The organism is Streptomyces sp. NPDC008086, assembly GCF_042957325.1.
Lineage (GTDB): Bacteria > Actinomycetota > Actinomycetes > Streptomycetales > Streptomycetaceae > Streptomyces.
In genome coordinates, this window is sequence record NZ_JBIBIA010000008.1 from 1 (window position 1) to 57,333 (window position 57,333).

Sequence of the window (57,333 nt, forward strand, 5' to 3'; positions counted from 1 at the left end):
GTCCCATCCCCAGGGGCTCCGCCCCTTCGACCCCGGTCGGTCGTCCTTCGGGTGCGGGTGGGTGGGGGCTGGTCGCGCCCACGCGGCGGAGCCGCCTATCGACACAGCCCCGCGCCCTTTTCTGGGGCTCCGCCCCACACCCCGCTCCTCAAACGCCGGAGGGGCTGGATCTTCCAGCCCGCCCGACGTTCGAGGACAAGCCATTGCCGTCCCCAGCCCCCACCCACCCGCCGGGGGCTACGCCGGCCTGGGCACTCTCAGCCCGTCCAGCGTTTTGAGGGCGAGGCCACCACCGTCCCCAGCCCCCACCCGCCCCGCCGGCGGCTGCGCGGCCCAGGCACTGTCAGCCCGCCTGGCGTTTTGAGGGCGAGGCCATCACCGTCCCTAGCCCCCACCCGCCCCGCCGGCGGCTGCGCGGCCCAGGCACTGTCAGCCCGCCCGGCGTTTGAGGGCGAGGCCACCACCGTCCCTAGCCCCCACCCACCCGCAGATGGCTACGCGGGGCCGGGCATCTTCAGCCTGTCCGGCGTTTGAGGACGAGGCCCGGAGGGCCGATCAGGGGGTCTGGGGGCGGAGCCTCCAGGGAGGGGACGGGTAGGGGCGGCGGGGGCGAGGAAACCGGGCGTGGGTCAGGCGGCGGGGGTTTTCTCGATTTCTCGGGGCCGCAGGTCCGCGTTCTCCAGTACGGCCTTCAGGTGTCGCTCCACGACCGGCAGGACCTCGTCGATCGTCACGTCGCGCCCGAGTTCGTCCGCCAGCGAGGCGACCCCCGCGTCCCGGATCCCGCAGGGGATGATCCGGTCGAACCACTTGTTGTCAGGGTTCACGTTCAGCGCGAAGCCGTGCATGGTGACGCCCTTCGCCACCCGGATCCCGATCGCCGCGATCTTGCGGTCCTCGCGCCGCTGGCCGGCGTTGGAGGGCGCGTACTCGGGACCGTTCAGCCGCGGGTCGAACTCCTCGTCGGTGAGCCGGGGGTCGAAGTCCAGGGCGAGGCCGCCGAGCGCCGGGCGCTGCTCCACGGGGTCGCCGAGGACCCAGACGCCGCTACGGCCCTCGACCCGGCTGGTCTCCAGGCCGAACTCCGCGCAGGTGCGGATCAGGGCCTCCTCCAGGCGCCGTACGTGCGCCACGACGTCCACCGGGCGGGGCAGCTTCTGGATCGGGTAGCCGACCAGCTGACCGGGACCGTGCCAGGTGATCTTGCCGCCGCGGTCCACGTCGATGACCGGGGTGCCGTCCAGCGGCCGCTCGTTGTCCGCCGTACGCCGGCCCGCCGTGTACACCGGGGGGTGTTCGAGCAGCAGGACCGTGTCGGGGAGCTCGTCCTCGAACCGCGCCGCGTGCACCCGGCGCTGCTCGTCCCACGCCTCCTGGTACTCGACGGCGTCCGCGCCGAACCCCATACGGACGAACCGCAACTCACTCACGGCAAGCGCCTCCCTAGAAGCACCGGAAAGTCGTAAGGCACAAAGCGTGCCTACGCCACTGTACGACCGGCTTGTTCGGGTGACGCCTCACGGTCTGCGTCAGCCCAGTAGGGCAATCCTCACACGATCGGATGAATGGGCGGGGAAATGTGCGATCGGCTGCTTACTCTCCGCTACATTCGCGCCGTTCGAGAGGCCAAAATGGCTGCTCACCGGCAATCCGGGCACTCAGCGGCCGCAGTGGTCCGCGAGAGGTCCGAAAGGCAGGAGACCGCACCGCAGATGACGGAACGACCCGCGCAGCGCACCCCCAACCGCCAGCTCGCCGCGCTCATCGCAGAAGCGGGATTCTCCAACGCGGGTCTCGCCCGCCGGGTGGACCAGCTCGGCCTCGAACACGGGCTTGATCTCAGATACGACAAGACATCGGTCACCCGCTGGCTGCGCGGACAGCAGCCGCGGGGCACGACGCCCGCCCTCATCGCCGAGGTGTTCACCCGGCGCCTCGGTCGCCGGCTCTCGGCACAGGACCTCGGCCTCGACGCGTGCGCGCCCGTGTACGCGGGGCTGGAGTTCGCCGCGACCCCCGAGGAGGCCGTCGACATCGTCAGCGGCCTGTGGCGCAAGGACTCCGGCAGCCACGCCGAACTGCGCAAGATCGCCTTCACCCCGGCGGGCCTCGTCGTGCCCAGCCGGGACTGGCTGATCGGCCGCGCCGACGAGAAGGTCGCGCGGGGCGAGCCGATCACCCGCATCCCGGTGCAGGGCCGCCCCGCCGCCGTACCCCGCCAGCGCAGCCAGGGCGAGCGCGGGCCCGGCCAGAAGGTGACCGGCGGCGACATCGCCGCCCTGCAGTCGGTCGGCGAGTTGTTCCGCTCCCTCGACGACATGTACGGCGGCGGCCACGCGCGCCAGGCCCTCGTGCGCTACCTGGAGCACGAGTGCGAGCCGATGCTGCGCGGCACCTACGGCGAGCAGACCGGCCGCCGGCTGTTCCAGGCCGCCGCCGACCTCACGAGGCTCGCGGGCTGGACGTCGTTCGACATCGCGGCGCACGGGCTCGCCCAGCGCTACTTCGTGCAGTCGCTGCGCCTCGCGCAGGCGGCCGGGGACCGGGCGTTCGGCTCCTACGTCCTGGTCACCATGAGTCGCCAGGCCGTCTACCTCGCCCATGGCCGCGAGGCCGTGCAGCTCGCGCGGGTGGCCCAGCAGGGCGTCGGCACCAGCGCGCCCCCGGTCGTGCAGGCCCTGCTGCACGCGTGCGAGGCGCGCGGGCACGGCGTACTGGGCGAGGTGCGCGCCTGTACGGCCTCCCTGGTCCGGGCCGAGCGCGCCCTCGAAGCGGCGCGGCCCGGCGACGACGTGCCGCCCTGGGCGCGGTTCTTCGACGAGGCGCAGCTGGCCGACGAGTTCGGGCACTGCCACCGGGATCTTCAGCAGTTCCGGGCGGCGGCGCAGCACGCGGAGCGGTCGTTGCAGCTGCGGGCGCCCGCGTTCGCCCGCAGCCGGCTGTTCTGCCGGGTCGTCCTTGCCTCCGCCCGGCTGGGGCTCGGTGAGCTGGACCAGGCCTGTGCGTTGGGGGCGGAGGCGGCGGGCGCTGCCGCGGAGATGCGGTCGGTTCGGGCGGTCGAGTATGTCCGGGACTTCGAGCGTCGGTTGGAGCCGTATCGGGATGCGGCGCCGGTGCGGGGGTATCGGGACAAGGTGGCGGCGTTGTTGTAGGGCGCTCGCCGTGACTTCGAAGAGTTTGCTGCCGGGTGCGGCTCTCGTTGTGGCTGGTCGCGCAGTTCCCCGCGCCCCTGACGGGGCGCGGGGGGCGTCCTGTTACGCCGCTGCCCTCAGCGGCTCCGCCCTGTTGAGCGAGCCCGCTGCTCCCAGGTCCGTCAGGATGGCCGCCGCCGCCCTGTGGGCCGAGTGGAGGGCGCCCTGGATGGTGCTGGTGTCGCGGTGGTCGCCGCACACGTACAGGCCCGCCAGGAGGCGTACCGGGCGGCGTAGGTCGTGGGGTGGGCGCATCGCGGGGACGGCCTCCGGGGTGTGGTGTACGGCGAGCGTCTCCCAGCGGGTGGTGGAGGTGCCGTAGAGGCGGGACAGGTGCATCCGTACGGCCGTGTCGATGTCCGGCGACGGGGTGCCGAGGACCGTCGAGGAGACGAGGGTCCGGTCGGCCGGAGCGCGGGTCGGGTCCACCTGGCTGATCACCGCCGTGTGCGCGACCGGGCCGCCCCGGTCGGCGTCGAGCAGGAGCGAGGCGCCGGTCGTGGGCGGTTCGTCGGTCGTGTGGTGGACGACGGTCACCGGGTGGAAGTCCGGTACGCGCAGGCCGGGCAGCAGTTCCGCGGCGGTCCGGGCGTCCGTCGCCAGCAGCACGGCCCGGCACCGTATCTCGCCGTGTTCGGCGGTGGTGACGGAGGTCGTGGCGATCGACGTGACCCGTACGCCGGTGTGCACGGTGCCCGGCGGCAACGCCTGTGCCAGCAGCTCGGGCAGCGCCTCCGCGCCGCCCTCGGGCACGCACAGCCGTCCGCTCGCGAAGGCGCGCAGGGCCAGGTCGGCGCACCGGCTGGAGGTCGTCAGATCCGGGTCGCACAGCAGCGCGGCGAGCAGCGGGCGCAGGAAGCCGTCGATCGTGCGGGTGGGGACGCCCCGTTCCGCGAGGGCCTGTGCGGCGGGCAACTCCGGGCGGGTCAGCAGGCGTTCGACGGGGGCGGTGGCGAGCCGGGCGAGGGCGGCGCCGAGCCGGGCCTGGTCGACGGCCGTGCCCAGCGGGGCGCCGGCGCGCACCCTCGGCAGGGCCGTCGGGCCGGGGGTGCCGCGTACGGGAGCCGTCCTGGGCGTCCTGGGGGCGCTCGCCAGGGCGCGCACCGCGTGGAGTGCGCCCCTCGCGCTCCGTGGCTTGGCGAACGCGCCCGCGCGGTGCCGGCGCCCGTCGCTGTGCAGCAGTACGCCCGGCGCGAAGGGGCGCAGGGCCAGCGCGTCGAGGCCGGGGGTCAGCCGTAGTTCCGGATACGACGTCGACAGAAGCTGTCCGATCCGGTCGAGTCGGAACCCGTCGATCTTCTCGGTCGACATGCGACCGCCCGGATAGGGGGCGGCCTCCAGGACTGCGGTCCTCACTCCTGCGCTGGTCAGCCGATGCGCCGCGGAGAGTCCGGCGACCCCGGCTCCCACGATGACGACGTCCGCCTGGTACGCGGGCTCAAGCACGTGCCCCTCCTCGAGGTTGCGCGGCCGGTGGAGACGTCATGCCCCCAACAGGCGTCGGAGATACCCGAGTTCGGATCGAGGTTAGGGCCGTGATCGGTCGGAAACAGTCGCGCATGAACAGAGCACGGTCGCACGACGGTCGCATACGGACGTCCAGTCCTGTCCGGCGTCACTGTGCGGCCGCCGTTGTCGTGCGGCTGCCGGGCCGCCCCCTCCGCTACGCGACGGCAGCCCGGATCGCCGCCTCGACGTCCGGGAACGCGAAGGTGAAGCCCGACTCCAGCAGGCGCTTCGGGAGGACCCGCTGGCTGCCCAGTACATCCCCGGCCATCTCGCCGAGGACCGTGCGCAGTACGGGCGCCGGGACCGCGAAGAGGGTCGGGCGGCGCAGTACGCGGCCCATGACCTCGGTGATCTCACGGTTCGTCAGCGGTTGGGGGGCGGTCAGGTTGAAGGGGCCCGACAGGCCGTCGGTGTCGATCAGATGCCGGATCGCGGCCACCTCGTCGTGCAGCGAGACGAACGACCAGTACTGCCGCCCGTCGCCCATGCGGCCGCCCAGCCCGGCCTTGAAGAGCGGGAACAGCTTTCCCCAGGCGCCCCCCTGCCGGGCCACCACCAGCCCCGTGCGCGGGAACACCGTCCGCACGCCCGCCTCCTGCGCGGGTGCCGCCGCACCTTCCCAGTCCACGACCAGCGAGGGCAGGAAGCCCTCCCCGGGCGGCGCGCTCTCGTCGACGGTCCGCTCGCCGGTCTCGCCGTAGTAGCCGATCGCGCTGCCGTTCACGAAGACCCGCGGTGGCTTGTCCAGCGAGGCCATCGCCTCCGCGAGCGCCGCCGTGCCCCGCACCCGCCCGCTCCGGAGCCGCGCCTTGTACGCCTCCGTCCAGCGCCGCGAGCCCACGTTCGCGCCGGCGAGATTGACCACGGCGTCGCATCCGGCGAGCCCGGCCACGTCCACGTATCTCCGCTCGGGATCCCACCGCACCTCGTCCGCCGAACGGGGCGCGCGCCGCACCAGCCGTACCACCTCGTGCCCGTCCGCGACCAGGGACCGCACCAGGGCGCCGCCGATCAGCCCGGAGGAGCCGGCCACCGCGATTCTTGAAAGTTCCATAATCTCATCCTGCCTCTGACCGCATAAAGTCCCGGTCGGCCGCCCCGGCCCCGGTCGTAGGGTGACGCCCATGTCCGATTCGTACGTACCCCGTATACGCGCCGCCCTGCCCGACGACGAGGAGGAACTCGCCCACCTCGACCGTGTCACCTGGTCGCCGCTGCACGCGGTCGTGCCCCGACCGAGGCCGCCGTACCGGCCGTTCTTCGACGAGCGGCACGCCCCCGAGGACCATCTGGTCGCGGAACTCGACCGGCGGATCGTCGGCTACGTCCGGCTGGCCCTGGCCACTCCGCTCGCCTGCAACGCGCACGTCCGGCAGATCCAGGGCCTCGCCGTCGCCGACGAGGTCCGTGGCCGTGGCGTCGGCCGGGCGCTGATCCGCGCCGCCGTCGAGGAGGCCCGCCGCAGGGGCGCTCGCCGGCTCACCCTGCGCGTTCTCGGCCACAACGCGCCGGCCCGCAAGCTGTACGAGGCCGAGGGGTTCGTGGTGGAGGGGGTGCTGCCCGAGGAGTTCTTCCTGGACGGTGGGTATGTGGACGACGTGCTCATGGGGCGGAGGCTGTGACGGCGGGGAGGTGAGGGGACGCGGGGGAAGGGGTGCGGGGGGAGGTCCAGGACGTACGAGCTTCAGGACGTGAAGAGGTTCAGGACGTGACGAGGTCGCCCGTGTCCACCGGCGCCGTCGCGTTCGCCGCGCGCTTCGCGTCGGAGGCGACCTCGGCGGCCGTCAGGACGTAGCCCGTCTCGTCGTCGGAGGTGGAGCGGGCGAAGACCACGCCGAACACCTTGCCGTCGGTGGTCAGCAGCGGACCGCCGGAGTTGCCGGGGCGGACGGTGGAGCGGATCGAGTAGATCTCGCGGGTGACGGTCGCGTCGTTGTAGATGTTCTGGCCGGTCGCCCGCACCCGGTTCGCGACCGTCGCCGCCTGGAGGTTGAGGTCACCGTCCTCGGGATAGCCCGCCACGACCGCCGAGTCGCCGCGCGTGGCGTCGTCGTCGAAGCCCAGGACGGGGGCGCGCAGATCGGGGACGTAGAGCACGGCCACGTCCCGCTGCGGGTCGAAGAGCACCACCCGTGACTCGTACGACCGCCCTACGCCGCCGACCCGGACGCTGGGGGCGTCGATGCCGGCCACGACGTGGGCGTTGGTCATCACGTGCTGCGGAGAGTAGACGAAGCCGCTGCCCTCGCGGCCCTGGGTGCCCGAGGCGCCCTCGATCTTGACGGTGCTGAGCTTGGCGGCGTTCGTCGCGGCGGCGGTGACGCTGTCGCCGGAGGGCTTGGCGACCTCGGCGGTCGACTCGTTCTCGAACGGGTTGAAGACCTGCGGGAAGCCCGCCTCGGTGAGGGCGGTGGTGGCCCGTGAGAACCAGGCCGGTGTCGTGTCCGGCATCGCGTCCTGCACGGTGCCGAGCAGCCGGGAGTCGCGGATCGCGGAGCTGAGCACCGTGGAGGAGGACGCGGCGAGGACGCTCGCCGCCACCCAGGCCACGATCAGCACGGCCACCGAGTTGGCCACGGCCCCGCCCACCCCGTCGGCCACCCGGAGCGGCCCCCGGTCCAGCTCCCGGCGCAGCCGCAGGGCCAGCCGACCGGCCAACTCGTGCACCACCACGGCCGGTACCAGCACCGTGAGCACCGCGGTCACGGTCGCCTGCGTCGTACCCGGTGTGACCAGGTCCATCATCCACGGCAGGATCCATACGCCGATCACCGCGCCGCCCACGAAACCGGCCAGCGAGACGCATCCGGCCACCAGTCCGCGTCGGTAGCCGGACGCCGCGTAGGCAAGGATCACCAGCAACAGCAGGATGTCGAGCAGGTCCACAGAGCCGCCTTTCTCTCGGACCCCTTAGTACGCGCGGAAGCCGCCCGTTGATCAGCACCCGCACCCGCGCCGCCGGGAACCGGCCACGCAGCGTTCACCTGGAGAAACGCCCCGGACCGTGACGATGGTTCCACCGCGTGTCACACCACACATCGCGGGCGGACGTGATCCGTCGGACAGTAGGACCATGCGTGCCTTCCGACGGGTCACCCGAAGGGTCTTCCGGCGAACGCGGGGGAGACGAAGACCCCGTGCCGTACGAATACCGTGGGCTGGGGGGACGGCTTGGGCTGCGGGGGCGGGACGGGGAGAGAAGCCGGGTGGGGGAGGGGAGCCGGCTGTCCCCGACGGTGCTGGGCGGTGGGCGGATGAGGGCGTGGGCCGGGGGGTGCGCGGGGGGTCATCGCGGGAGGCTTCCGGCGAGGTGGGTGCGGGCCGGGGCGGACGGGAGGTGCGGGGGCCGGAGGTCGGGCCGGGATCGGGTGTCGGGGCCCGCGGGGTGGAGGTTCCGCCGGGATCGGGCGTGGGGGGCAGGGAGGGCGCGCCGCGTGTGCCGGACGTCGCCTCCTCGCGGGTTGGTGTGGATGAGCCCGGGGTGTGGCGGGCGGATGGGCCGCCTGTGCGGGATCGGTCGGCCGAGGGCGGGCGGGAGGAGTCGGGCAGCGGGGTCGTGCCGGAGGGGTGGGCCGGGCCTGCATCCGGTGGTACGCGGCAACCCCGTACTCGTACCCGTACGCGCCCCCGCGCCCGCTCCCGGCCCAGGCCTCCGCGTCGGCAACGGCCTCGGGCTCGATGGCACGCTCGGGCCCGGCGACTGTACCGAGCCCAGGCGCAGGACCGGAGCCCGCGCAGGCCGGGCGCCGGGTGGCCGGCCCGGAGTCGGTCGCGGGCCCCGCAGGAGTGGCGTGTTCCGCCCGTTCTGCTCGTGCTGCTCGGCTGTCTGCCCGGACTCGCCGCCGTTCTCGCGCTGGCGCTGTGCGCGAACGGGGTCGAACGCGTCGTCGCGGCGTCCGCGCGGCCCGTCGCGGCGCGTCCCCCCGCCCCGCACCAGGCACCCCGGCCGCCCATCGTGCCGAGGTCGGCCTGGCTGGACGACGACACCCGGCGGGCCCAGCCGCCACCGCGCTACGACGACCGGGTCGTCGCCGTCTTCGTCCACCACACTGACACGCCCAACGGCTACGACTGCGCCGACGTGCCCCGCATCATCCGGTACGTGTACGCGGGCCAGACCGGGTCCCGGGACTGGGACGACATCGGCTACAACTTCCTCGTCGACCGCTGCGGCACCATCTACGAGGGCCGCGCGGGCGGCATCGACCGCCCGGTCACCGGCGCTCACACCCAGGGCTTCAACCACCGCACCACCGGCATCGCCGCCATCGGCACCTTCACGGCCGGGGTGCCCGTGCCGAAGGCCATGACCGACTCGATCGCCGCGCTGGCCGCGTGGAAGCTGGGCATCTCCGACACGGACCCGCGCGCGAAGGTCCGGCTGACCTCCAGCAACAGCCAGAGCCGCTACGCCTCCGGCGCCACCGCCGCGCTCCCTGCCGTCGCCGGTCACAACGTGGGCTACATGACGACCTGCCCCGGCGCGGCCCTCACCGCCCGCCTCCCGGAGATCAGGGAGACAGCGGCCCGGCTGCAGGGCAGAGGGTGACCGCGTCTCCTGAGCACCAAACCTAGGGCCTCTAGGTATAACCTAGAGGTCCTAGGAATGATGCTGCATGCGCCGACAAGGAGTCTCCCGATGCCCACCCCCACTGCAGGCAGCCTGCGTGTACCCGGTGCGACCTTGCACTACGAAGTGCGCGGCCAAGGGCCACTTCTGCTGCTGATCCCCGGTGGGACGGGCGGCTCGGCCGCCTTCGACGGCATCGCCGACGGCCTTGCCGCCGAGTACACGGTCGCGACCTACGACCCGCGCGGCATGTCCCGAAGCGTGCTGGACGAGCCCGAGGCCGAGCAGCGGGTGTCCGAACATGCCGACGACGCGTTCCGGATACTGGGACTGCTGTCGCCCCGAGAGCCCGCCCGTGTGTTCGGCGCCAGCTCGGGGGCCATCGCCGCGCTGCACCTGCTCACGGCTCGTCCGGAACGCGTCGAACGCGTCGTGGCGCATGAACCGCCGGTGGTGGAGGTCCTGCCGGACGCGTCCGAACATCGCGCGCTCGTCGCGCGCGTGCAGGAGACCTTCCGCACCCAGGGGCTCATGCCGGCGATGACCGTGTTCGCCGCAGGGCTGACGACGGGCCGCGGCACCACCGCGCCGACCGCCGGAACCAGGCTTCCGCCGCGGGCAGCGGCGCGGGCCGACCGGACGATGGCGGATCTGCCGTACTTCGTCGGGCGGATCGTGCCGAGCTTCATGTCCTACGTCCCGGACCTCCGGCGGTTGGAGGCGCTGTCGGACCGGCTGGTGCTCGCGTGCGGCCAGGACTCCCGCGGCGAACTGCCCTACCGTCCGGCCGCCTTCCTGGCCGAGCGCCTCGGCACGCATCTCCTGCACTTCCCCGGCGGGCACACGGGCCTGACCACTCACCCCGCCGAGTTCGGCGAGGCCCTGGGGAAGGCATTCCGCGCCTGACCGGTCAGACCGCCCAGACGGTGCAGTGGGTTGCTGGCCCGCGGGTCCGACCGTGCTACCGCTCGTGTCCCGCCGTCCCCTGCGCTGCCGCTGCTCACCGCCGCCCCAGATAAACCCCCAACGCCCGCTGCAGCACCCTCCCCTGGCTCCCCACCGGCAGCTCCCACTCGCCGAGGTTCTCCACCGCCCGGCCGCCCGCGCCCGTCTTGAAGAGGAGGCGGCCGCGCAGGCGGTCCTCGGTGAGGGCGGGGGTGATGGAGCGCAGGTCGTAGGTCTTCGCGCCCGCGGCTCGCGCGTCGCCCAGCATGCGCCACAACAACGCGCTGCTGGGGCGGAGTTCGCGGCCCCGGCGGCCGGACGCGGCGTAGGAGTGCCAGACGCGGGAGCCGACGCTGATCATGAGGGCGGCGGAGAGCACCTCGCCGTCGTACTCGGCGACGTAGAGCCGCAGCCGGTCGTCGTCCTCGGCGTTCAGGGCCGCCCACATGCGTCGGAAGTAGTCCAGCGGGCGGGCCTTGAAACCGTCGCGGGCGGCGGTCGCGGTGTAGAGGCGGTGGAAGTCGGGCAGGTCGGCGGCCGACCCCCAGGAGACACGGACACCCGCCGCCTCGGCCGTACGCAGGGACTGCTCCCAGTGCGGCGCGAGAGCCCCGCGCAGGTCGTCCACCGAGCGCCCGGCCAACGGGATCTCACAGCCGTACCGCGGCTGCCCGACCCCGAACCCGCTCCCGTCGTCCTCCTCGCACCGCCGCCACCCGAGCCGCCCCAGCCGTTCCGCGACGTCGAGCGCGTAGCCGTCGATGCCGTCCGGCGGCAGCTCGCGCAGATGGCGTACGTCGGGGTCGGCGATGCCCTCGGCGACGGTCGCCGCGTCCCAGTGACGTACGACGAGGGGCGGGCCGATACGGACCGAGAACGCCCCGATCTTCTTCAGATGGGCGACCAGCGGGTCCAGCCAGCGCTCCAGACGCGGCGTACGCCAGTCGATCGCGGGGCCGTCGGGCAGGTAGGCCAGGAAGCGCCTGGTACCGGGCAGCGGCCGGTACAGGACGAGCGCCGTCGCGACCAGTTCGCCGTCCTCGAACCAGCCGACGCTCTCCGGCAGCCAGTCGGGCTTCACGTCGCCCCACTCGGGGATCTGGAGATGGCTCGCGTCGGGATGCCGCCGCAGCCGGGCGAGGTGCTCCGCGCGCGGTATCTCCCGCACGAACAGGCTGGTCATGGGCAGGGTGCTCCTGGTCGGGGGCGGCCACCCTAAGCCGGAGTTCACGGAACGGGTCAAGGGACGGGGTGTGAACGTTCCCGGCCCGCCCGGTGACGTCGGTCACCAGGACGAGGAGCCGCGGCCTCACAGGATTCTCGTAGCCGGCTCAAGGATCTCCCCGAGACAGCCTCCCTATCGTCCTTCCTGTCGTCATGCACACGCACTGACCGGAGGCGGGGATCATGAGCAAGAGGTACAGCGACAGCAGGAGTGGCAGGCGTGTCTGGACCGTCGTCTGCGCGGTCGCGTCCGTCGTGCTGGGGCCGGCCGCCGTCACGGCGTCCGCCCTGGACCAGGCCAACAAGGCGCCGATGCATCACGCCGTCAAGGTCGAGCAGACACAGGCCTACCTCCCGACCGACCTGAGCCGCAGGCGCGCCGCGGCCTGAGCGGCGACAGCTCGGCTCGGCTCAGTCCTTGAACCGTTCCCACAGCTTGGGATACCGCTCGGCCAGCGCCCGTTCGTTCTCGAAGTCGACCGGTGTGCCCTCCGGTTCCGCCGGGGCGGGCGGGATGCCGAGGTCGGGGGCGACGGTGCCGGTGAGCTGTTCGTACGCCTCGTCCGCCGCGTAGCCGAGCTCCTCCGCGTCGCCGTCGAACTCCTCGTCGAAGTCGTCCAGCAGATCGGCGAGCGAGTCGGGGTCGTGCACACCGCCCTCGTACACCTCGCGGCCCTGGCCGATCAGCCAGCACCGGAAGAAGTCGAACGCGTCGTCGCTGGCCCCGCCCAGCAGGACCCAGGCGGCGCCCCACAGATCCCAGGTGTACGCGCGGTTGTAGCGGGCCTCGAAGTGACGGGCGAAGTCGAGCACCGCGTCGGGGTCCTGCTGGAGCAGCCGGTCCACGAGCAGGTCGGCCTGCTCCTCGGGGTCGCCCTCGGCCGCCTCACGGGCGCCGTCCACCAGCTCCCAGAACTCCGTCTCGTCCATCACGGGTCAAGCATCGGCCCTGTGGGGGTGGGACGCACGTGGAGTGGTGCGGATTGTTATCGGGGTGCCGCTCACGATTCGTACAGCGCGGCCAGCCGTACGGCGTCCCTCGCGAAACGCTCCCGCAGTTCCTGCGGCGCCAGTACCTCGACCTCCGGGCCGAGTGCGGCGAGCTGGGTGTGGGCCACCTCCTCGGACTCCACCGGGAGCGTCACGGTCACCCAGCCGTCGCCGTCCGGGGCGTCGGCCGTCCGGAGGGCCTCCCGTGCGGAGTGCGGGTCGACGGCGTGCGGGAGTCGGCGCGCTCCGTCCGGTGACACCCGCGCCTTGACCTCGGCGCGCAGCAGGGAGCGCGTGAACTGCTCGGCCCGTTCGTCCCAGAAACCCGGCAGATCGAAGGCCTCGTCCCGTTCGAAACGCTCGGACCGCTCGTCGTCGGGGTCCACTGCCGTGAAGCGGTCGATGCGGTACACCCGATACGAGCCGTGGCCGTGACCGCCGAGTCCGCCGTCTCCCGCGACGCGGGCGCAGAGATACCAGACCCCCGCCTTCAGTACGAGTCCGTACGGCTCCAGTTCCCGCTCGACCTCGGTCTCCCCGCGTCGGTAGCGGGCCACGATGCGGCGGTCGTCCCAGACCGCGTCCGCGACGGCCGGCAGCAGGGCCGGGGTCTTCGGTTCCCTGAACCAGTTCGGGGCGTCGAGGTGGAAACGTTGGGCGGCTGAGCGGGAGGCGTCGCGCAGGGAGGGCATGAGGGCCGCCGACACCTTGAGCCGGGCGGCGGAGGCGGCGTCCTCCAGACCCATCTCCCGTAGCGCGCCCGGTACCCCGGACAGGAACAACGCCTCGGCCTCGCTGCGGCCGAGGCCCGTCAGGCGGGTGCGGTATCCGCCGATGAGCCGGTACCCGCCGGCCCGGCCCCGGTCGGCGTAGACCGGAACTCCCGCCTCCGACAGTGCCTGCGCGTCCCGCGTGACCGTCCGCTCGGAGACCTCCAGCTCGCGGGCGAGTTCGGCGGCCGTCATCGAGGGCCGGGACTGGAGCAACAGCACCATCTTGATGAGCCGGGCAGCACGCATGTGCCCATGATGCCGGTCCACCCGACCGACGTTCCTCGCCCCCGCCGCCCCTACCCGTCCCATCCCTGGGGGCTCCGCCCCCAGACCCCCGCTGTCGGCCCTCCGGGCCTCGTCCTCAAACGCCGGACAGGCTGAATACGCTGGGCCGGCGTAGCCCCTGCGGGTGGGTGGGGGCTCGGGACGGTGGTGCCTCGTCCTCGAGCGCCGGGCGGGCTGAATGTGCCTGGGCGGGTGAAGCTGCCTGTGGGTGGGTGGGGGTTCGGGATGGTGGTGGCTCGTGCTCGAACGTCGGGCCGGGCTGGAGAGATCCAGCCCGGCCCGACAAATTCAGCCCCTCCGGCGTTTGAGGAGCGGGGTCTGGGGCGGAGCCCCAGAAGGGGCGCGGGGAACTGCGCGACCAGCCCCCACCCACCCGCACCCGAAGGAGGACCGGCCGGGGTCGAAGGGGCGTAGCCCCTGGGATGGGATGGGACGGGCGGCCTACAGGCCGTACTTCTCCCGTGCCTCCTTCACCGCCGTCGCCTTGACCTCGCCCCGCTTCGCAAGCTGGGCGAGAGCCGCGACGACGATCGACTCGGCGTCGACGCCGAAGTGCCGGCGGGCCGCCTCGCGGGTGTCGGAGAGACCGAAGCCGTCCGCGCCCAGCGAGGAGTAGTCCTGCTCGACCCACTGCGCGATCTGGTCGGGAACCTGCCGCATGTAGTCGGAGACCGCCAGCACCGGCCCGTCGGCACCCTGCAGCGCCTGACGGACGTACGGCACCCGCTCCTCACCACGCAGCAGCGCCGCGTCCGCCTCCAGGGCGTCCCGCCGCAGCTCCGTCCAGGACGTCGCGGACCAGACGTCGGCCGCCACACCCCACTCCTCGGCGAGCAGCTTCTGCGCGGCCAGCACCCAGTGGATCGCCGTGCCGGAGCCCAGCAGCTGGATGCGCGGGGCGTTGGCCGCCGGGGACAGCTCGGCCGACTCCGCCGTGTTGAAGCGGTACAGGCCCTTGACGATGCCCTCGTCGACGCCGAGGCCCGAGGGCTTCGCCGGCTGCGGGAGCGGCTCGTTGTAGACGGTCAGGTAGTAGAAGACGTTCGGGTCCTCACCCGGCGCCGCCTCGCCGTACATCCGCCGCAGACCGTCCTTGACGATCGTCGCCACCTCGTACGCGAACGCCGGGTCGTACGTCAGCGCCGCCGGGTTCGTCGCCGCGATCACCGGCGAGTGGCCGTCGGCATGCTGCAGGCCCTCGCCCGTCAGCGTCGTACGGCCTGCCGTCGCGCCCACCAGGAAGCCGCGGCCCAGCTGGTCGCCGAGCTGCCACATCTGGTCGGCGGTGCGCTGCCAGCCGAACATCGAGTAGAAGATGTAGAACGGGATCATCGCCTCACCGTGCGTGGAGTACGCGGTGGACGCGGCGATGAAGTCGGCCATCGAACCGGCCTCGGTGATCCCCTCGTTGAGGATCTGGCCGTTCTTGGCCTCCTTGTAGTACATCAGCTGGTCGCGGTCGACCGGCTCGTACGTCTGGCCCTTGGGGGAGTAGATCCCGAGGGACGGGAAGAGGCTCTCCATGCCGAAGGTGCGCGCCTCGTCGGGGACGATCGGCACCCAGCGCTTGCCCGTCTCCTTGTCGCGGACCAGGTCCTTGATCAGGCGGACGAAGGCCATGGTGGTGGCCACGTTCTGGGAGCCGGAGCCCTTGTCGAAGGAGGCGAACGCCTTCTCGGCGGGGGCCGGCAGCGGCGCCACGGGGTGCACGCGGCGGGCCGGGGCCGGGCCGCCGAGGGCCGCGCGGCGCTCCTGGAGGTAGCGGACCTCGGGGGAGTCGGCGCCGGGGTGGCCGTAGGGCACCACACCGTCGACGAAGTCGCTGTCCTTGATCGGCAGGTCGAGCAGGTCGCGCATCGCCTTGAACTCGTCCACCGAGAGCTTCTTCATCTGGTGGTTGGCGTTCTTCGACGCGAAGCCCTCGCCGAGCGTGAAGCCCTTGACCGTCTGGGCCAGGATGACCGTCGGCGCGCCCTTGAACTCGACGGCGGCCTTGTAGGCGGCGAAGACCTTGCGGGCCTCGTGACCACCGCGGGAGAGGTGGAAGCACTCGAGGATCTTGTCGTCGCTCAGCAGCTTCGCCAGCTCCACGAGCGCCGGGTCCTTGCCGAAGAAGTCCTGGCGGATGTAGGCGGCGTCGCGCGTCTGGTACGTCTGCACCTGCGCGTCGGGTACCTCGCGCAGCCGGCGTACCAGCGCGCCGGTGGTGTCGAGCTGGAACAGCTCGTCCCAGGCCGTGCCCCACAGCGACTTCACGACGTTCCAGCCGGCGCCGCGGAACTGGGCCTCCAGCTCCTGCACGATCTTGAAGTTGGCGCGGACCGGGCCGTCGAGGCGCTGGAGGTTGCAGTTGATGACGAAGGTCAGGTTGTCCAGACCCTCGCGGGAGGCCAGGGCGAGGGCCGCCGTGGACTCCGGCTCGTCCATCTCGCCGTCGCCGAGGAACGCCCAGACGTGCGAGTTGGAGACGTCCTTGATGCCGCGGGCCGTCAGATAGCGGTTGAAGCGCGCCTGGTAGATGGCGGAGAGCGGGCCGAGGCCCATGCTCACCGTCGGGAACTCCCACAGCCAGGGCAGTCGGCGGGGGTGCGGGTAGGACGGGAGTCCGTTGCCGCCGGCCTCCTGACGGAAGTTGTCGAGGTGCTGCTCGGTGAGGCGGCCGTCGAGGAAGGCGCGGGCGTAGATGCCGGGGGAGGCGTGGCCCTGGATGTACAGCTGGTCGCCGGAGCCGTCCCCCTCCTTGCCCTTGAAGAAGTGGTTGAAGCCGGTCTCGTAGAGCCAGGCCGCGGAGGCGAAGGTGGCGATGTGGCCGCCGACGCCGTGTTTGCTGCCCCGGGTCACCATGGCGGCCGCGTTCCAGCGGTTCCACGCGGTGATACGGGACTCCATCGCCTCGTCACCGGGCACGGCGGGCTCGGCGGAGGTCGGGATGGTGTTGACGTAGTCGGTCTCGAGGAGCTTGGGCAGCGCGATGCCGGTGCCCTCGGCCCTCTCCAGCGTGCGGCGCATCAGGTATGCGGCGCGGTGCGGACCGGCTGCCTTGGCGACCGCGTCCAGGGAGGCCTGCCATTCGGCGGTCTCCTCCGGGTCCCGGTCGGGGAGCTGGTCGAGCGCGCTCGGCTGGATGGCGTTGGGGTCGGTCATGTCGCCGCCTTCCTCAGTCGAAGGGGGTTCCCTCATCGGTAAGGGTTCGGGGGTGCCCTTTGTCTTTGGCAGGACAGGGCGAGGACCTCGGTGAAGGTCCGTCGGCGACAATAACTCTCTGATCGATGATCGATCAAAGGGTTGAGGGCGAAAACCTCTTGATCACGAGAAAGTCGGCACGGGGTGCCTCCGGCGGTGGCACGGGGTGACCGCTCCGTCGGTGATTTGCGCAGGTGAGGAGGGGTGAGCGCGGATGAGCTCGGGGCAGTCCGCCGTCAGCGGCCCGGTGCGGGCCGACGGTGGCTGAGGGCGCCTGTCAGGCCCGGGGTGCGCAGCCCAGGACGTGACTCTTGACCAGGTCGGCGATACGCGGGTCGCGGCGCTTGAACGCGGCCACCAGTTCCGCGTGCTCCTCGGCGTACGACTGCTGCACGGTCCCCAGCCACCGGATGGACAGGGCCGTGAACACCTCGATGCCGAGGCCCTCCCAGGTGTGCAGCAGCACGGAGTTGCCGGCGGCGCGGACCATCTCGCGGTGGAAGGCGACCGTGTGCCGGACCTGGGCCGTGCCGTCGGAGTTGCGGTCGGCGTCGTACAGCGCGGTGACATGCGGGTCCAGGGCGGAGCAGTCCTCGGCGAGGCGGTCCGCCGCGAGCTCGGCCGCGATGGCCTCCAGGCCGGCCCGGACCGGGTAGCTCTCCTCCAGGTCGGCTGCCGTCAGACTGCGGACGCGTACGCCCTTGTTCGGCGCGGACTCGATCAGGCGCAGGGACTCCAGCTCGCGCAGCGCCTCCCGGACGGGGGTCTGGCTGACCTCCAGCTCGGTGGCGATCCGCCGTTCCACGATTCGCTCGCCCGGCTGCCAGCGCCCGCTGATGATCCCCTCCAGGATGTGCTCGCGGATCTGTTCGCGCAGCGAGTGGATGACGGGGGCGGTCATGAGGGCTCCTTAGGGCGCGTTGACGTTTAGACAATACGGCCGTGGCGCTCCGCTGGGTGAGCCGACGGGGGTGCTTTGGTGCAGGTGAGACGAGACTTACACGGGTTTCCTGGGGCCGGGCGCCTGAGAGCTCGGTGCGGTTCGTCGGTGGGCGGGTGCGGGTGGATCGCGGTTGCTCGCGCAGTTCCCCGCGCCCCTTGAGGTTGGTGCGGCGGGCGCACCTCAAGGGGCGCGGGGAACTGCGCGACCAGCCAACGACTACCCGCACCCGCCCGACAACCCCGCGCACCGAGCTCTCCGGCGCCCCGACAAGTGACGCCCCGCCCGGGAGTTCCGGACGGGGCGTCGTACTGCTGGGTCGGCGATTACAGGCCGAGCTCGACCTCGAACTCGCCCGCCTCCAGGATCGCCTTGACCGCCGTCAGGTAACGGGCCGCGTCGGCGCCGTCGACCAGGCGGTGATCGTAGGAGAGGGTCAGGTAGGTCATGTCGCGGACGCCGATGACCGTGCCCTCCTCGGTCTCGATGACGGCCGGACGCTTGACCGTGGCACCGATGCCGAGGATCGCGACCTGGCCCGGCGGCACGATGATCGTGTCGAAGAGCGCACCGCGCGAACCGGTGTTGGAGATGGTGAAGGTCGCGCCGGACAGCTCGTCGGGCGTGATCTTGTTGGCGCGGACCTTGCCGGCCAGCTCCGCCGTGGCCTTCGCGATGCCGGCGATGTTCAGGTCGCCCGCGTGCTTGATGACCGGGGTCATCAGGCCCTTCTCGGAGTCCACCGCGATACCGATGTTCTCGGTGTCGAAGTAGGTGATCGTGCCTTCGCCCTCGTTGATCTTGGCGTTGATGGGCGCGTGCGCCTTCAGCGCCTGGGCCGCGGCCTTGACGAAGAACGGCATCGGGGAGAGCTTGACGCCCTCACGGGCGGCGAAGGCGTCCTTCGCCCGACCGCGCAGCTTCATCAGGCGCGTGACGTCGACCTCGACGACCGACGACAGCTGCGCCTGCTCGTGCAGTGCCTTGACCATGTTGTCGCCGATGACCTTGCGGATGCGCGGCATCTTGACGGTCTGGCCACGCAGGGGGGAGGCCTCCAGCGTCGGCGCCTTCTTCGCGGCGGCGGCCGGAGCGGCAGCGGCCGGAGCCGGAGCAGCGGCGGCGGCCTTCGCGGCCTCGGCGGCGGCGATGACGTCCTGCTTGCGGATACGACCGCCGACGCCGGTGCCCTTGACGGAGGCCAGGTCGACGCCGTTCTCGGCGGCGAGCTTGCGCACCAGCGGGGTGACGTAGGCGCCCTCGTCGGTCGGCTTGGCGGCGGCCGGAGTGGCCGGAGCCGGGGTGGCCGGGGCCGGGGCGGCCGGCGCGGGAGCCGGAGCAGCGGGCTGGGCCGGAGCCGGGGCGGCAGCGGCGGGCGCGGCAGGAGCGGCGGGGGCAGCCGGAGCGGCCGGAGCCGCGGGCTCGGCCGGGGCAGCGGCGGCGGGGGCCGGAGCCTCCTGGGCCGGGGCGGCCGCCGGAGCGGCACCCGCGGCACCGATGACGGCCAGCTTGGCGCCGACCTCGGCCGTCTCGTCCTCGCCGACCACGATCTCCAGCAGCGTGCCGGAGGCCGGGGCGGGGATCTCGGTGTCGACCTTGTCCGTCGACACCTCCAGCAGCGGCTCGTCGGCCTCGACGCTGTCGCCGACCGACTTCAGCCAGCGGGTGACGGTGCCCTCGGTGACGGACTCGCCGAGCGCGGGCAGGACGACGTCCGTGCCCTCGGCGCTGCCGCCGCCGGCGGCGGCCTCGGCGGTGGGCGCCGGGGCCGGGGCGGCCTGCTCGGTGGACGGGGCAGCGGCCTGCGGGGCCGGCTCCGGCTCGGCGGCCGGGGCGGGCTCGGCGGCGGGCGCCGGGGCGGCAGCGGGGGCGCCCGTGCCGTCGTCGATCACGGCCAGCTCGGCACCGACCTCGACCGTCTCGTCCTCGGCGACCTTGATGGAGGCCAGGACGCCGGCGGCGGGGGAGGGGATCTCGGTGTCGACCTTGTCGGTGGAGACCTCGAGCAGCGGCTCGTCGGCCTCGACGCGCTCACCCTCGGCCTTCAGCCAGCGGGTGACAGTGCCCTCGGTGACGCTCTCGCCGAGCGCCGGAAGGGTTACGGAAACCGCCATGGTTTCGGTTGCTCCTTACGAATTGCGGAAGTCTGAGTCGTCGCTTGTCGACCGAGGGATCAGTCGTGCGCGTGCAGCGGCTTGCCGGCCAGGGCCAGGTGGGCCTCGCCGAGCGCCTCGTTCTGCGTCGGGTGGGCGTGGATGAGCTGGGCGACCTCGGCCGGCAGCGCCTCCCAGTTGTAGATCAGCTGGGCTTCGCCGACCTGCTCGCCCATGCGGTCGCCGACCATGTGGACGCCGACGACGGCACCGTCCTTGACCTGGACGAGCTTGATCTCGCCCGCGGTGTTCAGGATCTTGCTCTTGCCGTTGCCCGCCAGGTTGTACTTCAGAGCGACGACCTTGTCCGCGCCGTAGATCTCCTTGGCCTTGGCCTCGGTGATACCGACGGAGGCGACCTCCGGGTGGCAGTACGTCACCCGCGGGACACCGTCGTAGTCGATCGGAACGGTCTTCAGACCGGCCAGACGCTCCGCCACCAGGATGCCCTCGGCGAAGCCGACGTGCGCGAGCTGGAGGGTCGGGACGAGGTCACCGACGGCGGAGATGGTCGGCACGTTGGTGCGCATGTACTCGTCGACGAGGACGTAGCCGCGGTCCATGGCGACGCCCTGCTCCTCGTAGCCGAGACCGGCGGAGACCGGGCCACGGCCCACGGCCACCAGCAGGACCTCGGCCTCGAACTCCTTGCCGTCGGCCAGGGTGACCTTGACGCCGTCGGCGGTGTACTCGGCCTTCGAGAAGAAGGTGCCCAGGTTGAACTTGATGCCGCGCTTGCGGAACGCGCGCTCAAGAAGCTTCGAGGAGTTCTCGTCCTCGACCGGGACGAGGTGCTTGAGGCCCTCGATGACGGTGACGTCCGCACCGAAGGACTTCCAGGCGGAGGCGAACTCGACGCCGATGACGCCGCCGCCCAGGATGATCGCGGACTTCGGTACGCGGTCCAGGACGAGGGCGTGGTCAGAGGAGATGATCCGGTTGCCGTCGATCTCCAGGCCCGGCAGCGACTTCGGCACGGAGCCGGTCGCCAGCAGGACGTGGCGGCCCTGGATGCGCTGGCCGTTCACGTCGACGGAGGTGGGGGAGGACAGCCGGCCCTCGCCCTCGATGTACGTCACCTTGCGGGAGGCGACAAGTCCCTGGAGGCCCTTGTACAGACCGGCGATCACGCCGTCCTTGTACTTGTGCACCCCGGCGATGTCGATGCCCTCGAAGGTGGCCTTGACGCCGAACTGCTCGCTCTCGCGGGCCTGGTCGGCGATCTCGCCCGCGTGCAGCAGGGCCTTGGTGGGGATGCATCCCCGGTGCAGGCAGGTGCCGCCGACCTTGTCCTTCTCGATCAGGGCGACGTCCAGGCCCAGCTGCGCCCCGCGCAGGGCCGCGGCGTAACCGCCACTACCACCGCCGAGGATCACTAGGTCGAAAACGGTGCTGGCGTCGTTCGCCACGTCACGTCCTCCATGCATGTGCGCCTACGCCGGTCAGCGGTGACCGGTCGGCGGCTGGTGTCCGGCCGCTCTTTCTTCGGCCCTGTGGTGGGGGCCCTGTCCTGCCGAGCCCCATCTTCGCACTTGTCCACACCGAACGAGACGCCGGGCCGGTGTGTGAGACGTCCCACGTTCAGTTGAGCGGATGCCCGAGGCGCATGAATGAGGGGGCCCCGCCCTACCCGCGCGCGGAGCCCCCTTTTGTTCAGAGCAACCTCACCCCAGGTCGCCGGCCGCGGTGAGTTCAGCGAGCCGGACCAGGGTCCGTACCGCGCTGCCGGTGCCACCCTTCGGCGTGTACCCGAAGGGGCCGCCCTCGTTGAACGCCGGCCCCGCGATGTCCAGGTGCGCCCAGGTGATCCCCTCGCCGACGAACTCCCGCAGGAACAGCCCGGCGACCAGCCCGCCACCCATCCGCTCACCCATGTTGGCGATATCGGCGGTGGGCGAGTCCATCCCCTTGCGCAGATGCTCCGGCAGCGGCATCGGCCACGACGCCTCCCCGACCTCCTCGGCCGCCTCCACGATCGCGGAGCGGAACGCGTCGTCGTTGGCCATGACACCGAACGTCCGGTTCCCCAGCGCCAGCACCATCGCACCGGTCAGCGTCGCCACGTCCACGATCGCGTCCGGCTTCTCCTGCGACGCCGCCCACAGCGCGTCCGCGAGCACCAGCCGGCCCTCCGCGTCTGTGTTGAGGACCTCGACGGTCTTGCCGCTGTACATGCGCAGCACGTCACCGGGGCGTACGGCGGAGCCCGAGGGCATGTTCTCGGCCAGGGCCAGCCAGCCGGTGATGTTGACCTGGAGGCCGAGGCGCGCGGCGGCCACGACGGCGGCGAACACGGCGGCGGCGCCGCTCATGTCGCACTTCATCGTCTCGTTGTGCCCGGCCGGCTTCAGCGAGATGCCGCCCGAGTCGTAGGTGATGCCCTTGCCGACGAGGGCGAGGTGCTTGTCCGCCTTGGAGTGCGTGTACGACAGCTTGACCAGCCGCGGAGTGGCCGCCGAGCCGGAGCCGACGCCCAGGATGCCGCCGTAGCCGCCCTTGGTCAGCGCCTTCTCGTCGAGCACCTGCACCTTGATGCCGTGCTCCTTGCCGGCCGCCGTGGCGATGGCGGCGAAGGACTCGGGGGTGAGGTCGTTGGGCGGGGTGTTGATCAGGTCGCGGGCGCGGTTGAGCTCCTCGACGACGGCGGTGGCACGCTCCAGCGCGGCCTTGTGCTCCTTGTCGCGGGGCTTGCCGCCGAGCAGCGCGGCCTCGGCGAGCGGGGACTTGCCGTTCTTCGCCGAGGCGTTCTTGCCGTTGTCCTTGTACGCGTCGAAGGAGTACGCCCCGAGCAGCACGCCCTCGGCGACGGCGCCGACGTCACCGGCGTCGCCCAGCGGCAGCGCGAACGCGGCCTTCTTGACACCGGCGAGGGCGCGGGCGGCGACACCGGCGGCCTTGCGCAGCGCCTCACCGTCGTACTCGGCGTCCTTCTCCGGCGCGGCACCCAGGCCCACCGCCACCACGAGCGGGGCCTTGAACCCGGCGGGCGCGGGGAGCTTCGTCACCTCGCCCTCGGCACCCGAGGCGCCGAGGGTCTCCAGGACGCCGGCGAGCCTGCCGTCGTACGCCTTGTCCACGGCCTCGGCGCCCGGTGCGACGACCGGGCCCGCCGCCTTGGAGCCGGCGCCCTTGGCGACACCGATCACGATCGCGTCGGCGCGCAGGCCGGGCGCCGCGGCGGTGCTGAGAGTGAGAGCAGTCACGGTGGTGAAATCTCGCTTCCGATGTGAAGTTTGCGATGGCCGAAAACGTGTGGGTCGACCGGGCCCGACGGCCGACCCTATTTCCGACCCACGGACGCGGTCTCGACGGGTGCGGTTTCAGCGGGGCCTTCCCCGGCACGGCGAACACTCGGCACGAGCCTACGCTCGTGTGAGCGTTCGCTCATTCCTGCGGTCGTTCACCCGTCGGTGGCGTCACGGTCATTTCTTGATCCTCCGCCTCGGTGAGCTGAGTCACACTCATCTGGTTCCGGTGAGTGGTCAGCTTGCCGGTTTGCATGATTTCCACGGATCCTCCGCCGTTTCACCGCAAGCGGCCACAAGGGGATCTTCTGGGGGGAAGGGGCGACCAATGGCGCAGAGTGCGCACAGATGGAGAAACTCGGCCGCTGTCGTGGCGGCCACCGGTCTGCTGGCGCTGGGCCTGGGAGTGCCCGGCGCCACGGCCGCCGCGCAGCCGCGGATCGATCTCAGGGTGCTGGTCGTGGACAACGGCGACAGTCCCGTCCGGGCGATCATCGCCCAACTGAAGAGCACCGGCATCCCGTACACCACCGTCGACCTGAACGACGCGAACCGCCCGGCCATCACGGCCACGTTCCTCAGCGACACGGTGAACGGCACGCCCCGCGCCAAGTACCAGGGCGTCGTCCTGCCCAACGAGGCGCCCTTCGGGGAGGGGTCCGCCGAGCAGACCGCACTGGAGAGCTACGAGCGGACCTACGGCATCCCGCAGGTCGACGCCTACACCTGGGCCCACCCCGGCGTCGGCCTCGACTACACCAGCGAGGGCGGCTGGACCGGCTCCCTCGACGGGCACGAGGCGGCCGTCACGGCCGAGGGCAGGGCGGGCTACTTCGGCTATCTCGACGGCGCCCTCACCTTCGAGGACAACGACCCGGCCGTACTGGAGAGCTACGGCTTCGTCGCCCGGCCCCGCGCCGGCTTCACCAGCTACGTCGACGCCCCCGTGCCCGCCGGCTCCGGACGCGGCAGCCTGATCGGCGAGTACAGCCACGACGGCCGCCGCGAGCTCGTGGTGACCTTCGCCTACAACGAGTACCAGCAGCAGTTCCGGGTCCTCGCCCGCGGCATCGTCGAGTGGCTGACGCAGGGCGTGCACCTGGGGCAGGCCCGCAACTACTTCGCGGTGCACGTCGACGACGTCTTCGCGTCCGACGCCCGCTGGGACACCGAACGCAACTGCACGCCCGGCGACATCGACTGCGTGGGCGGCCCCGGCGAGGAGGTCCCGCCGATCCGGATGACCGCCGAGGACGCCGTCCACGCCGCGCAGTGGCAGCGGCAGCGCGGCTTCAAGCTGGACATGGTCTACAACGCCGGCTCCGGCGAGGAGTGGAAGAGCGAGAACGGCGGCACCGACCCGCTCGCCGACCGGCTGCTCGCCGACAAGGCGCAGTACCGCTGGATCAACCACACCTACACGCACCCGTTCCTCGGCTGTGTCCAGGACACCTCGACCGTCCCGTGGAGCTGCGCCAAGAACGCCGACGGCTCGACGAAGTACATGAGCCGCGCCGACATCTCCGCGCAGATCCGCGACAACCACAACTGGGGCGTCGGCAAGGGGCTCCCCCTCGACCGCACGGAACTCGTGACCGGCGAGCACTCCGGCCTGAAGACCCTGCCGCAGCAGCCCGCCGACAACCCGAACCTGGCCGGCGCCCTCGCCGACAACGGCGTCAAGTGGATCGCCTCCGACAACTCCCGTGAGCCCGCCCAGCGTTCGGTAGGCGCAGCCCGGACCGTGCCCCGGTACCCGATGAACGTCTACTACAACGTGGGCACCGAGGAGGAGATGGTCGACGAGTACAACTGGATCTACACCTCCACGGCCGACGGCGGCAGCGGCATCTGCGCGACCAACCCCGCCTCCACCTGCCTGGACGCCCCCCTGGACCCCGCCACCGGGTACGGCGCGTACATCGTCCCGCTGGAGGCCCGTACCGCCCTCGGCCACGCGATCAGCAACGACCCGCGCCCGCACTACGCCCACCAGTCCAACCTGGCCGAGGACCGGACGCTCTACCCGGTCCTGGACAAGGTCCTCACCGACTACCAGTCCCTCTTCGCCGACAACACCCCGGTGGAGAACCTCGCCCAGAGCGCCATCGGCACCGAACTCCAACGCCGCGCCACCTGGCAGACCGCCGTTGCCAACGGCTCCGTCACGGCGTACCGCATCGGCAGGACGGTCACCGTCAAAGCGCCCAACGGGACACTGATCCCCGTGACCGCTCCGGAGGGCACGACCAAGCAACTCCTGCTCGGAACCTCCGCGTTCGGGACGCCGTACGCGGGCAGCCGCTCGGCCTGGACCAAGCCAGAGCTTCTGCAAAGCGCCATCACCTTGAAGTTGCCGTAGGGCATCGCCCCGCTTCTTGGGGGCGCGGGGCAGTTCTGGACTTGCGGCCACCGCCGCGTGGGCGCGACCAGCCACGACGCGGCGGTGGCCGGGGTCCGGGCAGCAGTTCCCCGCACATCATCCGCACAACAGGGGGAAGCGCAGCCATGCCTACCGGCCGCCACGTCACCATGCTCACCGAAGGCACCTACCCACACGTCCACGGCGGAGTCAGCACCTGGTGCGACCAGCTCGTCAAGGGCATGCCCGAGGTCGACTTCCACATCGTCTCGCTCACCGGAACCGGCCGCGAACCGGTCACCTGGGAGCTTCCACCCAACGTCCACCGGCACACCTCCGTACCGACCTGGGGCCCGCGTCCAGGGCACAAACGGCCTCCGTACGGCAGGTCCCGGCGCCGTTTCCTCAACGCCTACGAGCGTCTCCTGCTCTCCTTCCTGGACCCCGACGCGCACTGCGACTTCGGCGAGGCCCTGGACGAGCTGGCCGAACTCGCCCGCGACGGACGGCTGTCGGCGGCTCTGCGCACCGAGTCGGCGCTGCGGTCGCTGATGTGGATATGGACGATGCCGCATCTGCCGACCGCGGCCGCCGACCCGACCGTCCACGACGCGCTGACCGCTACCGACCTGCTGGAACACGCCCTGCGCCCGCTCGGGATCAGGATCCCGGAGGATTCGGTCGCCCACGCGGTGAGCAGCGGCCTCGCCACGCTCCCCGCGCTCGCCGCCCGCAGACTGGACGGCGTGCCGTTCCTCCTCACCGAGCACGGCATCTATCTGCGCGAGCGCTACCTCGGGTACCGCAGCGACGCCCAGCGCTGGCCCGTGAAGGCGTTCATGCTCGGCTTCTACCGTGAACTGAATGCACACGGCTACCGCACGGCCGACCTGATCACACCGTGCAACCAGTACAACCGCCGTTGGGAGGAGCGCGGCGGCGCCGACGCCGACAAGATCCGCACCGTCTACAACGGCGTCGACCCGCACGCCTTCCCGCATGCCGGCCCCGAACCCGACGTCCCCACCCTCACCTGGTGCGGCCGCGTCGACCCCATCAAGGACCTGGAGACCCTCCTGCGGGCCTACGCCATGGTCCGCGCCGAACTCCCCGAGACCCGACTGCGCCTGTTCGGCCCCGTCCCGCCCGGCGGCGAGGCCTACCGCACCACCCTGGAGAAGCTCGCCGCCGAACTCGGCGTGACGGACGGCCTGACCTTCGAGGGCCGCATCAGCGAGGTCTGGCGCGCCTACGCCGCCGGTCACGTCGTCATGCTGTCGTCCATCTCCGAAGGCTTCCCGTTCTCCCTCATCGAGGCCATGTCCTGCGGCCGTACGACCGTCTCGACGGACGTCGGGGGAGTGCGCGAGGCCGTCGGAGACACCGGCCTGGTCGTCCCGCCGCGCGAACCGGAGAAGATGGCGGCCGCCGCCCTGACCCTGCTCCGCGACGACGAACGACGCCTGGAACTGGGCGAGTCGGCCCGACAGCGCGTCATCGACCGCTTCACGCTGCGCCGCTCCGTGGACAACTTCCGGGCGATCTACCAGGAGCTCTCGGGCAGCTCCGAGGTCTACGAGCCCACGCTCGAGACGGTCGCCGACTGGACCCTCGAACTGCGCGACCCCTGGTACGAGAAGGTCGCCACGGACGGAATGGGCTGGTGAGCGCCGGCCTTGGGATGCCGCCCGGCACCCGCACCGACCCCCTGCCCGCCGTCCCAGGCCGGCGCACCACCCCCAGCTGGGCGCGGCCCGACCCCCTCGACGAACTCGCCGAACGCCTCGACGACTTCATAGCCGCCGCCGTTCACCCGGACGAGATCGCCGCGCTGCTGGAGTCCGACGGCCTGTCCGACGACCAGATACGCGAGCGCTACGGCCTGAAGGACTCGTTCGCCCTGGCGGAGGAGCTGTACGAACGCGTCGAACGCCGCCACCCCGAGCCGGCCGGCCCGGCCCACGCCCCCTGGCGCACCGGCCTGCTCGCCTGCCTCCTGCGCGGCGTGGTCTTCGCCCTCCCCGGCCTCGGATACGTCCTCGGCGCCCCCTTCCTCACCGGCCCACGCGACGACTTCGACCTCCCCGCGGGCACGGTCCCGCTGCTCGTCGGCGCCCTGGTCGGCTGGACGTGGAACCAGGGGCTCGCACACCGGGCGTACTCCTGGCTGGGGCTGGGGGACCGACGGTCCGCCCGCCGCGCGTTGCTGCTGGGCGCGCCGGCGGGCGCCCTCCTCGGCATTCTGCTGCCCCTGGCCGTGGCGGGCACCGCCCACCCCTCCGCCCTGGCTTTCACGGCCGGCCAGTCGATCTACCTGGCCGCGGCGACGGTACTGCTGGTACTTGGCCGCGAACGGGCGCTGCTGGCAGCCCTGTTGCCGATGGCGGCAGGAGCAGCCGTGACGCCGGTCCACCCGCTGCCCGACACCGCACGACTCACCCTTCTCTTGGGTTCGCTGGCAGTGGTAGCCCTTCTAGGCCTACGAGAAGTGGCACTCCCTAAGGGGCGCGGGGAACTGCGCGACCAGCCACGGCACATCCGCAGCCGCCAAACGACAACAGGCCCCCCTCTCCCAGGCTCCCTCCCCTACGCCGTCTTCGGCCTGGCCACAGGCACACTGGTCCTCCACGCAGCCCTCGAAGACGCCCTCGCCGCCGTAGCCCTCACCCTCAGCATGGGCCCCGCCGAATGGCTCCTGTACCGCTTCCGCAGCGCATCCCTCACCGGCCTGCGCTCCAGCGGCACCCCCAGGGCGTTCCGCCACACCACGGCACGAACGCTCACCGAATGCCTCGCCGCCTACCTGACCGCCCTCCTCGCCCTCACCCTCCCGACCGGCATCACCGGCATGCACCTGGCCGGTCTCCTCCTCCTCGGCGTCGTCCTGTGGACGGGCCTGCTGCTCCAGTCCTTCGGCGCGGTACTCGGCACGACGACGATCTGCTGCGTGGCCGCCCTCGCCCAGACGGTCGCCCTGGTGACGCACACAGGCAGCCCGCACTGGATCGCCCTGACCGTCCACGCGTCGGCCGCGGTGGCCCAGACCGTCCTGGTCTGCGCCCTGTTGGGGAGGGTGACGGCCCACCGATGAACGACCTGCTGGTCCCCTACTACGAGCACCCGTCCGCCCGCCCCGCCGAATGGGACGCCATCATCGCGGCCGCGCCCCGCCTCCACGGCGTCGTCCTGAACCCGGCCAGCGGCCCCGGCGAGACGCCCGACCCGGCGTTCGCCGAGGTCGCGGGCAGGCTGCGGCGGGCGGACGTCCGGGTGCTCGGCTACACCGACACCGACTACGGCCGCAGACCCCGGGCCGATGTCGTACGGGACCTCGTACGGCACCGGGACTGGTACGACGCCGACGGAGTCTTCCTCGACCAAGTCGCCTCCGGCCGCGAGGAGTTCCCGTACTACGAGCGCCTCGCGACGGCCGCCCGGGACGCCGGTCATGGCACGGTCGTCCTCAACCACGGCACCCCGCCGCACCCCTCGTACGCCGGGATCGCCGACGTCCTGGTCACCTTCGAGGGCACCTGGAAGACGTACACGGGGACGCGATCGCAGCAGTGGCGGGGCGGTGGTACGGGCGTACGGCTGTGTCATCTCGTCCACGGCGTCCCCGCCGGAGTCGACCTGGCCGGAGCGGCCCGGGAGCGCGGGGCCACCGTGTACTGCGGGGTGCCGGGGACCGGGGATCATCCTTGGGGTACGTTGCCGCACGCTCTGGAGCCCACCCTGTGAGACGCGTTCTGCCGCTGGTCGCCCTGTTGTCACTGCTCGCGGGCTGTACCGCGGGGCCCGCCGAGGACGACGAGCCGAGCGGCCACCGCTGGCAGCCGCGCCCCGGCACGGCCTGGCAGTGGCAGCTCAGCGGCCGCCTCGACACCTCCGTCGACGTGCCGGTCTACGACATCGACGGCTTCGACCACTCGAAGGCCACGGTCACCGGGCTGCACGGCCAGGGCCGCAAGGTCGTCTGCTATCTCTCCACCGGCGCCTGGGAGGACTGGCGCCCCGACGCCGGGAAGTTCCCCAGGTCGGTGCTCGGCAAGGGCAACGGCTGGGAGGGCGAGCGCTGGCTCGACATCCGGCGCACGGACGTCCTGGAGCCGTTGATGGCGGACCGGATCGACATGTGCCGCGACAAGGGCTTCGACGCGGTGGAGCCGGACAACATGGACGGCTACCGCAACCGCACCGGCTTCCCGCTGAAGGCCGCCGACCAGCTCCGCTACAACCGCCTCGTCGCGAGGCTGGCCCACGAGCGGGGCCTGGCGGTCGGCCTCAAGAACGACCTGGACCAGATCCCCGAACTGGTCGACGACTTCGACTTCGCGGTCAACGAGCAGTGCGCCCAGTACGAGGAGTGCACGACCCTCAGCCCCTTCGTGGAGGCGGGCAAGGCGGTCTTCCACGTCGAGTACGAGGTCCCGACGCGCGACTTCTGCGGTCAGTCGCGCCGTCTGAAGCTGAGTTCGATGCTGAAGAAGTACGAGCTGGGGGCGTGGCGCCGGGCGTGCTGAGGACCCGGGCGGACCGGCGTCAGCCCAGGGTCAGCACCACGAGCGCGGTGGTCGCCGCCGTCTCCGCGAGGCCGCCGAAGACGTCGCCGGTGACGCCGCCGAAACGGCGCGTGCAGCGCCGGAGCAGCAGCTCGGCGGCGGCCAGCGCGGCGAGGACCGCCAGGGCGGTGCGGGCGATGTCGTACGCCCCGAGGAGCGCCCCCGCCGCCGCGGCGAGCCCGGTCACCGCCAGGGCGACGGCCACCGCGGCCCGTACCGGGACGACGCCGGCGACCGCGGCCCCCAGCCCCTCCGGCCGGGCGGCGGGCACGCCGGTGCGGGCAGCGAGGGTGAGCGCGAGGCGGGCGGCGACGGCCGAGACGACGGTGGCGAGGGCGCCCCGGGCCCAGGAGTCGTCGTACAGCCGGGCCAGCGCGGCCACCTGCGCGAGCAGCACGAACACCAGCGTGATGACCCCGAAGGGGCCGATGTCCGACTGCTTCATGATCCGCAGCGCGTCCTCGGCGGGCTTGCCGCTGCCGAGCCCGTCGGCGGTGTCGGCGAGGCCATCGAGATGCAGCCCACGGGTGAGTACGGCGGGGACGGCGGCGCCGGCCACGGCGGCGAGGAGGGGGCCGGCGCCCAGGAACAGCAGCACGAGCGCGGCGAGGGCGGCACCGCAGCCGAGGACGACCCCCACCAGCGGGGCGCACAGCATTCCGCCGCGCGCCGCCTCCCGGTCCCAGCGGCTCACCTTGACGGGGAGGACGCTCAGGGTGCCGAAGGCGAAACGGAGGCCGTGAGGGGGCGGCGGGGTCATGGACACGTCGGCAGGGTAGCCCGGACGTCCGCTCCGCCAGGCGGCCCGTCCCCGACCCGGACACACTGAGACCATGGGTGACTGGTGGCAGCGCAACATCGTCGAACCGGGGAAGCTTCCGCTGCTCCTGGCCCTGACCGCCTTCGTGATCACCTTCCTCGTCACCCGCGTCATCACCCGCATGATCCGCGCGGGCAAAGGACCGTTCCGCAACATCGAGACCGGCTCCGTCCACATCCACCACGTCGTCCCCGGGATCCTCCTCACGGTCATCGGCGGCTTCTGCGCGGTGGCCAGCGGTCAACGGGGCTTCGGCTCGGCCGTGGCCGCGGTGGTCTTCGGGATCGGCGCGGGACTCGTCCTGGACGAGTTCGCGCTGATCCTGCACCTGGACGACGTGTACTGGACCGAGGCGGGCCGCAAGAGCGTCGAGGTCGTCGTGCTCACCGCCGCCCTGGCCGGCCTGTTCCTCCTCGGCTACGCGCCCTTCGGGGTCAACGACCTCAGTGACGACGAGCTCCAGAACCGCGGCACGGTGCTCAGCACGATCGCCGGGAACTTCTTCGTCGCCCTGATCGCCCTGTTCAAGGGCAAGGCCCGGATGGCGATCTTCGGAGTGGTCATCCCCTTCGTCGCCCTGTTCGGCGCCATCCGCCTGGCCCGGCCCGTCTCCCCGTGGGCGAAACGCTTCTACCGGCGCCGTCCGCGCGCCCGCGCCAAGGCCTGGCTGCGCGCCTACCACCACGACAAACGCTGGCTCGGGCCGAGCCGCAAACTTCAGGACTGGATCGGCGGCGCCCCCGACGTGGACCCGCCCCGGGCCCTGGAACGCCGCTGACGCACCGCCGACACGGCGCACAGCACCAGCACCGCCGCGACGGCCGCCAGGTGCTCCTTTCCGGCGAGGTTGTCCTTCAGCGCCACCTCGACCACCATCGCCACGATCACCACGGCGGCGGTGACGTACGCGCCGTAGCGCCACCCGAGGAAGACCGCCAGCCCCACCACGGCCGCCGACGGCCCCGTGTCCACGACCCGCGCGTCCGAGGCGGGCAGCCCGATCGGGTGGTCCGGGCCGAGCGCGATGCCCACGCGCGCGTACAGGGTGCCGGCGAGGGTCGCGACGTAGGCGATGACGAGCGTCCGCCACCAGCCCAGACAGAGCTCGGCGATCCCGAACACCACCAGGATCTGCGCGAGCGCGCCCCACACCGGCAGGTCCAGGGCGGGCACGAACAGGGACAGCGGCGTCCGCGCGAGCGCCGGCCACAGCGGGTCCTCGGCGCGGACGGCCCCGAGGTCCTGGACGGGCCGATACCCCCAGGACTGGTTCTGCACGATCTGCACGAGCCCCGTCAGACAGACGGCCCCCAGTGTCATCGGCACGGCCGCCCACCAACGCCGACCGGCCGACGCCCCCCGAACGGCGAGGTACAACGCCCCCCACTCGGCACGGATCCAGCGACCGAGGGTGTCAGCTCTCACGAGTGGGGATCATATGCCGACAATCAGGGCGAATCGCCCTCCGGCTCGGACATGGACTTCTCGTCCGCCGACGTCTCCGAGCCCGACGTCTGCGGGTGGTCCTCCGGCTTCTCCGAGATCGCCGGCTTCTCCGGGAGCTCCGCGGCCAGTGCCGCCGCGGCCTGGACCATCGGCAGGGCCAGCAGACCCCCGGCACCCTCGCCGACCTGCACGCCCGGGTCGAGCAGCGGCTCCAGGGCCATACGGTCCAGGGCCTTCGCCTGCCCCGGCTCCCCGCTGTTGTGGGCGGCCAGCCACCAGTCCGGCGCCCGGAACGCGATCCGCTGGCCCACCAGCGCACAGGCGGCGACCACGACCCCGTCCAGCACGACCGGCAGCTTCCGTACCGCGCTCTGCAGCAGGAAGCCGGTGATCGCGGCCAGGTCCGCCCCGCCCACCGTCGCGAGCAACTGCAACTGGTCCCCGAGCACGGGCCGCGCCCGGCGCAGCCCGTCCCGGATCGCCGCGCACTTGCGCATCCACGCCAGGTCGTCGATGGCCAGCCCGCCGCGCCCGGTGACCACCGACGCGTCGGTCCCGCACAGCGCGGCGACCAGCACCCCGGCCGCCGTGGTGCCGCCGACGCTCACATCGCCGAGCACCACCAGATCCGTACCGGAGTCGGCCTCCTCGTCGGCCACCGCCACCCCGGCCCGGAAGGCCGCCTCTGCCTCCTCGGGCGTCAGCGCGTCCTCGACGTCGATACGTCCGCTGCCGCGCCGCACCCGATGCCGTACGACCGCCACCGGCAGCGACTCCGGGTCGCAGTCCAGCGCCATGTCCACGACCCGCACCGAGACCCCGAGCCGCCGCGCGAGCACCGACACGGGCCGGCCACCCTCGAGGATCTCCCGCACCAACTCCCCGGCGCTGCCCGCCTCGCGCGCCGACACGCCCAGCTCGGCGACCCCGTGGTCGCCGGCGAACAGCACGACCCGCGGCTGTTCGATCGGCCGCACCGGCACGGCGGACTGCGCGGCGGCCAGCCACTCACCCAGGTCGTCGAGGCGCCCCAGCGCCCCCGGCGGCACGATCTGACGCTCACGGCGCGCCTCTGCGTCACGGCGTACCCCTCCGTCGGGGCGCTCGATCAGATCAGTGAAGTCGTCGAGATTAAGCGAGCTCATTCGCCGAACAGTACCGGCACCGGTCGAACAGAACAGCGCCACATGGCCCCCACGGGCCCCGCCACGTCACCACCGCATCCGTGTGACGTCGTTGCACCCCGGATCGGCATCCCATACGTTCCGTTTTGCCGTGGATTGTCGGGGCATGGTCCGGGCATGCTCGCACCGCCCGCCGTACCCCCCGGGCGTACGCCCCCGCCGTACGCCCCTCGCGCCCGGGAGCCGCTCATGACCACGACCGCACCCTCCGAACGACACCGCGCCGACTGCGCGTTCACCCTCGCCGCCTGCCGGGAGCTGCGCTTCGTCCCCCGGCACCTACGTCTCACCCGGCTGCCCCACCGCCGACTGAGAGCCGCGGCCCGCGCCGCCCTCCCCTTCCCCGAGCCGGAGAGCTGGCTGGACGTCGGCACGGGCTTCGCCCGCTTCCCGGAAGCGGCCAAGGAACTCTTCCCGTACACGGCGTTCGACGGCCTGGACCTCACCCACCGCGTCCTGGACGCCCGCGTCGCCGAACGGGTCGAGGAGGCCCACGTCGGCCACCTCACCGACCCCCGCATCACGGCCCGGCTACGCGCCCGCTACGACGTCGTCAGCATGTTCCGCCACCTGGAACACGCCCCCGACCCCCGCGCCGAACTCCGCGCCGCCCTCACGGTCCTCCGCCCCGGCGGCCACCTCCTCCTCGAACTCCCCAACCCCCGCAGCCTGTTCGCCCTCCTCCTGGGCCCCCTCTGGATCCCGCACAGCCGCCCGGGCCACCTCCACCTGATGCCCCTCGACACCCTCTGCGAGGAACTCGAACTCCAGGGCTGCACGATCATCTCCACCGACCACCGAGCCCCCCACATTCCCTACGACATCGCCGCCACGACGTCCCTGACCCTGACCCGCCTGCTGCCCTCCTTGCTGGCGAGAGCGGGCTCCCCCCTGGTGGCGGTGGCGTGGGCCCTCGACCACCTCCTTGCCCCCTTGCTGTGCCGCACCCGTTATGCGAACGCCTACCGGATCATCGCCCGCAAGGAGCAACCTGAGCTTTGAAACGCCGGTGCCAGCAGCGCCCTCAAGGGGCGCGGGGCTGTATCGATATGCGGCTCCGCCGCGTGGGCGCGACCAGCCACAACGAACCCGCACCCGCCCAAGGACGACTCGCGGCACCCCCGTAGGCGAACTCACCCCCGAAGCACAACAGCCTGCCCCGCCACCACCAGCACCACCTGCTCGCACTCCGCGGCAAACGCGGCATTCAACCGCCCCAACTCATCCCGATACCGCCGCCCGGAAGCCGTGGCCGGCACAATCCCCGACCCCACCTCATTGGACACGGCGACAACGGTCCGCCGAGTCGCCCGCACCGCCTCCGTCAACCCCCGCACCCGCTCCCGAAGCGCCTTCTCCCCACCCTCCGCCCACACCGCGTCATCCCAAGCCCCGGCGGAGTCCATCGCATCCGTCAGCCACAGCGACAGACAGTCGATCAACAACGGCGCCCCCTCCTCGGCCAGCAGCGGGAGCAGATCGCACGTCTCGGCCGTACGCCACGACCCCGGCCGCCGCTCCCGATGCACCGCGACCCGCGCCGCCCACTCGGTGTCCCCACCCCGCGTGCCCCCCGTCGCCACGTACAGCACGTCCGGGAACGCCTCCAGCCGCCGCTCCGCCTCGACCGACTTCCCCGACCGGGCCCCGCCCAGCACCAGGGTCCGGCGCGGCACGTCCGGCACGTCCTCGTACGCCCCCACCACCAGCGTCGTCCCGTCCGGCACCGCCCGCGCCCCCGCAGCGGCCAGCCGCCGCCGCAGCTCGGCGCCCGGCGGGGCGTCGTGGTCCAGGTGCACGGCGACGACATCCGTGGTCGGCCCGAGCGCCCCCACCGCCCGCAGCTTGGCGAGCGCGTCCGGCCGCCCCACGACGTCGGCGACCACCATGTCGTACATCCCGACGGACCCGTTCTCCAGCCCGGCCGGCGCGCCCCCCGGCGGCAGGTACAGCAGCCGCTGCCCGTCCGGCCCGGTCACCGCGTACCCGGTGCCCGGCGAGTCCATCGCCACCGCCCGCACCCGATGCCCGGTCAGCAGCGCCAACTCCCGCCCGTCCGGCACCCGCCCGGGCTGCGGCACCCCGGCCGGCACCTCGACGGCGGGCCCGTCGTGCGGATGCGACAGCAGCACCTGCCGTACGTTCCCCAGCGAACGCCCGGCCCGCGCCGCCGCGAACGCCGCACCGGGCGTCAGATCCAGCAGCAGCGCCCCGTCCACGAGCAACGCGGTCGCCGCCCGCGCGTCACCGCCGAGCGCGCTCGCGCACGCCGCGCACGGACAGTCGGGGCGGGGGAGTCCCGCGGGGGCACCGGTGCCGAGGAGAGTCAGTTCCACAGACTGATTTTCGCGTGTCCGCGCAGGTCTCGCGCATCCGACTAGGCTCTGGGCAGGAGCCGGACCTTGATCCGGCCTTTGCTCTGCACGTGCTGACACCTTGGAGGCGTACATGGCGGCATGGACGTGGCGGTTCGAGAAGGCCGACGGGGCGGAGGTCCAGCCCGCGGTGCAGCCCGAGGAGTTCACCACCCAGGGGGACGCCGAGTCATGGATCGGGGAGCACTGGAAGGCACTTCAGGAGGGCGGCGCGGACCAGGTCCGGCTGTTCGAGGACGCCAGCGAGATCTACGGCCCGATGAGCCTGCACGCCGAGGCATGAGCCGACGGGGCGAGGGTGGCCGTACGCCCTCGCCCCGCTCTCCCGCTCACCGTGCCCGTGCGCACCACGTCACTGCTCACCCAGCGTCACATCCACTGTCTTCTCACCGCCGTTGCGGCGGTACGTCACCGTCGTCCGCTCACCCGGCTGCTCGGCGGCCAGCGCCTCGGCCAGGGAGGTGATGGTGGTGATGTCCTCGTCCCCCAGCCGGGTGATGATGTCCCCGCGCTCCAGACCGGCCCGGTCGGCCGCCCCGCCCGCCAGTACCTCGACGACGGCCACGCCCGCCGCCTGGTAGTCGTCGTTCACGACCGTACGGCCGGTGATGCCGAGCGCCGCCCGGCCCGAGTCGGTGACCCGGCCGTCCTTGATGATCTGGTCGGCGATCGACTTCACCGTCGACGCCGGGATCGCGAACCCGATGCCGGGCGCCGCACCCTCCCCGAGACCGGGGTCGACGGCGGCCAGGGTCGGAATGCCGATGACCCGGCTGTCGAGGTTCACCAGGGCGCCACCGCTGTTGCCGGGGTTGATGGCGGCCGACGTCTGCACCATGTTGGCGATGGTCGCGCCCGTACCCCCGTTGCCGCTGCCCTCGGTGACGGTCCGTCCGGTCGCCGAGACGATGCCCTGCGTCACGCTGGAGGCCAGCCCGAGCGGCGAACCCATGGCCAGCACGATCTGCCCGACCACCACCTTCGACGAGTCCCCGAACTCCGCGGCCTTCAGCCCGCCCGGCGCCTTGTCCAGCTTGATCACGGCGAGGTCCTGCTCCGGGTACGAGGAGACGAGCCGCGCGGTGAGCTCGTCCTCGCTGTTGGCGGTCGTCACCCGGAACGTCCGCTCGTCCCCGACGACGTGCGCGTTGGTGACGATGTGCCCCTGGCCGTCGTAGACCACGCCCGACCCCAGGTCGTTCCTGGCCCGGATCTGCACGACCGACGGCAGGACGTCCTCGATCACCTGCAGATAGCCGTCCTGGAGGTCGTCGACCGCGCCGACCGCCTTCGGTACGGCCGCCTGTCGCGTCGAGTCCTCGTTCCCGCGGGTCGCCGAGGAACCGGAACAGGCGGCGAGCAGGCCGAGACAGCAGAGGAGGACGGCGACGACGGCCGGGCGCCGGGCACGGAAACGGCGAGCATCCATGCCCCGAGTCTCACCGCCGGGCCGGGACGAGGCCCGTCCTGCTCACCCGAACGGGATCGAACGGGGGCGGACGGGATCAGCCGCGCACCCCGCACAGATGCAGCAGGGCCGCCACCCCGCGATAGGGGTCCGTCTTCCCGGCCCGCTCCTCGACCGCCAGCAGCGCCTCCACGTCCGCCGGGATCTCCGTCCCGTCGGCCGCGGTGTCGGTGAACACCCGCACGCCGTACCAGGCGTGCAGCGGCGCCGCGATCCCGGCGAGCGTCGCCGTCAGGTCCGCCAGCCGGTCGGCCCGTACGTCCAGCCCCAGCCGGTTCCGGTAGGCGGTCGTGTCGAAGGCGGCCAGCGTCCCCGCCCAGTCCCCGGACAGCCCCGGCCGCATGGCGAGCGCGTCGCCGTTGCGTACCAGCAGCGACAGCAGGCCGCCCGGCGCGAGCATCCGGGCCAGCCCGGCCAGCAGCGGATCGGGCTCCTCGATGTACATCAGCACGCCGTGGCACAGCACGACGTCGAAACTGCCCGGCAGGAAGTGGACGCCGGTGTCGCGCCCGTCGCCCTGGACGATGCGCACCCGCTCCCGGATGCCCTCCGGCTCACCGGCGAGCTCCTCGCGGGCCGTCGCGATCATCTTCGGGTCCTGCTCGACGCCGGTCACCTGATGCCCGGCCCGGGCCAGCCGCAGCGCCTGCGTGCCCTGGCCCATCCCCACGTCGAGCACCCGCAGCCGCTGCCCGACCGGGAACCGCCCGGCTATCTGCTCGTCGAGCTGGCGGCCCACCAGCTCCTGCCGTACGACATCACGCAGCCCGCCCAATGTGCTGAGCCACGCGTCCGCCGCACCCCCGGAAAAAGCGGTAGCGCTCAGGGCCGCTCTCCGCGCTTGACCTGAGGCTTCGGCAGCCGGAGCCGGCGCATCTGCAGGGAGCGCATCAGCGCGTAGGCGACGGCGCCGCGCCGGTTGGTGTCCGGGAAGCGCTCGGCGAGCCGCTTCTTCAGCCGGAAGCCGGTGACCACCGAGTCGAGCACGATCAGCACGATCACGACCAGCCACAGCAGCAGCGCGATGTTCTGCAGCGCGGCCACCTGCACCATGCTCAGCACGAGGATGACCACGGCCATCGGGAGGAAGAACTCCGCGATGTTGAAGCGCGAGTCGATGAAGTCACGCGCGAACTTGCGGACCGGACCCTTGTCACGGGCCGGCAGATACCGCTCGTCGCCCCCGGCCAGCGCCTGGCGCTGCTTCTCCAGCGCGGCCCGGCGCTCGTCGCGCTGCCGCTTGGCGGCCTCCTTGCGCGACGTCGGCGTGTTGGCCACGCTGCGGCGCTGGGTCTGGGCCTCACTGCGCTTGGGCGTGGGGCGGCCCTTGGGGGCCTCGGGGTGGCGGGTCTGAGTGGAGTCGGTCACCGGCGCCTTGTCGGCGTCCTGGGCCTTCTCTTCCTTGGCACGGCTACGGAACACAAAACCCAAGGGTACGGGGTGCCGGGGGTTGGACCCCAGCCCGGCCGGGAACGATCCGGCAACACCAGTCGTCGTAGGGGGACAGAGGGGACGTTGCAGACGGTTCGTCCTCACGGCGCGGAGTCACCCGGCAGCCACCCGGGAGTCACCTACTCCTTACGCCGGAGCGGGACCGTCAGCAGTCGTCCTTGGGGATGAGCGCATCCGTCCCCGAACAGTGCGTCAATGGATGCAGGGCCCGTACTGTGGGTTCTGTCGCAGAGCTGGAGCTGGACGTCAGAAGGGGGCGCGCGAAGCCCATGAGCGGTGTCATGAAGCGTATGGGGATGATCTTCCGCGCGAAGGCGAACAAGGCCCTTGACCGGGCCGAGGACCCGCGCGAGACCCTCGATTACTCGTACCAGAAGCAGCTGGAGCTGCTCCAGAAGGTCCGCCGCGGCGTCGCCGACGTGGCCACCTCGCGCAAGCGCCTGGAACTCCAGCTCAACCAGCTGCAGTCGCAGTCCACCAAGCTGGAGGACCAGGGCCGCAAGGCGCTCGCGCTGGGCCGTGAGGACCTGGCCCGCGAGGCGCTCTCGCGCCGGGCCGCCCTCCAGCAGCAGGTGACGGACCTGGAGACCCAGCACGCGACCCTCCAGGGCGAGGAGGAGAAGCTCACCCTGGCGGCCCAGCGCCTCCAGGCCAAGGTCGACGCCTTCCGCACCAAGAAGGAGACGATCAAGGCCACGTACACCGCGGCCCAGGCCCAGACCCGGATCGGCGAGGCCTTCTCCGGCATCTCGGAGGAGATGGGCGACGTCGGCCTGGCGATCCAGCGGGCCGAGGACAAGACGGCCCAGCTCCAGGCCCGGGCCGGCGCCATCGACGAACTCCTCGCCTCGGGCGCCCTCGACGACCAGTCCGGCATGCACAAGGACGACATCCAGGCCGAGCTGGACCGGCTCTCCGGTGGTACGGATGTAGAGCTGGAACTGCAGCGCATGAAGGCCGAGCTGGCTGGGGGCACCTCCCAGGCTATTGGCACTGGGGGAGGCTCGGCCGGCGGCCAGCAGGCCATCGAGGGCGGCGACGGCCAGTCGCAGTCCCAGCAGCAGCCGCAGGACACCCCGCGCTTCGACAAGCAGTAGCCGACGGCCGGGGCCCACGCCGAGGAGGCGAGATGGGCGACATGATCGTCCGGATCATGGGCGAGGGACAGGTGAAGCTGTCCGACAGTCACCTGCCCGAGCTGAACAAGCTCGACGACGAGCTCCTGACGGAGATGGAGAACGGCGACGGCCCCGGCTTCCGCCGCACCCTCACCGCCCTCCTCACCAAGGTCCGGGAACTGGGCGACCCCCTGCCCGACGACTCCCTGGAGCCCTCGGAACTGATCCTGCCGTCGCCGGACGCGACGCTGGAGGAGGTCCGGGAGCTGCTGAGCGACGACGGCCTGATCCCCGGCTGACCGGAGGGGGCGGAAGCCCCAAAGGGGCGCGGGGCTGTATTCGATCTGCGGCTACCGCCGCGTGGGCGCGACCAGCCCCCACCGGCCGTCAGCCGCACAACGACCACCGGGGTCCGGGGGCGGCAGCCCCCGGTCGACGCGCACCCCAATGCCGGGCACACACCACAAGGAACCCCAGTTGGCCCCCGTTCCAAGCCCCGCAGGGAACCGCCTCCGGCGTCACCTCAAGGCGCACCCCCTGGCACTGGACGCGGCGCTCGCGGTCGCCGTGCTGGCCTGCATGGTCGCCGGCTCCTTCGTGGACCCGCACGGGAAGAACGAGGTCACCTGGGCCCTGCGCACTCCCGACGCGCTGAGCCTGCTGCTCATCACCCTCGGCGCCGCGGCCCTCGTCTTCCGCCGCCGCGCCCCCATGACGGTCCTCGCCCTCACCGGCACCGCCTCCGTCGTCGAGTCCGTCACCGGCGACCCCCGCGCCCCCGTCGCCATGTCCGCGGTCATCGCCCTCTACACCGTCGCCTCGACCACCGACCGCCCCACCACCTGGCGCGTCGGTCTGCTCACCATGACCGTCCTGACCGGCTCCGCGATGCTCGCCGGCCCCCTGCCCTGGTACGCCCAGGAGAACCTCGCCATCTTCGCCTGGACCGGCATCGGCGCCACCGCGGGCGACGCGGTCCGCAGCCGCCGCGCCTTCGTCGCCGCCATCCGTGAACGCGCCGAACGGGCCGAACGCACCCGTGAGGAGGAGGCCCGCCGCCGCGTCGCCGAGGAGCGCCTGCGGATCGCCCGGGACCTGCACGACGTCGTCGCCCACCACATCGCCCTCGTCAACGTCCAGGCCGGCGTGGCCTCCCACGTCATGGACAAGCGCCCCGACCAGGCCAAGGAGGCCCTGGCCCACGTACGCGAGGCCAGCCGCTCCGCGCTCAACGAACTCCGCGCGACCGTCGGCCTGCTCCGGCAGTCCGGCGACCCCGAGGCCCCCACCGAACCCGCCCCCGGCCTCGACCGCCTCGACGAACTCGCCGGCACGTTCCGCAGCGCGGGCCTCCAGGTGGAGATCGCCCGCGCCGACCAGGGCACCACGCTCCCCGCCGCCGTCGACCTGGCCGCCTACCGGGTCATCCAGGAAGCCCTCACCAATGTGCAGAAGCACGCCGGCGCGGAGGCGAAGGCCGAGGTCAGCGTCGTCCGGGTGGGCCCGAACGTCGAGATCACCGTCCTCGACGACGGAGCCGGCGACGACGAGAGCGTCGAGGGCGGCGGCCACGGACTGCTCGGCATGCGCGAGCGCGTCACCGCCCTGCGCGGCACCCTCACCACCGGCCCCCGCTACGGAGGCGGCTTCCGCGTCCATGCGATCCTGCCGGTCAAGAGCCGCACCCGCGCCGCGGACGACGCCGTCTGACACCCCGAGACGCGGTACACCGCCACTGACCTGCCCCCCCACAGACGAGGACCCCGCATGACCATCCGCGTCCTGCTCGCCGACGACCAGGCCCTGCTGCGCAGCGCGTTCCGGGTGCTGGTCGACTCCGAGCCCGACATGGAGGTCGTCGCCGAGGCCTCCGACGGCGCGGAGGCGGTGCGGCTGGCCAAGGAGAAGCGGGCGGACGTCGTCCTGATGGACATCCGGATGCCCGGCACCGACGGCCTCGCCGCCACCCGCATGATCAGCGCCGACCCGGCCCTCGCCCACGTCCGCGTCGTCATCCTGACCACCTTCGAGGTCGACGACTACGTCGTGCAGTCGCTGCGCGCCGGCGCTTCCGGCTTCCTCGGCAAGGGCTCCGAACCCGAGGAGCTGCTCGCCGCCATCCGCGTCGCGGCAGGCGGCGAGGCCCTGCTCTCCCCGGCCGCCACCAAGGGCCTGATCGCCCGTTTCCTCGCCCAGGGCGACGGCGCGGACGACCGTGACCCGGCCCGCGCCGAGCGACTCGACGCCCTCACCGTCCGGGAGCGCGAGGTCCTCGTCCTGGTCGCCGGCGGGCACTCCAACGACGAGATCGCCGAGCGGCTGGCAGTCAGCCCACTGACCGTGAAGACGCACGTCAACCGGGCCATGTCCAAGCTGGGCGCCCGCGACCGGGCCCAGCTCGTGGTGATCGCGTACGAGTCTGGGCTGGTACGTCCAAGGGTGGAGTGACCTCGAAGCGGCGTACTGCGCCCGGAGTAGGCGCCGGATAAGGAAATGGACCTGGGGCCTACGAAACCGGGCTCCCCGATGGCTCAGGGTGTAAGGGCGGGCGCTCACTTGTGCGCCAAGACGCCCCTGCCACGTCCGCTGCCCACTTCTGCCGCTCACAGAAGAGAGACCCTGACCCATGTCCTGGCTGTCGAGATTCAGCCTCGCCCAACGTGCCCTGATAGGCCTGATGTCGATCATCGCCATCGCCTTCGGAGCGATCGCGATACCCCAGCTCAAGCAGCAGCTGCTGCCCTCCATCGAACTGCCCATGGTGTCGGTGCTCGCGCCGTACCAGGGCGCCGCGCCGGACGTGGTCGAGAAGCAGGTCGTCGAGCCGATCGAGGACAGCCTCGAAGCCGTCGACGGCATCACCGGAGTCACCTCCACCGCGAGCGAGGGCAACGCCGTGATCATGGCGTCCTTCGACTACGGCCCCGACACCCAGAAGCTGGTCGCCGACGTCCAGCAGGCCGTCAACCGGGCCCGCGTGCAGCTCCCGGACGACGTCGACCCGCAGGTCATCGCCGGTTCCACGGACGACATCCCGACCGTCGTCCTCTCCGTCACCTCCGACCAGGACCAGCAGGCCCTCGCCGACCAGCTCGACCGGACGCTGGTGCCGGACCTGAAGGACATCGACGGCGTCGGGCAGGTCACCGTCGACGGCGTACGCGACCTCCAGGTCACCGTGACCCCGAACGACGCGAAGCTGGCGAAAGCCGGCCTGACCTCGGCGGACCTGTCCCAGGCCCTCCAGGCCGGCGGCGCCACCGTCCCGGCCGGCTCCTTCGACGAGGGCGGCGACAACCGCACCGTCCAGGTCGGCGGCGGCTTCACCTCGATCCAGCAGATCGAGGACCTCATGGTCACCGGCCAGGGCACCTCCGCCTCCGCCGACCGGAAGAAGCCGGTCCGCCTCGGTGACGTCGCCGCCGTCGAGCAGGAGCAGGCCCCGGCCGACTCCATCACACGCACCAACGGCAAGCCGTCCCTCGCCGTCGCCGTGACCATGGACCGCGACGGCAGCGCGGTCGCGATCTCCGACGCGGTGCGGGACAAGCTGCCGGAGATGCGGGGGGACCTCGGTACGGGCGCCACGGTCACGGTCGTCAGCGACCAGGGCCCGGCGGTCAAGAAGTCCATCGACGGACTGACCACGGAGGGCGCCCTCGGTCTGCTCTTCGCGGTCCTGATCATCCTGGTCTTCCTGGCGTCGATCCGCTCGACGCTGGTGACCGCGGTCTCCATCCCGCTGTCGGTGGTCCTGGCCCTGATCGTGCTGTGGACCAGGGACCTCTCGCTGAACATGCTGACCCTCGGCGCACTGACCATCGCCATCGGCCGGGTCGTCGACGACTCGATCGTGGTCCTGGAGAACATCAAACGGCACCTCGGCTACGGCGAGGAGCGCGAGGAGGCCATCCTCAAGGCGGTCCGCGAGGTCGCCGGGGCGGTCACCTCCTCCACCCTCACCACGGTGGCCGTTTTCCTGCCGATCGGCCTGGTCGGCGGCATGGTGGGTGAGCTGTTCGGCTCCTTCAGCCTGACCGTGACGGCGGCCCTGCTGGCGTCGCTGCTGGTCTCGCTGACGGTCGTCCCGGTGCTGTCGTACTGGTTCCTGCGCGCCCCGAAGGGCACCCCGGCCGACGCCGACGAGGCCCGCCGCAAGGCCGAGGAGAAGGAGGCGAGGAGCAGGCTCCAGCGCCTCTACGTCCCCGCCCTGCGGTTCGCGACCCGGCGCCGGCTCACCAGCGTGCTGCTCGCGATCGTCGTCCTGATCGGCACGTTCGGCATGGCGCCGCTGCTGAAGACGAACTTCTTCGACCAGGGCGAGCAGGAAGTCCTCACCGTCAAGCAGGAGTTGAAGCCGGGCACCAGCCTCTCCGCCACCGACGAGCAGGCGACGAAGGTCGAGAAGCTGCTCGCCGGCACCGAGGGCGTCAAGGACTACCAGGTCACCATCGGCTCGTCCGGCTTCATGGCCGCCTTCGGCGGCGGCACCGACACCAACCAGGCGTCGTACCAGGTGATGCTGGAGGACTCGGCGTCGTACGAGGACGTCCAGGACCGTATCGAGGCGGGCCTGAAGAAGCTCGACGGCGTCGGTACGACCACCATCGCGGCCGGTGACGGCTTCGGCGCCCAGGACCTGAGCGTCGTCGTCAAGGCGGCCGACGGGGACGTGCTGCGCAAGGCGGCCGAGCAGGTCCGCGAGGCGGTGGCCGGCCTGGACGACGTCACGGACGTGACCAGCGACCTGGCGCAGAGCGTGCCGCGCATCTCGGTCAAGGCCAACGACAAGGCGGCCGCGGCCGGGTTCAACGACCAGACCCTCGGGATGGCGGTCGGCCAGGCGGTCCGGGGCAACACCGCGGCCCAGGCGACCCTCGACGACACCGAGCGGGACGTCGTCATCAGGTCCGCCAAGCCGGCGACGACGCTGAAGCAGCTGCGGGAGCTGTCGCTGGGCCCGGTGAAGCTGGGCGACATCGCCGAGGTGAAGCTGGTGGACGGGCCGGTCTCGATGACCCGCATCGACGGCCAGCGCGCCGCCACGATCACGGCGAAGCCGACCGGTGACAACACCGGTGCGGTCAGCACGGACCTCCAGGCCAAGATCAACGAGCTGACGCTCCCGGCGGGCGCGACGGCCTCGATCGGCGGAGTCTCCGAGGACCAGGACGAGGCGTTCGCCAACCTGGGCCTGGCGATGCTGGCGGCCATCGCCATCGTGTTCATGCTGCTGGTGGCGACCTTCCGCTCGCTGGTCCAGCCGCTGATCCTGCTCGTGTCGATCCCGTTCGCGGCGACCGGCGCGATCGGCCTCCTGGTGGCGACCGGCACCCCGATGGGCGTCCCCGCGATGATCGGCATGCTGATGCTGATCGGCATCGTGGTGACCAACGCGATCGTGCTGATCGACCTGATCAACCAGTACAGGCGGCAGGGCTACGGCGTCGTGGAGGCGGTGATCGAGGGTGGCCGGCACCGGCTGCGGCCCATCCTGATGACCGCGCTGGCGACGATCTTCGCTCTGCTGCCCATGGCCCTGGGCGTCACCGGCGAGGGCGGCTTCATCGCCCAGCCGCTGGCCGTGGTCGTCATCGGCGGCCTGATCACCTCGACCCTGCTGACCCTGCTCCTCGTCCCGACGCTGTACGCGATGGTGGAGCTGCGCAAGGAGCGCCGGGCGAAGAAGCGGGCGGCGAAGAGGGCGAGGAAGGCGGGCGCCCCGGACGAGCAGACGTCAGGTTCGGGTTCGGCCACGGGGCCGGGCTCGGGTTCGGCGTCGGACGAGCCGGAACCGGCCGGGGTCTGAGGCCCGGCCAGACGGCTCGGAAACCTGAGTTCCACGCCTCGTGAGACAAGCGGCTCGGCCCGTTCCAGGAGAAGTCCTGGGACGGGCCGAGCCGTTTTCCGGGGTGCGCGCGTCCCGCTGTTTCAGCCGCGCAGGCGGGCGTTGAGCCGGGCGGCCTGACGGGTCAGGTAGTCCCGTTCGGCGAGGTCGGACGCCTTCCGGGCCGCCTCGGCGTAGAGCCGTGCGGCCTTCGGCAGGTCGCCGTCGCGTTCGTGGAGGTACGCGGCCGCCGCACTGTACCGGGGCAGCGAGTCGTCCAGCGCCGCGAGCGCGGCCAGCCCGGCGCGCGGTCCGTCGGCCTCACCCACGGCCACCGCCTGGTTGAGCCGGACGACCGGGCTGTCGGTGAGGCGCGCGAGCTCGTCGTACCACTCGACGATCTGCACCCAGTCGGTCTCCTCGGCGGTGAGCGCGTCGGCGTGCAGGGCCGCGATGGCGGCCTGGGCCTGGAACTCGCCCAGCCGGTCCCGGGCGAGGGCCGCCTGGAGGATCCGGACGCCCTCGGCGATCGACGCGGTGTCCCACCGGCCGCGGTCCTGCTCGGCGAGCGGCACCAGGCTGCCGTCGGGCGCGGTCCGGGAGGCGCGCCGGGCGTGGTGCAGCAGCATCAGGGCGAGCAGCCCCGCCACCTCGGGGTGGTCGATCGCGGCCGCGAGCTGCCGGGTGAGCCGGATGGCCTCGGCGGCGAGGTCGACATCCCCGGAGTAGCCCTCGTTGAAGACCAGGTAGAGCACGCGCAGCACGGTGGCGACGTCGCCGGGCTGGTCGAACCGTATGCCGGACACGGTGCGCTTGGCCCGGCTGATGCGCTGCGCCATGGTCGCCTCGGGCACCAGGTAGGCCTGGGCGATCTGCCGGGTGGTGAGCCCGCCGACGGCACGCAGCGTGAGCGCGACCGCGGACGAAGGGGTCAGCGACGGGTGCGCGCACAGGAAGTAGAGCTGGAGCGTGTCGTCCACGTCGGGCGTGGGCCCGGGGGCCGGCTCCTCGTCGACCAGGTCCTCGCGCCGGCGGCGGGCGCTGTCCGCCCGGGCCTGGTCGAGGAACTTGCGCCAGGCCACGGTGACCAGCCAGCCCTTGGCGTCCCGCGGCGGATCGGCCGGCCACACCCGCACGGCCTCGACCAGCGCGTCCTGCACGGCGTCCTCGGCCGCCGCGAAGTCGGCTCCGCGGCGGACGAGGATCGTGAGCACGCCCGGGGTGAGGCTGCGCAGCAGTGCCTCATCCATGGAAGAGGCACTCCGGGTTCCTGGGCGGCGCGCCCAGGAACGGCCGCACCTCCAGCCACTCGTGGATCGGCTTCCCGCCCGCGCCCGGGGCGGCCGACAGCTCCCCGGCGAGCTCGACGGCCCGGTCGTAGCTGTCGACGTCGATCACCATCCAGCCGGCGATGAGGTCCTTGGTCTCGGCGAACGGCCCGTCGGTGACCGGCGGCCGCCCCTCACCGTCGTACCGGACCCACGCCCCCTCGGGCGCCAGCGCCTGGCCGTCGACGAACTCACCGGTCTTCTCCAGCCGGGCCGCGAAGTCGTTCATGTACTGCACGTGCGCCGAGATCTCCTCCGGCGTCCACTGGTCCATCGGCACGTCGTTCACGGCAGCCGGGGCGCCACGGTAGTGCTTGAGCAGCAGGTACTTCGCCATGGTCTCTCTCCTCGATGCTGTGCGACCCATTCTGGTCGCGTTCACCACGGGGACGGAGCCGATGACGGCTTCTCGACATCGTGCCGGAAGTTTTTTCGGCGCACCGCACATCGAGCCCGGCGAACAGTCCGACGGACCGGCCTGCGGATCTTTGTGTCTTCCGCCAGTACGGCCTTGTGCCTGCCCGCCGGAAGACTTCCCGTCACAGGCCGCGGCGGGTCCCGGGACGGGACGGTCGCGGCCCCTGGACGTGACGACGAAGCACAGGGGAGGACACCACGATGGGCGTGCAGCAGTACGACGAGATCGGTGAGGCGTTCGAGGGCTTCAAGTCCCTGCCGTTGACGCGGTACGGAGAGGTGCCCAGCTTTCTGGACCTGGTCGGGGACGTGCGCGGGAAGTCGGTTCTCGACCTGGCGTGCGGCACCGGGTTCTACAGCAGGGAGTTCAAGCGACGCGGCGCCACGGAGGTGCTCGGCGTCGACATCTCCGGCGAAATGGTCGCCGCCGCACAGCGGTTGGAGGAGGGCGACCCGCTGGGCGTGCGCTACGAGGTGGGCGACGTGGCCGAACTGCGCCCGCTCGACCGCCGCTTCGACATCGCCCTCGGGGTGCAGCTGCTCAACTACGCGCAGACCATCGCCGAGCTGGAGGCGATGTGCCGCAACGTGCACCGCGGTCTGGTGCCCGGCGGCGAGTTCTTCGTGCTCGCCCAGTCACCGGACTACCCCGGCGGCGGGCAGGACCTGGCCAAGTACGGCTTCCTCTGCGAGCCGACCGGCGAGAAGATCGAGACCGGGCCGCGCTTCCGGGTCACGGCGCTGCTCGACCCGCCGATCTCGATCATCGGCGCCGTGCCGAGCCGCGAACTCTACGAAGCGTCTCTGCGGGCGGCCGGCTTCAGCGAGCTGACCTGGGTGCCCCTGGAGGTGTCCGAGGCCGGTGTGCGCGAGTTCGGCGCGGACTTCTGGACCGACTTCCTCGCCGAGCCCCCGCTGGAGATGCTGCGCTGCCGCGCCTGAGGGGGAACGGACAAGGGCGGGACCCGACCAACGGACAAGGGCGGAGCCCGACCGCGATGGCCGGGCCCCGCCCTCATGCGTACGGCGCTCGGTCGTCCGCTTCCGGCCCGGCTACGGCAGCGCCAGCATCCGCTCCAGGGCCAGCTTCGCGAACGCCTCCGTCTCCTTGTCGACCTCGATCCGGTTGACCAGGTTGCCCTCGGCCAGCGACTCCAGGGTCCAGACCAGGTGGGGGAGGTCGATGCGGTTCATGGTCGAGCAGAAGCAGACCGTCTTGTCGAGGAAGACGATCTCCTTGCCCTCGGGCGCGAAACGGTTCGCCAGACGCCGTACGAGGTTCAGCTCGGTCCCGATGGCCCACTTGGAGCCGGCCGGGGCGGCCTCCAGGGCCTTGATGATGTACTCGGTCGAACCGACGTAGTCCGCCGCCGCCACGACCTCGTGCTTGCACTCGGGGTGCACCAGGACGTTCACGCCCGGGATGCGCTCGCGGACGTCGTTCACCGAGTCCAGGCTGAAGCGGCCGTGCACCGAGCAGTGGCCGCGCCACAGGATCATCTTCGCGGCGCGCAGCTCGTCCGCCGTCAGCCCGCCGTTCGGCTTGTGCGGGTTGTAGACGACGCAGTCCTCCAGGGACATGCCCATGTCCCGGACGGCGGTGTTGCGGCCGAGGTGCTGGTCGGGCAGGAAGAGCACCTTCTCGCCCTGCTCGAACGCCCAGTCAAGCGCGCGCTTGGCGTTGGAGGAGGTGCAGATCGTGCCGCCGTGCTTGCCCGTGAACGCCTTGATGTCCGCGGACGAGTTCATGTACGACACCGGCACGACCTGCTCGGCTATGCCGGCCTCGGTCAGCACGTCCCAGCATTCGGCGACCTGCTCGGCCGTCGCCATGTCGGCCATCGAGCAGCCGGCGGCGAGGTCGGGCAGGACGACCTTCTGGTCGTCGGACGTCAGGATGTCCGCCGACTCGGCCATGAAGTGCACGCCGCAGAACACGATGTACTCGGCCTCCGGGCGGGCGGCCGCGTCCCGGGCCAGCTTGAACGAGTCACCGGTCACATCCGCGAACTGGATGACCTCGTCGCGCTGGTAGTGGTGGCCGAGCACGAAGACCTTGTTCCCGAGCTTCTCCTTGGCCGCGCGGGCGCGCTCGACCAGGTCCGGGTCGGACGGCGAGGGAAGGTCGCCGGGACACTCGACGCCGCGCTCGCTCCTCGGGTCGGCCTCACGGCCGAGGAGCAGCAGGGCGAGGGGCGTCGGCTGTACGTCGAGCTCCTGGGTCTGGGCGGTGGTCACGACACGCACCCTTTCTGTTCTGCGGCTCGCCGGGACCGGAGGATCCGGGCCCGGCGGGTCAAGCGGGACACCTTCATCGACCTTCTCGTCGATTTGACGCTATCTATCATAACCGGTTCACGTCAGTTTGACGATGGCCATCATGTCGATGTGACGTGAATCCCGGTGACGGGTCCGCGTATTCCCCAAAGAGGCGTTTTCCGCTTCGTGCGCCGTGTGCGAGCATGAAGAAAGACGGAAAGACAAGCGCCCGGCCCTGGAATGAATCCGCGGCCCCGCCGGTTGCACACGTCGGCAAGCAGTCTCCGTACAACCCGGGAGAGATGTAGATGTCCGTATCGGACGAGACCAGCACCGCCACCGACGGCATCATCCTGAGTGACGCCGCCGCGGCCAAGGTCAAGGCCCTGCTCGACCAGGAAGGCCGCGACGACCTCGCGCTGCGTGTCGCCGTTCAGCCCGGTGGCTGCTCCGGCCTGCGCTACCAGCTCTTCTTCGACGAGCGCTCGCTCGACGGCGACGTCGTCAAGGACTTCGGCGGGGTCAAGGTCGTCACCGACCGCATGAGCGCCCCCTACCTGGGCGGCGCGTCCATCGACTTCGTGGACACGATCGAGAAGCAGGGCTTCACGATCGACAACCCGAACGCGACGGGCTCCTGCGCCTGCGGCGACTCCTTCAGCTAGGCGGCCCGGCCGAGCACTGTGCCGGCCCGCTGACACGCGGAAAGGCGGCGACCCCCTCCGACGGGGCCGCCGCCTTCCTGTGTCCGCGGACCCTTTACCGGGCCCCGGACGTCTGCGGTGTCGCCGGGAGCCGCGCCCCGGGCTTCTCCAACGGGACCGCCTGGCCGTCCGTGCCCACGACCTTCCGGTCCCCGAGCGGCTCGTCCAGCCGCACGGTCTTGTGGAACACCTTGGCGATCTGGATGCACACCTCACCCGACTGCGACGTCTCCGTCACCCGGACCGTCACCTCGTCGGCGCTCTCGCTCGCCGTCACCTTGTAGTCGGCGCACACCCCGCCCGTGAAGGCCACGGTCAGCTCCTTGCCGTCGGCCGTGTAGCCGTCCGCCCCCACGTTCCGGACGATCGGCGACGAACTCGGCTCGTCCTTCGGCCCGCTCGGCCGCGGGGAGACCGGTCCCGACGGCTCCTCGGACGGCGCCGACGACACCAGGAACTCCGGGTCGATCGCCGGATACGTCACCGTGAAACTGTCCTGAGCCCCCGGCGACCGCACCTCGAACAGCCACGACGGCACCAGCGCCTGCCGCGCCTCCACCTGGTGCGCGGCCAGCCCGAACACCGCCTTCTCGACCGTCAGGGTGTCCTTCGCCGGCGCCCCCGTCGACGCCTGCGCACCACAGGGCGCCTCGAGCCGGTCCTTCAGCGGCACGGGACTGGCACAGCCGCCGATGCCCATACGGTGGCCGGTCCCCGGCGCCGCGTTCAGCAGTCCGAGCGTCTTCTCGGCGTCCAGCACGGGGTACGTGTCCCCCTTCACCGGCGCCTTCAACTGGCCGCTGCCGCCGACCACCTCGCCCTGGGCGCTCACGGTCACCCCGGTGGTCCAGCCGTACGTGGGCAGTCCGCCCACCACGGGATTCGCGTTCACCACCCGCTGGGCGCCCATGAGCTGGCTCGCGTCGAGCTTCGCGTCGTCCTGGCCCACCGCCTTGAGCACCGGCGCGGCGGCCTTCCTCGCGGCGGCCTCGCTCACCGGGTCGTCGGTCGGACCGGCCGGGTCCTGCCGGCAGACGGTGGTGCTCTCGCAGTTGTCGGTGCCGGGGGAGTAGCGGGAGAACGTCCAGGTCCCCGGCGCCTGCCTGTTCACCTGAAGGCCGGGCCCCGCCCCGTCCGTGGCCCCGACCCGCCAGGTCTCCCCCTGCGCGACCGGCTTCCCGTCCACCCCGAGCGCCTCGGCCAGCCGGGCCACCTCGGCCGCGCCGACCTCACCGCCCGCCCGGTACACGGGCGCCGACCCGGGCCCGTCCGACAGCTCTCCGTCGGCCTTGTAGGTGACGCCGTACGGGTTGGGCTCCCCGGGCGCGATACCGCCCGTGCCGCCCGTACCGGGCTCGCTGTAGCCGTCGAGGCGCAGCGGCGGCGGAGACCCGCCGTCGGCCGCCCCGGACGCCGTACCACCGTCCGACCCACCGGACGTACTCGCGGCGAGATACGCACCACCGCCCCCGACTAGCAGTACGGCGGCGGCGACGGAGGCGATGACCGCGGGGGAGCGGCGCCGGGGCGCGTCGGAGACATCGGGGTGTTCGGCGCCGCCGACCTCAGGAGCACCGCCGTCCGGATGTGCCCCCTCGGCACGACCGACCTCGGCGCCGTGCCCGCCACCGGCCGTGGCCTGGGCGTCGTCCTGGGGCCCGACCTCGGCGTCGTCCTCGGCGTCGTCCTCGGCCGTGACCTCGGCGTCGGGTACGGCCGTGACGTCCTTGGCACCGCCGCCCGAAGCCTCGGTACCAGCGGCCTCGGCGGCCTCGGTGGCCTCCGCGCCCTTCTCCTGCCCGGCGACCTGCTCCTCGGCGGAGCCGTCGGCGCCCGTGTCGTCGTTCTCGGGTCGCTCGGTGTTCACCGCATCGCTCCTTCGGCTGCGCACATGTCCCAGGACCCTGACCCGACCCTGTCAAAAGAGTCGGTCCGTCGGGTCGTATCCCGCATCCCCTTTACGGGGGACGCCGATGGGACGCAGCGGGGGAGCGCGCGGTTCCCCGAACGGCGCAGTCGGCTCAGTCGCCGTAGTCCGACATCGCGTCCACCAGCCGCGCGGACCTGGGCGGCACGGTCACCCCGTGGATGCGTGAGGGGGAGACGGGACGGGAAAGGACACGATCGGGAGCGGCCCAGTGAGGAGCCATCCGCGCGCAGTCACCCAGCAGTGACGCCAGGTCGACCTCCGGGTCGGCCGGAGCGGGGGCGCGGACCTCGAATTTCGTCATAGCCGCACCGTAGACACGCCGGAGCCCGCGAAGAAAGATCTACTATCGGGTAGTTTTGGCCACTTCAGAGTGCCGGTCACGAACGGTAGCGTGGACTGTCAATTCCGCCTCCCCGCAGGAGACCTCCCGCCGTGCGCATCGCAGTCACCGGCTCCATCGCCACCGACCACCTCATGACCTTCCCCGGCCGCTTCGCCGACCAGCTCGTCGCGGACCAGCTGCACACGGTCTCGCTCTCCTTCCTGGTCGACAACCTGGACGTCCGCCGGGGCGGAGTCGGCGCGAACATCGCCTTCGGCATGGGCCAGCTGGGCACGAAGCCGATCCTGGTCGGCGCCGCGGGCTCCGACTTCGACGAGTACCGGGCCTGGCTGGACCGGCACGGCGTCGACACCGGCTCGGTCCGTATCTCCGAGACCCTGCACACCGCCCGTTTCGTCTGCACCACCGACGCCGACCACAACCAGATCGGCTCCTTCTACACCGGTGCGATGAGCGAGGCCCGCCTGATCGAGCTGAAGACCGTCGCGGACCGCGTCGGCGGCCTCGACCTGGTCCTGATCGGCGCCGACGACCCCGAGGGCATGCTCCGCCACACCGAGGAGTGCCGCGCCCGCCAGATCCCCTTCGCCGCCGACTTCTCCCAGCAGATCGCCCGCATGGACGGCGACGAGATCCGGATACTGCTGGACGGCGCGACGTACCTCTTCTCCAACGAGTACGAGAAGGGCCTCATCGAGTCCAAGACCGGCTGGACGGACGAGGAGATCCTCGCCAAGGTCGGCCACCGCGTCACGACCCTCGGCTCGCGCGGCGTCCGCATCGAGCGGGACGGGCACGACCCGATCGAGGTCGGCTGCCCCGAGGAGGAGCGCAAGGCCGACCCGACGGGCGTCGGCGACGCCTTCCGCGCCGGGTTCCTCTCGGGGCTGGCGTGGGGGGTTTCGCTGGAGCGGGCCGCGCAGGTCGGGTGCATGCTCGCGACGCTCGTCATCGAGACGGTGGGTACGCAGGAGTATCAGCTGCGGCGGGGGCACTTCATGGAGCGGTTCACGAAGGCGTACGGGGACGCTGCCGCCGAGGAGGTCCGTAAGCACCTCGGCTGAGGCCGGGTGCGAGTGCGACTACGCGTCCGCCTCGGCGGGCGCGTAGCCGGGTGCGGGTGCGGGTGCATGGGGGCTGGTCGTGCAGTCCCCCGCCCCCCTGGAAGGGGCGTTCAGCTCGCCCGGCGGATCACATACGCCGTTCCTCGTTCCGCCGGTTCCTCCCCTACGTACTCCTGCCCCCGCATCTCGCACCACGCCGGGATGTCGAGCCGGGCCGCCTCGTCATCGGCCAGTACCCGTACCAAGCCCCCCACCGGCACCTCCCCGATGACCTTGGCGAGTTCGATGACGGGGATCGGGCACAGCTTGCCGAGGGAGTCCACGACCAGGACGTCGTCGCGTACGACCGTCTCGGCGGCCGGCGCGCCCAGCTTCTCCCGGACCCCGGCCACCGCCCCCGGCAGCACCTCCAGGAACCGCTCCACGTCCTGCGCGGCCGTCCCGAACGGCAACGAGACCCGCACATTCCCCTCACTCAGCACCCCCATCGCCCGCAGCACATGGCTGGGCGTCAGCGTGCTGCTGGTGCAGGACGAACCGGAGGAGACGGAGAAACCGGCGCGGTCCAGCTCGTGCAGCAATGTCTCCCCGTCGACATAGAGACAGGAGAAGGTGACGATCCCGGGGAGCCGGTGCTCCGGATCGCCGACCACCTCCACGTCGGGCACCAGCCCCGGCACCTGGACCCGGATCCGCTCCGTCAGCTCCCGCAGCCGTACCGCCTCTTGGGCCGCCTCCGCCCGCACGGCCCGCAGCGAGGCCGCCGCCGCCACGATCGCCGGGATGTTCTCGAACCCGGGTGCTCGCCCCGACTCCCGCTCGTCCGCTGGCCCTTGCGCCGCGAACCGCACGCCCTTGCGTACGACCAGCAGGCCGACGCCAGACGGCCCACCCCATTTGTGTGCACTCCCGGTCAGCACCGACCAGTCACCCTCGACCCGCCCCCACCCCAGCGACTGCGCCGCGTCCACCAGCAACGGCACCCCGGCCTCCCGGCACACCCCGGCCACTTCGGCCACCGGCTGCTCGGTCCCCACCTCGTGGTTGGCCGACTGCAGACAGGCGAGCGCGGTGTCGGCCCGGAGGGCATCCGTGAAGCCCTGCACGCTCACGGCCCCCGCCCGGTCCACCGGAACCTGCGTGACCGCCCCGCCCCCGGCCTCGTGCGCGTCAGCCGCATGGAGCACAGAGGAATGTTCGACGGCAGACACCATCAGGTGACGCCCGACCCGCCGCCGCCCCGCCAATACCCCGGCGATGCCGGTGTGGACAGCCCGAGTGCCGGACGGCGTGAAGACCAGCTCGTCCGGCCGGCACCCCACGGCCTCCGCGGCAGCTTCCCGCGCCGCGTCCAGCAGCAACCGGGCCCTGCGGCCTTCTCGATACAGACGTGCTGGATCAGCCCACCCTTCATCGAGCGAGGCCTGTAGCGCCTGCCGAGCAACAGGATGGAGAGGAGCACTGGAAGCAGCGTCGAAGTAGCCCACAAGGCAACGCTAAACGCCCGGTCAATGCAACGCCGCAAAGGGGCGCGGGGCAGTGACATCAGGGGCTCCGCCGCGGGGCGCGACCAGCCACGAACAACCCGCAGCCGCCAATCCAGCGAACCCCCCACCCCACTAGGCCCCCCTCCCCGCGAACCCCCGGAGGGCGTCGGCTAGGGTTTGGTCCGCATAAACATCCAAACCCCTGCCCGACGCAGGGCCGCGACCGACCAGCGAGAAGGCCAGGCCGCAGCCGATCCGCGCGGGCGAGACTCTCGGGAAGGCGCTACGTGAGTCCCAACGGCTCCGACCGCTCGCCGCGGCGCCCGATGCGGCGGAAGCTGCTGCAAGGCATGACCGCGGGCCTGGTCCTGGCGACAGCCACCGGTTGCTCGTACAACTGGGAAGACTTCCCCCGCCTTGGTATGCCCACCCCGACCACGGAAGAGGCTCCGCGGATCCTCTCCCTGTGGCAGGGTTCCTGGGCGGCTGCGCTCGCCGTCGGCGTGCTCGTGTGGGGTCTGATCCTGTGGAGCGCCATGTTCCACCGGCGCAGCCGCACCAAGGTCGAGGTTCCCCCGCAGACCCGGTACAACATGCCCATCGAGGCGCTGTACACGGTGGTCCCGCTCATCATCGTCTCGGTCCTCTTCTACTTCACGGCCCGGGACGAGTCGAAGCTCCTCAGCCTCAAGGACAAGCCCGACGTCACCATCAACGTCGTCGGCTACCAGTGGAGCTGGGCCTTCAACTACGTCGAGCCCGTCGACGGTTCCAGCGGCGACGCGAAGACGGCCAAGGAACTGGCCGCGATCCCGGACCGCTTCAAGGAGGACTTCCCGGCGAACGCCGGCGGCGTCTACGACGCCGGCACCCCGGGCACGCGGAACCCGCAGACGGGCAACCCGGGCCCCACCCTGTGGCTGCCCAAGGGCAAGACGGTCCGCTTCGTCCTCACCTCGCGTGACGTCATCCACTCCTTCTGGGTGGTGCCGTTCCTGATGAAGCAGGACGTCATCCCGGGCCACACCAACGCCTTCGAGGTGACCCCCAACAAGGAGGGCACCTTCCTGGGCAAGTGCGCCGAGCTGTGCGGCGTCGACCACTCCCGGATGCTGTTCAACGTGAAGGTCGTCTCCCCCGAGCGCTACGAGCAGCACCTCAAGGACCTCGCGAAGAAGGGGCAGACCGGTTACGTTCCCGCCGGCATCGCGCAGACGAGCCACGAGAAGAACCGGGAGACGACAAACCTGTGAGCATCCTCAACGAACCCCAGGGTGCCGCGGCAGCTGAGGACTCGTACGAGAACGAGCTGCCGGTCCGGCGCCGGCAACCCGGCAACGTCGTGGTCAAGTGGCTCACCACCACCGACCACAAGACGATCGGAACGCTGTACCTCGTCACGTCGTTCGCGTTCTTCGTGATCGGCGGCGTGATGGCGCTGCTCATGCGCGCCGAGCTCGCCCGGCCCGGTCTGCAGATCATGTCGAACGAGCAGTTCAACCAGGCGTTCACGATGCACGGCACGATCATGCTGCTGATGTTCGCGACGCCGCTGTTCGCCGGCTTCGCGAACTGGATCATGCCGCTGCAGATCGGCGCGCCCGACGTGGCGTTCCCCCGGCTGAACATGTTCGCCTACTGGCTCTACCTGTTCGGCTCGCTCATTGCGGTCGGTGGCTTCCTCACCCCGAACGGCGCGGCCGACTTCGGCTGGTTCGCCTACAGCCCGCTGTCGGACGCCGTCCGCAGCCCGGGCATCGGCGCCGACATGTGGATCATGGGTCTGGCCTTCTCCGGCTTCGGCACCATCCTCGGCTCGGTCAACTTCATCACCACGATCATCTGCATGCGCGCGCCCGGCATGACCATGTTCCGCATGCCGATCTTCGTGTGGAACGTGCTGCTGACCGCGGTCCTGGTCCTGCTCGCCTTCCCCGTCCTCGCGGCGGCGCTCTTCGCGCTGGAGGCGGACCGCAAGTTCGGCGCCCATGTCTTCGACTCGGCCAACGGCGGAGCCTTGCTGTGGCAACACCTCTTCTGGTTCTTCGGCCATCCAGAGGTGTACATCATCGCGTTGCCGTTCTTCGGCATCATCAGTGAGGTCATCCCGGTCTTCTCCCGTAAGCCGATGTTCGGCTACATGGGTCTGATCGCGGCGACCATCGCGATCGCGGGCCTG

At 71.7% G+C, this 57,333-nt stretch carries 49 protein-coding genes (1 of these 49 only partly in view); 23 read left to right on the plus strand and 26 right to left on the minus strand.

The genetic code is table 11. The annotated features are described in order from the left end of the window. Nucleotides 1-629: 629 nt before the first annotated feature. Nucleotides 630-1,430: a lipoyl(octanoyl) transferase LipB gene (gene lipB / locus ACFZBP_RS27450; protein ID WP_391416939.1), complete on the minus strand. Its 801-nt coding sequence runs from the start codon at nt 1,428-1,430 to the stop codon at nt 630-632. A 282-nt stretch (nt 1,431-1,712) separates the two neighbouring features. Here lipB and ACFZBP_RS27455 point away from each other — a divergent pair, with 282 nt between their 5' ends. Then, nucleotides 1,713-3,152: a regulator gene (locus ACFZBP_RS27455; RefSeq protein WP_383444271.1), complete on the plus strand. Its 1,440-nt coding sequence runs from the start codon at nt 1,713-1,715 to the stop codon at nt 3,150-3,152. Between the two features lie 102 nt (nt 3,153-3,254). Here the strand turns inward: ACFZBP_RS27455 and ACFZBP_RS27460 are convergent, their stop codons facing one another. Together ACFZBP_RS27460 and ACFZBP_RS27465 are read right to left on the minus strand one after the other, a co-directional pair. Further along, nucleotides 3,255-4,637, minus strand: coding sequence for an FAD-dependent oxidoreductase (locus tag ACFZBP_RS27460; protein ID WP_391416942.1), 1,383 nt, complete (start codon nt 4,635-4,637; stop codon nt 3,255-3,257). Nucleotides 4,638-4,854: 217 nt separating this feature from the next. Continuing rightward, nucleotides 4,855-5,754 (minus strand): TIGR01777 family oxidoreductase, encoded by a 900-nt coding sequence (locus tag ACFZBP_RS27465; protein ID WP_391416945.1) that lies wholly within the window; start codon nt 5,752-5,754, stop codon nt 4,855-4,857. Nucleotides 5,755-5,824: 70 nt separating this feature from the next. Here ACFZBP_RS27465 and ACFZBP_RS27470 point away from each other — a divergent pair, with 70 nt between their 5' ends. Further along, nucleotides 5,825-6,322 carry a GNAT family N-acetyltransferase gene (locus tag ACFZBP_RS27470; RefSeq protein ID WP_383444280.1) on the plus strand — a complete coding sequence of 166 codons (498 nt, stop codon included), beginning with the start codon at nt 5,825-5,827 and terminating at the stop codon, nt 6,320-6,322. Nucleotides 6,323-6,401: 79 nt separating this feature from the next. Here the strand turns inward: ACFZBP_RS27470 and ACFZBP_RS27475 are convergent, their stop codons facing one another. After that, nucleotides 6,402-7,586 carry a MarP family serine protease gene (locus ACFZBP_RS27475; protein WP_391416949.1) on the minus strand — a complete coding sequence of 395 codons (1,185 nt, stop codon included), beginning with the start codon at nt 7,584-7,586 and terminating at the stop codon, nt 6,402-6,404. Nucleotides 7,587-8,505: 919 nt separating this feature from the next. On the opposite strand from ACFZBP_RS27475, the gene ACFZBP_RS27480 reads away from it, so the two are divergent. Both ACFZBP_RS27480 and ACFZBP_RS27485 read left to right on the plus strand, forming a co-directional pair. Then, complete coding sequence (locus ACFZBP_RS27480) at nt 8,506-9,249, plus strand: N-acetylmuramoyl-L-alanine amidase (protein ID WP_391417590.1); 744 nt, start codon at nt 8,506-8,508, stop codon at nt 9,247-9,249. A gap of 90 nt (nt 9,250-9,339) precedes the next feature. Next, a complete protein-coding gene (locus ACFZBP_RS27485; RefSeq protein WP_391416951.1) occupies nt 9,340-10,176 on the plus strand; it encodes an alpha/beta fold hydrolase in 837 nt (278 codons plus the stop codon). A gap of 94 nt (nt 10,177-10,270) precedes the next feature. On the opposite strand, the gene ACFZBP_RS27490 is transcribed toward ACFZBP_RS27485, so the two are convergent. Then, nucleotides 10,271-11,398 (minus strand): peptidoglycan bridge formation glycyltransferase FemA/FemB family protein, encoded by a 1,128-nt coding sequence (locus ACFZBP_RS27490; protein WP_391416953.1) that lies wholly within the window; start codon nt 11,396-11,398, stop codon nt 10,271-10,273. A gap of 224 nt (nt 11,399-11,622) precedes the next feature. Between ACFZBP_RS27490 and ACFZBP_RS27495 the strand changes: the two genes are divergently transcribed. Further along, the gene (locus ACFZBP_RS27495) at nt 11,623-11,829 is read left to right on the plus strand and encodes a hypothetical protein (protein WP_391416956.1); all 207 of its coding nucleotides are present in this window, start codon (nt 11,623-11,625) and stop codon (nt 11,827-11,829) included. 21 nt (nt 11,830-11,850) lie between these two features. Here ACFZBP_RS27495 and ACFZBP_RS27500 read toward each other — a convergent pair whose 3' ends face one another. From ACFZBP_RS27500 to ACFZBP_RS27535, 8 genes are all read right to left on the minus strand, one after another. Further along, a complete protein-coding gene (locus tag ACFZBP_RS27500) occupies nt 11,851-12,369 on the minus strand; it encodes a DUF4240 domain-containing protein (protein ID WP_383445656.1) in 519 nt (172 codons plus the stop codon). 71 nt (nt 12,370-12,440) lie between these two features. Then, entirely contained in the window at nt 12,441-13,448 is a 1,008-nt protein-coding gene (locus tag ACFZBP_RS27505; RefSeq protein ID WP_383444295.1) for a helix-turn-helix transcriptional regulator, read from the minus strand. Between the two features lie 480 nt (nt 13,449-13,928). Next, the gene (aceE, locus tag ACFZBP_RS27510) at nt 13,929-16,631 is read right to left on the minus strand and encodes a pyruvate dehydrogenase (acetyl-transferring), homodimeric type (protein WP_383444298.1); all 2,703 of its coding nucleotides are present in this window, start codon (nt 16,629-16,631) and stop codon (nt 13,929-13,931) included. A gap of 316 nt (nt 16,632-16,947) precedes the next feature. Further along, nucleotides 16,948-17,571 (minus strand): GntR family transcriptional regulator, encoded by a 624-nt coding sequence (locus tag ACFZBP_RS27515; RefSeq protein WP_383444301.1) that lies wholly within the window; start codon nt 17,569-17,571, stop codon nt 16,948-16,950. A gap of 365 nt (nt 17,572-17,936) precedes the next feature. Further along, nucleotides 17,937-19,724 (minus strand): 2-oxoglutarate dehydrogenase, E2 component, dihydrolipoamide succinyltransferase, encoded by a 1,788-nt coding sequence (gene sucB, locus ACFZBP_RS27520; RefSeq protein WP_391416959.1) that lies wholly within the window; start codon nt 19,722-19,724, stop codon nt 17,937-17,939. A 59-nt stretch (nt 19,725-19,783) separates the two neighbouring features. After that, on the minus strand, nt 19,784-21,172 hold the full coding sequence (lpdA, locus tag ACFZBP_RS27525) for a dihydrolipoyl dehydrogenase (protein ID WP_383444307.1): 1,389 nt from the start codon (nt 21,170-21,172) through the stop codon (nt 19,784-19,786). 255 nt (nt 21,173-21,427) lie between these two features. Next, nucleotides 21,428-22,966: a leucyl aminopeptidase gene (locus tag ACFZBP_RS27530; RefSeq protein ID WP_391416962.1), complete on the minus strand. Its 1,539-nt coding sequence runs from the start codon at nt 22,964-22,966 to the stop codon at nt 21,428-21,430. 181 nt (nt 22,967-23,147) lie between these two features. Next, on the minus strand, nt 23,148-23,273 hold the full coding sequence (locus ACFZBP_RS27535; RefSeq protein ID WP_391416964.1) for a hypothetical protein: 126 nt from the start codon (nt 23,271-23,273) through the stop codon (nt 23,148-23,150). 63 nt (nt 23,274-23,336) lie between these two features. Here ACFZBP_RS27535 and ACFZBP_RS27540 point away from each other — a divergent pair, with 63 nt between their 5' ends. The 5 genes from ACFZBP_RS27540 (at nt 23,337) to ACFZBP_RS27560 (ending at nt 29,893) form a co-directional block, all read left to right on the plus strand. Further along, on the plus strand, nt 23,337-25,370 hold the full coding sequence (locus ACFZBP_RS27540) for a hypothetical protein (RefSeq protein WP_391416967.1): 2,034 nt from the start codon (nt 23,337-23,339) through the stop codon (nt 25,368-25,370). 146 nt (nt 25,371-25,516) lie between these two features. Next, nucleotides 25,517-27,037, plus strand: a complete 1,521-nt coding sequence (gene pelF, locus ACFZBP_RS27545; protein ID WP_391416969.1) for a GT4 family glycosyltransferase PelF — start codon at nt 25,517-25,519, stop codon at nt 27,035-27,037. Between the two features lie 14 nt (nt 27,038-27,051). Then, nucleotides 27,052-28,461: a hypothetical protein gene (locus ACFZBP_RS27550; protein ID WP_391417592.1), complete on the plus strand. Its 1,410-nt coding sequence runs from the start codon at nt 27,052-27,054 to the stop codon at nt 28,459-28,461. Continuing rightward, on the plus strand, nt 28,458-29,111 hold the full coding sequence (locus tag ACFZBP_RS27555) for a spherulation-specific family 4 protein (protein ID WP_391416971.1): 654 nt from the start codon (nt 28,458-28,460) through the stop codon (nt 29,109-29,111). The genes ACFZBP_RS27550 and ACFZBP_RS27555 overlap by 4 nt, the downstream gene beginning before the upstream one ends. Next, nucleotides 29,108-29,893, plus strand: coding sequence for an endo alpha-1,4 polygalactosaminidase (locus ACFZBP_RS27560; RefSeq protein ID WP_391416973.1), 786 nt, complete (start codon nt 29,108-29,110; stop codon nt 29,891-29,893). The genes ACFZBP_RS27555 and ACFZBP_RS27560 overlap by 4 nt, the downstream gene beginning before the upstream one ends. Before the next feature lie 19 nt (nt 29,894-29,912). Here the strand turns inward: ACFZBP_RS27560 and ACFZBP_RS27565 are convergent, their stop codons facing one another. Further along, nucleotides 29,913-30,692, minus strand: coding sequence for an adenosylcobinamide-GDP ribazoletransferase (locus ACFZBP_RS27565; protein ID WP_391417594.1), 780 nt, complete (start codon nt 30,690-30,692; stop codon nt 29,913-29,915). A gap of 73 nt (nt 30,693-30,765) precedes the next feature. Between ACFZBP_RS27565 and ACFZBP_RS27570 the strand changes: the two genes are divergently transcribed. After that, a complete protein-coding gene (locus ACFZBP_RS27570; protein WP_383444331.1) occupies nt 30,766-31,530 on the plus strand; it encodes a hypothetical protein in 765 nt (254 codons plus the stop codon). On the opposite strand, the gene ACFZBP_RS27575 is transcribed toward ACFZBP_RS27570, so the two are convergent. After that, nucleotides 31,470-32,177 (minus strand): hypothetical protein, encoded by a 708-nt coding sequence (locus tag ACFZBP_RS27575; protein ID WP_391416975.1) that lies wholly within the window; start codon nt 32,175-32,177, stop codon nt 31,470-31,472. The two genes, ACFZBP_RS27570 and ACFZBP_RS27575, sit on opposite strands and share 61 nt — an antisense overlap. A 23-nt stretch (nt 32,178-32,200) precedes the next feature. Beyond that, nucleotides 32,201-33,343, minus strand: coding sequence for a nicotinate-nucleotide--dimethylbenzimidazole phosphoribosyltransferase (gene cobT, locus ACFZBP_RS27580; protein WP_391416978.1), 1,143 nt, complete (start codon nt 33,341-33,343; stop codon nt 32,201-32,203). A 228-nt stretch (nt 33,344-33,571) separates the two neighbouring features. Between cobT and ACFZBP_RS27585 the strand changes: the two genes are divergently transcribed. Then, nucleotides 33,572-34,384 (plus strand): methyltransferase domain-containing protein, encoded by an 813-nt coding sequence (locus ACFZBP_RS27585; RefSeq protein ID WP_391416981.1) that lies wholly within the window; start codon nt 33,572-33,574, stop codon nt 34,382-34,384. A 131-nt stretch (nt 34,385-34,515) separates the two neighbouring features. Here ACFZBP_RS27585 and ACFZBP_RS27590 read toward each other — a convergent pair whose 3' ends face one another. Continuing rightward, a complete protein-coding gene (locus ACFZBP_RS27590; protein ID WP_383444343.1) occupies nt 34,516-35,718 on the minus strand; it encodes a bifunctional adenosylcobinamide kinase/adenosylcobinamide-phosphate guanylyltransferase in 1,203 nt (400 codons plus the stop codon). A gap of 112 nt (nt 35,719-35,830) precedes the next feature. Between ACFZBP_RS27590 and ACFZBP_RS27595 the strand changes: the two genes are divergently transcribed. Continuing rightward, the gene (locus tag ACFZBP_RS27595) at nt 35,831-36,040 is read left to right on the plus strand and encodes a hypothetical protein (RefSeq protein WP_217209484.1); all 210 of its coding nucleotides are present in this window, start codon (nt 35,831-35,833) and stop codon (nt 36,038-36,040) included. Between the two features lie 69 nt (nt 36,041-36,109). On the opposite strand, the gene ACFZBP_RS27600 is transcribed toward ACFZBP_RS27595, so the two are convergent. From ACFZBP_RS27600 to ACFZBP_RS27610, 3 genes are all read right to left on the minus strand, one after another. Continuing rightward, entirely contained in the window at nt 36,110-37,186 is a 1,077-nt protein-coding gene (locus ACFZBP_RS27600) for a trypsin-like peptidase domain-containing protein (protein WP_391416984.1), read from the minus strand. A 76-nt stretch (nt 37,187-37,262) separates the two neighbouring features. Continuing rightward, complete coding sequence (locus ACFZBP_RS27605; protein WP_383444349.1) at nt 37,263-37,964, minus strand: class I SAM-dependent methyltransferase; 702 nt, start codon at nt 37,962-37,964, stop codon at nt 37,263-37,265. Between the two features lie 83 nt (nt 37,965-38,047). Next, the gene (locus ACFZBP_RS27610; protein ID WP_383445666.1) at nt 38,048-38,686 is read right to left on the minus strand and encodes a DUF3043 domain-containing protein; all 639 of its coding nucleotides are present in this window, start codon (nt 38,684-38,686) and stop codon (nt 38,048-38,050) included. 281 nt (nt 38,687-38,967) lie between these two features. On the opposite strand from ACFZBP_RS27610, the gene ACFZBP_RS27615 reads away from it, so the two are divergent. The 5 genes from ACFZBP_RS27615 to ACFZBP_RS27635 all read left to right on the plus strand — a co-directional run bounded on the left by ACFZBP_RS27615 (nt 38,968) and on the right by ACFZBP_RS27635 (nt 45,604). Continuing rightward, the gene (locus ACFZBP_RS27615) at nt 38,968-39,774 is read left to right on the plus strand and encodes a PspA/IM30 family protein (protein WP_383445669.1); all 807 of its coding nucleotides are present in this window, start codon (nt 38,968-38,970) and stop codon (nt 39,772-39,774) included. A gap of 41 nt (nt 39,775-39,815) precedes the next feature. Continuing rightward, nucleotides 39,816-40,094, plus strand: a complete 279-nt coding sequence (locus ACFZBP_RS27620) for a hypothetical protein (RefSeq protein ID WP_383445672.1) — start codon at nt 39,816-39,818, stop codon at nt 40,092-40,094. Between the two features lie 178 nt (nt 40,095-40,272). Next, complete coding sequence (locus ACFZBP_RS27625) at nt 40,273-41,505, plus strand: histidine kinase (protein ID WP_391416987.1); 1,233 nt, start codon at nt 40,273-40,275, stop codon at nt 41,503-41,505. A gap of 57 nt (nt 41,506-41,562) precedes the next feature. Further along, complete coding sequence (locus ACFZBP_RS27630; protein WP_383444355.1) at nt 41,563-42,243, plus strand: response regulator; 681 nt, start codon at nt 41,563-41,565, stop codon at nt 42,241-42,243. A 178-nt stretch (nt 42,244-42,421) separates the two neighbouring features. After that, nucleotides 42,422-45,604: an efflux RND transporter permease subunit gene (locus ACFZBP_RS27635; protein ID WP_391416990.1), complete on the plus strand. Its 3,183-nt coding sequence runs from the start codon at nt 42,422-42,424 to the stop codon at nt 45,602-45,604. Between the two features lie 122 nt (nt 45,605-45,726). On the opposite strand, the gene ACFZBP_RS27640 is transcribed toward ACFZBP_RS27635, so the two are convergent. Together ACFZBP_RS27640 and ACFZBP_RS27645 are read right to left on the minus strand one after the other, a co-directional pair. Then, nucleotides 45,727-46,872, minus strand: coding sequence for a DUF6596 domain-containing protein (locus ACFZBP_RS27640; protein WP_391416992.1), 1,146 nt, complete (start codon nt 46,870-46,872; stop codon nt 45,727-45,729). Next, nucleotides 46,865-47,287, minus strand: a complete 423-nt coding sequence (locus tag ACFZBP_RS27645; RefSeq protein ID WP_391416994.1) for a YciI family protein — start codon at nt 47,285-47,287, stop codon at nt 46,865-46,867. Before ACFZBP_RS27645 ends, ACFZBP_RS27640 begins: the two co-directional genes overlap by 8 nt. Before the next feature lie 281 nt (nt 47,288-47,568). Here ACFZBP_RS27645 and ACFZBP_RS27650 point away from each other — a divergent pair, with 281 nt between their 5' ends. After that, complete coding sequence (locus ACFZBP_RS27650) at nt 47,569-48,309, plus strand: methyltransferase domain-containing protein (protein ID WP_391416996.1); 741 nt, start codon at nt 47,569-47,571, stop codon at nt 48,307-48,309. Between the two features lie 111 nt (nt 48,310-48,420). Here ACFZBP_RS27650 and nadA read toward each other — a convergent pair whose 3' ends face one another. Continuing rightward, complete coding sequence (gene nadA, locus ACFZBP_RS27655) at nt 48,421-49,605, minus strand: quinolinate synthase NadA (protein ID WP_217209465.1); 1,185 nt, start codon at nt 49,603-49,605, stop codon at nt 48,421-48,423. Nucleotides 49,606-49,934: 329 nt separating this feature from the next. Here nadA and ACFZBP_RS27660 point away from each other — a divergent pair, with 329 nt between their 5' ends. Beyond that, nucleotides 49,935-50,291 carry an iron-sulfur cluster assembly accessory protein gene (locus ACFZBP_RS27660; protein ID WP_030951236.1) on the plus strand — a complete coding sequence of 119 codons (357 nt, stop codon included), beginning with the start codon at nt 49,935-49,937 and terminating at the stop codon, nt 50,289-50,291. A 94-nt stretch (nt 50,292-50,385) separates the two neighbouring features. Here ACFZBP_RS27660 and ACFZBP_RS27665 read toward each other — a convergent pair whose 3' ends face one another. Both ACFZBP_RS27665 and ACFZBP_RS27670 read right to left on the minus strand, forming a co-directional pair. Then, on the minus strand, nt 50,386-52,197 hold the full coding sequence (locus ACFZBP_RS27665) for a hypothetical protein (RefSeq protein ID WP_391416999.1): 1,812 nt from the start codon (nt 52,195-52,197) through the stop codon (nt 50,386-50,388). A gap of 154 nt (nt 52,198-52,351) precedes the next feature. Beyond that, complete coding sequence (locus tag ACFZBP_RS27670) at nt 52,352-52,561, minus strand: hypothetical protein (protein WP_383444371.1); 210 nt, start codon at nt 52,559-52,561, stop codon at nt 52,352-52,354. Between the two features lie 131 nt (nt 52,562-52,692). Here ACFZBP_RS27670 and ACFZBP_RS27675 point away from each other — a divergent pair, with 131 nt between their 5' ends. Then, nucleotides 52,693-53,667 (plus strand): carbohydrate kinase family protein, encoded by a 975-nt coding sequence (locus tag ACFZBP_RS27675; protein ID WP_383444374.1) that lies wholly within the window; start codon nt 52,693-52,695, stop codon nt 53,665-53,667. 110 nt (nt 53,668-53,777) lie between these two features. On the opposite strand, the gene ACFZBP_RS27680 is transcribed toward ACFZBP_RS27675, so the two are convergent. Continuing rightward, entirely contained in the window at nt 53,778-55,154 is a 1,377-nt protein-coding gene (locus tag ACFZBP_RS27680; protein ID WP_391417002.1) for an aminotransferase class V-fold PLP-dependent enzyme, read from the minus strand. 287 nt (nt 55,155-55,441) lie between these two features. On the opposite strand from ACFZBP_RS27680, the gene coxB reads away from it, so the two are divergent. Both coxB and ctaD read left to right on the plus strand, forming a co-directional pair. Further along, nucleotides 55,442-56,407: a cytochrome c oxidase subunit II gene (coxB, locus tag ACFZBP_RS27685; RefSeq protein WP_383444381.1), complete on the plus strand. Its 966-nt coding sequence runs from the start codon at nt 55,442-55,444 to the stop codon at nt 56,405-56,407. Beyond that, nucleotides 56,404-57,333 carry the 5' portion of a cytochrome c oxidase subunit I gene (gene ctaD / locus ACFZBP_RS27690; protein WP_383444385.1) on the plus strand. The gene runs 807 nt beyond the window's last position, so only the first 930 of its 1,737 coding nucleotides appear in the window; the start codon lies at nt 56,404-56,406; the stop codon falls past the right edge of the window. Before coxB ends, ctaD begins: the two co-directional genes overlap by 4 nt.

Excerpts from the sequence above, each read along its gene's own strand:
- ACFZBP_RS27455 (WP_383444271.1), top strand. The coding sequence starts at position 1,713 with ATGACGGAACGACCCGCGCAGCGCACCCCCAACCGCCAGCTCGCCGCG.
- ACFZBP_RS27465 (WP_391416945.1), bottom strand. The coding sequence starts at position 5,754 with ATGGAACTTTCAAGAATCGCGGTGGCCGGCTCCTCCGGGCTGATCGGC.
- ACFZBP_RS27470 (WP_383444280.1), top strand. The coding sequence starts at position 5,825 with ATGTCCGATTCGTACGTACCCCGTATACGCGCCGCCCTGCCCGACGAC.
- ACFZBP_RS27485 (WP_391416951.1), top strand. The coding sequence starts at position 9,340 with ATGCCCACCCCCACTGCAGGCAGCCTGCGTGTACCCGGTGCGACCTTG.
- ACFZBP_RS27490 (WP_391416953.1), bottom strand. The coding sequence starts at position 11,398 with ATGACCAGCCTGTTCGTGCGGGAGATACCGCGCGCGGAGCACCTCGCC.
- ACFZBP_RS27495 (WP_391416956.1), top strand. The coding sequence starts at position 11,623 with ATGAGCAAGAGGTACAGCGACAGCAGGAGTGGCAGGCGTGTCTGGACC.
- ACFZBP_RS27500 (WP_383445656.1), bottom strand. The coding sequence starts at position 12,369 with ATGGACGAGACGGAGTTCTGGGAGCTGGTGGACGGCGCCCGTGAGGCG.
- ACFZBP_RS27505 (WP_383444295.1), bottom strand. The coding sequence starts at position 13,448 with ATGCGTGCTGCCCGGCTCATCAAGATGGTGCTGTTGCTCCAGTCCCGG.
- aceE (WP_383444298.1), bottom strand. The coding sequence starts at position 16,631 with ATGACCGACCCCAACGCCATCCAGCCGAGCGCGCTCGACCAGCTCCCC.
- ACFZBP_RS27515 (WP_383444301.1), bottom strand. The coding sequence starts at position 17,571 with ATGACCGCCCCCGTCATCCACTCGCTGCGCGAACAGATCCGCGAGCAC.
- sucB (WP_391416959.1), bottom strand. The coding sequence starts at position 19,724 with ATGGCGGTTTCCGTAACCCTTCCGGCGCTCGGCGAGAGCGTCACCGAG.
- ACFZBP_RS27540 (WP_391416967.1), top strand. The coding sequence starts at position 23,337 with ATGGCGCAGAGTGCGCACAGATGGAGAAACTCGGCCGCTGTCGTGGCG.
- pelF (WP_391416969.1), top strand. The coding sequence starts at position 25,517 with ATGCCTACCGGCCGCCACGTCACCATGCTCACCGAAGGCACCTACCCA.
- ACFZBP_RS27550 (WP_391417592.1), top strand. The coding sequence starts at position 27,052 with ATGCCGCCCGGCACCCGCACCGACCCCCTGCCCGCCGTCCCAGGCCGG.
- ACFZBP_RS27555 (WP_391416971.1), top strand. The coding sequence starts at position 28,458 with ATGAACGACCTGCTGGTCCCCTACTACGAGCACCCGTCCGCCCGCCCC.
- ACFZBP_RS27565 (WP_391417594.1), bottom strand. The coding sequence starts at position 30,692 with ATGACCCCGCCGCCCCCTCACGGCCTCCGTTTCGCCTTCGGCACCCTG.
- ACFZBP_RS27570 (WP_383444331.1), top strand. The coding sequence starts at position 30,766 with ATGGGTGACTGGTGGCAGCGCAACATCGTCGAACCGGGGAAGCTTCCG.
- cobT (WP_391416978.1), bottom strand. The coding sequence starts at position 33,343 with ATGAGCTCGCTTAATCTCGACGACTTCACTGATCTGATCGAGCGCCCC.
- ACFZBP_RS27585 (WP_391416981.1), top strand. The coding sequence starts at position 33,572 with ATGACCACGACCGCACCCTCCGAACGACACCGCGCCGACTGCGCGTTC.
- ACFZBP_RS27595 (WP_217209484.1), top strand. The coding sequence starts at position 35,831 with ATGGCGGCATGGACGTGGCGGTTCGAGAAGGCCGACGGGGCGGAGGTC.
- ACFZBP_RS27600 (WP_391416984.1), bottom strand. The coding sequence starts at position 37,186 with ATGGATGCTCGCCGTTTCCGTGCCCGGCGCCCGGCCGTCGTCGCCGTC.
- ACFZBP_RS27615 (WP_383445669.1), top strand. The coding sequence starts at position 38,968 with ATGGGGATGATCTTCCGCGCGAAGGCGAACAAGGCCCTTGACCGGGCC.
- ACFZBP_RS27620 (WP_383445672.1), top strand. The coding sequence starts at position 39,816 with ATGATCGTCCGGATCATGGGCGAGGGACAGGTGAAGCTGTCCGACAGT.
- ACFZBP_RS27630 (WP_383444355.1), top strand. The coding sequence starts at position 41,563 with ATGACCATCCGCGTCCTGCTCGCCGACGACCAGGCCCTGCTGCGCAGC.
- ACFZBP_RS27635 (WP_391416990.1), top strand. The coding sequence starts at position 42,422 with ATGTCCTGGCTGTCGAGATTCAGCCTCGCCCAACGTGCCCTGATAGGC.
- ACFZBP_RS27640 (WP_391416992.1), bottom strand. The coding sequence starts at position 46,872 with ATGGATGAGGCACTGCTGCGCAGCCTCACCCCGGGCGTGCTCACGATC.
- ACFZBP_RS27645 (WP_391416994.1), bottom strand. The coding sequence starts at position 47,287 with ATGGCGAAGTACCTGCTGCTCAAGCACTACCGTGGCGCCCCGGCTGCC.
- ACFZBP_RS27650 (WP_391416996.1), top strand. The coding sequence starts at position 47,569 with ATGGGCGTGCAGCAGTACGACGAGATCGGTGAGGCGTTCGAGGGCTTC.
- ACFZBP_RS27660 (WP_030951236.1), top strand. The coding sequence starts at position 49,935 with ATGTCCGTATCGGACGAGACCAGCACCGCCACCGACGGCATCATCCTG.
- ACFZBP_RS27670 (WP_383444371.1), bottom strand. The coding sequence starts at position 52,561 with ATGACGAAATTCGAGGTCCGCGCCCCCGCTCCGGCCGACCCGGAGGTC.